Raw genomic sequence first — 55,679 nt, forward strand, 5'->3', positions numbered from 1 at the left:
GAGAGAATGTCTCAACTCCTCACCGTTGCAACCACCGCTTGAGACCGCCAGAGGGGCCGAAATCTTCCAAGGTCCTTTTTGCTGGGGCAATCTGACCCGTACGACGAGGATGACCAACTCGTGGTCGACGATGCTGTGCGGCGATTGCCAGCCGCCAACTTACAGCTCAAGATCCCGCTTTGCCTGCTCCCACGAGATGCCGGCCTCGTCCCCGCTACGACGCGCCAGGACGGTACCGCCGATCGCGGCGTCAGCCGCATCCTCGATCCCGGACAGGGTGCGCTCGATGGACTGGCGCATCGTCTCGCGGGTCCGCTCGTCCTCGTCTGCCACGGCTGCCCACATCCGTCGACACGCCGCGACGACCTGACTCTCCTGCCGATCCCAGAACGCCTCGACCTCATCGAGGTCACTCTGCTCCGCCACCGCCGTCGGCACGACTGCGGCAACCCGCCGCCCTCTGCGGGTGAGGTAGACGACCTTGCCGGATGCTACGCCGCGCCGGCAGGAATTGGGGTCAGGGCTTGCGGAGCCAGGTGGCCGGGTCGGTGACGAAGACGCCCTTGCCCTGGTACCGCTCGACGACCTCCAGCGCTTCGAGCCGGATGTAGACCTGCCTGATCGTCGACGCGCCGACCTTGTGCAGCACGCAGAGTTGGGCGATCGAGGGCAGCTTGTCGCCCGGTTTCAGCTTTCCGCTGCGAACGTCGTCCATGATCGCGTTCGAGACTCGCAGGTAATCCGGCAATGCAGGCATGGCACTCCTCGCGTGGCACCCCGGATTCGATCACGCGAACGGCAACCCGACAAGTAGCCGTGAAGACACGGTCACCATCTGTTGACTAGAGCGCCATCCGCGCATAAGTTGACCCACGAGCGCTCCTCGCGTGGCAACGGGCAGGGCTCACCTCCCGGCCGGGGCGGGTCCACCGTGGCCCGTCCCGGCCCCGACCAGCACCCGGGCACGAGCCATCGGCGAAAGGCGGTCAACGATGCGCGACCCGTTCCGGTTCCTCGGAGGACGGCCCCGGGCCGCCACCCAGGGCAGTCGGTCGTGACCGGGCCGGCGAGCCACGACCTGGACTGCTCCCGGTACGTCGTCCACCTCACCGTACGGGTGGCGGACGTCGCCGCCGCGCACCTGTTCGCCCGCGCGGTCACCCGTTCCCTGTCGTTCCTGCCGGAACTGGTGCTGGGCGAGACGACGGTCTCCGTGGAGGGCGCGCCCAGCAACCAGCAGCAGGTCTTCTGCGACCGGCTGCTGGGCAACGGTCGCCGCTGTCTGCTCCGCCCGGAGCACCACGGCGACTGCGCCCGCCGTCTCCGCCGCTGATCCGACACGCGTCCCACCGCCCCAATCCGGTCGCCGGGGCGGTGGCCGGTGGGGTCAGAAACGCCCGCCACCGCCCCGGCGACCACCGCCGCCCCCGCCGCCGCTGCGCCGGCCGCTCGAACCGCTGGACCGGCGCACGCTGGAGCCACCGCTGCGGTAACCGCCACTGCGCCGGGAACGGCTGCTGCTTCCGCCGTACCCGCCGCTCCACCCACCGCCGGACGAGCCACCGGAGAGGATGCCGCCGATCAGAGCGCCCAGGAACGCCTCCGCACCGGCCCCGGACCCGGAGCCGCCGGTCGGTCCGGCGAACCCGCCGTGGGACCAGGCGTCCACGTCGGACCGGGCGGCCCGGCTGGCCCAGCCGGCGAGCTTGGCCGCCTCCTGCGCGGCGGCCAGGGCGGTCACCGGGTCGGCCTCGGCGAGCGCCCGCGCCCGGTCCAGGTGCTGACCGGCGTCGGCCAGCCAGACCCGGGGCTGCTGGCCGACGGCGGCCCGCCGGGTGTGCACGAACCGGCTGGCCGCGTCGATCTCGGCCGCCGCCACCTGGATGCTCCGGCCGAGCAGGGCCTGCGCCCGCGCCACCCGCTGCGCGGCCTCGATCGAGGTGGCCAGGGCCCGGTCCAGGACGGCGTCCGCCGCCTCCAGCCGATGCAGGGCCGCCTGCGGGTCCGTGGTCGGCCGGGCGAACTCCGCGCGGACGGCCGTGGTCACCCGTTCCGCCTCGGCGACGGCGGCGGCCAGTTCCGTCCGCCCCTCCGCCGGCACCGGCCCGCCAGCCGGCGCACCCGGCACCGGCCCGCCAGCCGGCGCACCCGGCACCGCGCCGGCGCCCGGCGTACCCGGCACCCCGGCCGGCGGGAGCGGGGTGCCGGAGAGGAGGGCGCGGCCCTGGGCGATCTCGGTGTCCAGTTCGGTGAGCAGGGCGTCGGCGGCCTCGCGGGCGGCGGTCAGGTCGCCGTCGAGCCGCTCGACCCCGCTCAGCAGCGTGTCGACCTGCCCCAACGCCTCCTCGGCGGTGCGGACCCCGACGGCGGCCCGGGGCAGCGCCTGCTGCCCGGCGGCGGCCTCGGCCTCGGCGAGCGTGGCGGCGGCGAAGGCCAGCCGTTCCCGGGCCGCGTCCACGTCACCGGCCACGGTGGTCAGGGCGGACCCGGCGTACCGCTGGCGGAGCTGGGTCATGGTCGCGTCGGCCTGCTCCGTGCGCTGCTGGAGCGTGGTGCGGCGGGCCGTCAGGTCGGTCAGGAACTCGGTCACCCGGGGCTCGATGGCCCGGAGCCGCTCGAACGCCTCCGCCTCGGCGTCGAGCCGCTGGTCCGCGCGCTCGCAGCGCTCGACAATCTCCAGCAGCCGCTGCCGGCGGGTGGCGTCGTCGACGGTCTCCTGGTCCAGGCTGATCCGCAGCCGGAACGCCTCGGCCAGGTCCTGCCGCGCCGAGACCAGGGCGGCGGTGAAGGCGGCGGTCGCCTCCGCGCCGTACTGCCCGGTGGCCAGGGCGAGTTCCTGCTCGCTGGCGCGCAGCTCGTTGTCCAGGTCGACGAGGAGCCCGTTCGCCTTCGCCGCGATCTCCTCGGTCCGGGCGCGGGCCAGCTCGGCCGCCGCCCGCGCCTCCTTCCGGCGTCGGTGCCGGGGCCACCACCAGAGCGCCACCAGCACGGCGGCCAGCAGGAGCAGGGGTACGAGCACCTTCGCCGCCGAGCCGGCCCGCTCACCGCTCGACGGGGTGTCCGGCGGGCCGGGCTGGATCGCCGGCTGCGGAACGCTGCGCCCCTCGCTCGCCGCCTGGTACCCCTGGGCCGCCCCGATCACCGCTGCGGCCCAGTCGTTCGCGCCGAGCGGGGGCTCGATCGCCACCCGGGCCACCTCGTCGAGCTGGCCGTCGGTGAGCGGGTAGTCCTGGGCGAAGGAGTACGCGTACGACCGGTCCCGGGTAGCGATGGCCAGCAGCGCGTCCCGGTCGCCGAGGTCGCTGCGGGTGGCGGTCTCGTCGGCCCAGTTCTGCGCGCTCCGGCCGCTGAAGGTGTGCACGAAGACCACGAAGAGCTGGAGCCCGGTGCGCTGGCGCAGCTCGGTGAGGGCCTGCTGGGCCGCGTCGCGCCGGTCGCCGAGCACGCCCGCCTCGTCGACGAGTTGGCTGTCGAGTCGCATCGGCCGCTCGGCCAGCACCTGCGCGACCGGGACGCGGTCGGTCGACGCCCGGGTGGCCGCCGCCGGCCCGGCGAGCGTGGTCGTGCCGAGGATCAGGACGCCCACCAGTACGGCCGCGCGACGCAACATCACCATCGCCCCAGGCTAAACGCCCTGATCAAACCCCCCGTCCCCCGCCTCCCACCGCTTCGCCGCCCCGACGGCTCGGGCCGGTCACCCCCGAGGGGACGACCGGCCCGAGCCGACGTACGTGGTGAGAAGGGAACCCTGCTCTACCGCAGGCGTTAACAGGGGGCCCTTCCTTACACCTCAGGCGACCGTGACGGTCACCTCGTTGATGCCCCGGTCGGCGGTGACGGCGCTGTCGCCGTTGCCGTGCCGGGAGAGCGCCCGCAGGGTCCAGGCGCCCGGCGCGGCGAAGAACCGGAACTGGCCGGCCGGGGAGGTCACCACCTCGGCGGTGAACTCGCCGGTGGAGTCGAGCAGGCGGACGTACGCGCCCGGCACGACCTCACCGGACTCGGCCCGGACCACGCCGGTGATGACGGTTTCCTTCTCCAGGTCGAGGCTGGCGGGCAGCGGCGCGGCCTGGTCGGGCGCGGCGCAGCCGGCGGCGGTGGGAGCAGTCATGGCGATCACGCCTTCCCGGGCTCGTCACCGAGCGCGACCGGCACGCCGACGAGCGAGCCGTACTCGGTCCAGGAGCCGTCGTAGTTCTTCACGTTCTGGTGACCGAGCAGCTCCTGGAGCACGAACCAGGTGTGCGAGGAGCGCTCGCCGATCCGGCAGTACGCGATGGTCTCCTTGCCGTCGTCCAGCCCGGCCTCGCCGTAGATCTTGCGAAGCTCGTCGTCGGACTTGAAGGTGCCGTCCTCGTTGGCGGCCTTGGACCACGGCACGCTGATCGCGGTGGGCACGTGGCCGGCCCGCTGGGCCTGCTCCTGCGGCAGGTGGGCGGGGGCGAGCAGCCGGCCGGCGTACTCGTCGGGGCTGCGCACGTCGACCAGGTTCTTCACGCCGATGGCGGGGACGATCTCGTCCCGGAAGGCGCGGATGCTGTTGTCCGGCTCGCTGGCGACGTACTGGGTGGCCGGGCGGGTCACCGCGTCGGTGACCAGGGGCCGGGCGTCCAGCTCCCACTTCTTGCGACCGCCGTCGAGCAGCTTGACGTCCTGGTGGCCGTAGAGCTTGAAGTACCAGTACGCGTACGCGGCGAACCAGTTGTTGTTGCCGCCGTAGAGCACGACGGTGTCGTCGTTGCCGATGCCCCGGGCGGACAGGAGCGCCTCGAACTGCTCCTTGTTGACGAAGTCCCGACGCACCGGGTCCTGCAGGTCGGTCTTCCAGTCCAGCTTGATGGCCCCGGCGATGTGGCCGGTGTCGTAGGCCGAGGTGTCCTCGTCGACCTCGACGAAGACGACGCCCGGGGCGTCGAGGTTCTTCTCGGCCCACTCGGCCGAGACGAGTGCGGTGTCGCGACTCATCAGATCACTCCCTGGTGAGGATGGATGGTGAGCCAGCGCGCGGAGGGCATCGGGTGTTGTGGTCGCACCACGCGCGGGACCCATGGGACGGACGGATCACGGGTTCGTGCGACGGCGCCGCTGCCGGGCGTATTGGGAGGCATCAGAGGGTACGCGGACCCTGCGTGCCGGATGGTCGCTAGGCGACCAGGGACAGCCCCGCCGTCAGATGACGGGGCGACACAGGCAGGTGGCCACGCGGCACAGGTCGACCGCGCGCCGTTTGGTGAGGAGCGTCCCCATGGGCAGGGAGCCTACCAGCCACCGCCCCGAACGCCAGGTGACCGACCAGCATCCGAGACGCCTCGGCCGAGCCCGACCGGTCGACCGGTCGGGCTCTCAGCCGGCCGCCTGGTTGATCGGCACGTCCCGCGCGTCGGCGGTGACGGCCAGCCCGCCGGGCAGCGGCCGGACCTCGCGGACGGTCAACTGGAACGGCAGTTCGGGCAGCGGCACGTCGATGGAGATCCCCTGGGCCCAGTTGTTGAGCAGGGTACGGGCCAGCGGCACGGCGGGCAGCCCTTCGGCGTCCACCTCGTCGACCTTGAGCGCGACCTGCCCCTGCTCGCTCACCGTCACCTCGGCGGTGCCGCTGACGGTGAGCTGCTGGCCGAGGATGTCCACCGGGGCGGTGACGGCGAGCCGGCCGTCCCGCTCGCCGAGCTTGAGGCCCGGCCGGTCGAGCAGCGCGGCGAGGCTGTCGTAGCTGATCGTGCCGGTGCCGTCGACGGTCTCGGCGACCACGTCGCCCTGCCCGGAGCGCAGCGTGTCCAGCGACGCCCGGACGTTACGCGCGTCGATGTCGAGGGCGGGCAGGTTGACCGCGTTGCCCTGGACCGAGCCGCGCACGTCGCGCAGCCGGATGGTGATCCGGTCGTACCGCCCGGCGACCACCTGGTTGAGGAAGGGGAAGCCGCCGACCTGCACCTCCGGCGGCGCCGACTCGACCTGCTGCCGGGCCACCTCCTGGCGGACCTGGTCGGCGATGGCGCGCTCGGCCACGGCGACCGCCACCCGGTCGGCGACCACCGCCAGCCCGCCGAGGACCAGCAGCAGGACGACGAGGGTGACGAGCACCTTGCGTCCGCGTCGCCGGGGCCGTCCCTCGTTCGCCGGGTAGCTCTCCGCCACGCCGCCTCCTGTCCGCTGCTCGTCCTGGGAACGTCCGTTCCCGGGGGCCGCTCTGCCGGTGGCCCCGGGTCGCCGCCGGGATTACCCGGTGCGAGGAAATCTCAATCTGCGGCTCAGAGCAACAACAGACACATCGGGTACGCGGCCGCCGCCGCCGTGGCGAAGCCACCGAGCGGCCCCTGGAGGTGCCGGGCGATCCACATGGTGGGCGGTTCCCCGGCCATCAGCCGACCCGCCTCGGCGTACCCGACGGCGAGGTCGGTCAGCACGGCGCTGACCGCCGCGAGCAGCCCGATCAGGGCGGCCCGGGTGGGCGTGAACGGGGCGACCAGGTAGCTGCCGAAGACCGCGCTGGCCAGCGTGCCGACCATCGCGCCGGCGACCACGCCGGCCGCGCCCCGGGGCACCTGCGGGGCCAGCCGGGGCCAGGGCAGCACCGCGTCGGTCAGCCGGGCCACGGTGAGCGCCACGCCGGCGGCGGCCAGGCAGACGGTGACCGCCTGGGTACCGGCCGGGATCCGGCCGAGGACCAGCAGGCCGGCGAAGGCCACCACGCCGAGTACGGTCAGCAGGGTGGCCCCGAGCGAGTCGGTGACCCGCCGCCGGTCCACCCGACGGACGAGTTGACCGAGGACGGCGAGGACGAAGCCCCCGACGGCGGCGTACCCCAGGGGGCCCGCGCCGGCCTCGGCGGAGCGGACGGCGGCGACGTCGGCGACCACCCCGGCCCCGGCGCTGACCACGGCGACCACCAGCAGCGCGGGCGGGCGGGCCGCCATCGTCCAGGCCAGGATGAACAGGATCTGCACGCCGAGCACGATGACCGCGAAGGGCAGCCGGTGCCCGGGGCCGGCGGTCTGCGCGCCGAGCACCAGGCCGAGGCAGAGCAGCGCGGCGAAGCCGGCGACGGCGAGCGCGAGCGGCGGGCGCACCTCGACCGGGGGCTCGTCCTCCTCGTCCTCGACCGCGTCCACCTCGTCGTCCGGGCGGCGCGCGGGCTCACCGCTCTTGCGGAACCGGCGGGGCCGGCCCCGTCCCCGCCGCTCCCCGGTGTCGTCGGGTCCGGTCCGTGGTGCGGGGGCCCGGTCGGACCGGTCCGCGTCGTCGTCGGCCCACGGGTCACGTCCGGTCTCGGGCGGGGTGGAGGGATACACGCCCCGATCGTGCCAGACCGGGCGGCAGATCCGGGGAACACGGTTTCGGCCAGGTTAAAACCTGATCCGCAATTTGGGGTTAAGGGTGACGAACGGGATAAGGGGGGATGGCCAGGCAGAGGTCATCGGTTAGGCTCGACAGCACTTACCCGCCCGCCAGCGACGCCGGGACCAGACGTCAGATCCTGACGCCGGGCCAACGTCAGTTCTCAGCGGTGCATCCCACCGGACGCCGCTGGTCGCGCGCGGCTAGTGGCCGCCGGGACGGAGGTGATCGTGTGGAGATCCTGCTGCTGGTGACCGCACGCGCAGGCGAACCATCCGCGGTGCTGCCCGCGCTGGACCTGCTGCCACACTCGGTGCGCACCGCGCCCCGCGACGTGCGCACCCTGGTCGCCGGGCCGAGCCCGGACGCCGTCCTGGTCGACGCCCGCTCCGAGCTGAGCGAGGCCCGCGCGACCTGCCGGATGCTGCACGCCACCGGGCTCGGGGTGCCGCTGGTCGCGGTGGTCACCGAGGCCGGGCTGATCGCGCTCAACGCGGACTGGGGCGTCGACGACGTCATCCTCGCCTCCGCCGGCCCGGCCGAGGTGGAGGCCCGGCTGCGGCTGGCGGTCGGCCGGCTGAGCAACGCCACCTCGGGTGCCGGCGGCTCGATCCGGGCCGGCGAGCTGACCATCGACCCGGACACCTACGCCGCCCGACTCAAGGGCCGCCCGCTCGACCTCACGTACAAGGAGTTCGAGCTGCTGAAGTTCCTCGCCCAGCACCCGGGCCGGGTCTTCACCCGCGACCAGCTCCTGCGCGAGGTCTGGGGCTACGACTACTTCGGTGGCACCCGTACGGTCGACGTGCACGTCCGGCGGCTGCGCGCCAAGCTCGGCTCGGAGTACGAGTCGATGATCGGCACGGTCCGCCAGGTGGGGTACAAGTTCGTCGTGCCGCCGTCGCGGTCGCTGCCGGACACGGAGAGCACCCCCATCCCCGTCTGATCCGCCGATCCGGTAGTTGTTCGTATTCGCCCGTTTCGCCCCACTGATCGGTCATATCCTGAGTGCCGGATTCGGCAGGAGGGGGCGACGGTGGCTGCGTCGACGGGGGACACGACAACCGCGTACACCACGTCGGTCGCGGCGGCCGGACCGGCCGCCCCGGCCGCCGGGCACGTCGCACCGGCCGGGCGCCCGGGACGGGACCGCTGATGCGCTCCACCCTGGCCGGGCGGACCGCCGTCCTGGTCACCCTGGTCGTGGTCGCGCTGCTGGGCTCCGCGTACGCGCTCGGTCGCAGCCTGGTCAGCGACCCGGCCGGGCACCCCCCGTCCGGGCTGGGCACCACCTCGCTCACCGGCCCCCAGTACGCCGACCAGGCCCCGTTCCCCGGTACCGGCGTCCCCTCCCCCAGCGCGTCGAGCGAGTCGAGCGCGTCGAGCGAATCGACCCAGGACGCCGACCCGCAGCAGCCCGCCGGCGGGGGCCCGTACGGCACCCAGATCACCACCGGAACCACCGAGGTGGCCCTCACCTTCGACGACGGGCCCGACCCGCGCTACACCCCGCAGGCGCTCGACGTGCTCCGCGAGCACCAGATCAAGGCCACCTTCTGCGTGGTCGGGGAGAACGCGCGCGACCATCCGGACCTGATCCGGGCCATCGTGGCCGACGGGCACACCCTGTGCAACCACTCCTGGAACCACGACACCCTGCTCGGCAAGCGCTCCCCGGACGTCATCCGGGCCGACCTGATCCGGACCAGCCAGGCGATCCGGGCGGCGGCGCCGGACGCCCCGGTCGTCTGGTTCCGGCAACCCGGCGGCGCCTGGACGTACCCGGTGGTGTCGGTGGCCCGGGAACTCGGCATGACCCCGCTGCACTGGAACGTCGACCCGTCGGACTGGCGGGCCCCGGGCGCGCAACGGATCGCCACCGTCCTCGACACCTACGTCGGGCCCGGTGCGGTCGTGCTGCTGCACGACGCCGGGGGCAACCGGCAGGGCACCATCGACGCCCTCCGGTACGTGCTGCCCGAGCTGACCGGCCGGTACCACTTCGACGCGCTCCCCACCGGGGCCACCTGAGGACTACGGTGGCGGGGTGAGCAGCACCGCGCCGACCGCAGACCAGGTGACCCGGGCCGACCGGCTCTCCGCCACCGAGACCACCGAGGTGCTCGCGCTGGCGCGGGCCGCCGGCGACAGCGACGGCGCGGACCCGCTGGACGAACACGTCCTGCTCCGGCTGCGGGACGCCGACGCGCCGGCCGTGCACCTCACCGCCCGCGCTCCCGACGGCACCCTGACCGGGTACGCCCACCTGGACACCACGGACGTCGCCACCGGGACCGGGGTGGAACTGGCCGTCCACCCGGGGCACCGGCGGCGGGGCACCGGCCGGGCGCTGGCCCGGGGGGTGCTGGCGGCGGCGACCGGGCCGCTGCGGGCCTGGGCGCACGGGGACCATCCCTCTGCCGCCGCGCTCGCCGTCGACCTCGGCTTCACCCGGGCGCGGGTGCTCTGGCAACTGCGCCGGCCCCTGACCGCCCCGGTGGACCCGCCGCGCCTGCCGGAGGGGGTGACGCTGCGCGCGTTCCGCCCCGGTCAGGACGACGCCGACTGGCTGGCGCTCAACGCACGGGCCTTCGCCGACCACCCGGAGCAGGGCCGCTGGACCGAGGCGGACCTGCGGGCACGGCTCGCCGAGCCGTGGTTCGACGCGGCCGGTTTCCTGCTCGCCGTCGACACCACCGGGAGGCTGCTCGGCTTCCACTGGACCAAGGTGCACGAGCGCCCCGGCTCGGCCCGCACCGGCGAGGTGTACGTGGTGGGCGTCGACCCGGCGGCGCACGGCGGCGGGCTCGGTCGGGCGCTGACCAGCGCCGGCCTGGCGTACCTGCGGGACCGGCGCGGCCTGGACCGGGTGATGCTCTACGTCGACGAGTCGAACACCGCCGCCGTCGCCCTGTACGAGCGGCTCGGCTTCGCCCGCTGGGCGGCGCACGTCAACTACCACCTCGGCTGACGGGGCGGCCCGGCCAGCCGGGACGGCCACCCGGGACGGTCAGCCGGGGCGGGGCGGGGTCGACCCCCGGTCGCCACGTACCTGCCGCCACCGGCGGGCCTGCTCCGGGCTCACCCAGTAGAAGGTGCCGGTCTCGCCGTCCAGCGAACTGGGCACGTACCGGTTGAGCGGCAGCCCCAGGTCGCGGTAGGCCGGGTGGGACCGCAGCATCCGGCTCACCCCGGCCAGCGCCCCGCCGAGCCGGTGCCGGGGCACCGCGATGGCCGCGCAGACCTCCTCCGCCGAGAACCACTCGCCGGGCCGGGTCGCCAGCAGGTCGAGCATCCGCAGCACGGTGTCGTGGCTCTTGGAGCGCCCCCGGGCGAACCGGCTCAGCTCCGGCGTCGGCCACTCCACGGCCTCCGGCGGTCGGGGGCGTGGTTGCCGGGGCGCCGGCCGCGCCTCGCCACCCCAGCCGTCCAGCTCGGCCAGGAGCGCGGCGACGTGCGGCACGTACGCCGCCGGCACGGCGATGTGCACCAGCTCGGAATCCGCATCGTCGACGGACACATCGCCTTCCCTCGGCAGACGGCCTCCCGGCCGGACCGGCCCATCCTGGTGTTCGCCCCCGTTGCCGGGGTGGATCGGAGCGGTCAGCCGAAGCGGCCGGTGATGTAGTCCTCGGTCCGCTTGTCCCCCGGGTTGGTGAAGATCCGCGAGGTCTGGTCGAACTCCACCAGCCGGCCGTGCCGCACCTGCTTCTCGTCCACCTCGGCGGTGAAGAACGCGGTGTAGTGGCTCACCCGCGCGGCCTGCTGCATGTTGTGCGTGACGATGACGATGGTGTACGACTTCGACAGCTCGTACATCAGGTCCTCGATCTTGCTGGTGGCGATCGGGTCGAGGGCCGAGCAGGGCTCGTCCATCAGGATCACGTCCGGCTTCACCGCGATCGTCCGGGCGATGCAGAGCCGCTGCTGCTGGCCGCCGGAGAGGGCCAGGCCGCTGGTCTTCAGCTTGTCCTTGACCTCGTCCCAGAGGGCGGCGCCGGTCAGGGCCTCCTCGACGTGGTCGTCGAGCTTGCCCTTGATCCCGTTGATCCGCAGCCCGTACGCCACGTTGTCGTAGATCGACTTGGGGAACGGGTTCGGCTTCTGGAAGACCATGCCGATCCGGCGGCGGACCTGGATCGGGTCCACGTCCTTGGCGTAGATGTCCTGCCCGTGGTACGTGACCGAGCCGGTGACCCGGGCCCCGGCGATCAGGTCGTTCATCCGGTTCAGCGACCGCAGGATGGTGGACTTGCCGCAGCCCGAGGGGCCGATCATGGCGGTGATCTGGTTCTGCCGGATCGGCATGGAGGTGCCCCGGACGGCCTCGTAGCTGCCGTAGTGGACGCTGACGTCCGCCAGGTTCATCACCGTGGTGGCGGCCCCGTCCGGGGTGTCCACCCCGGCGTCGTTCCAGCCGGCGGAGGGTGCGCTGACGGAGACCGAGGGGTGCGAGGTCACGGTGCCGGCGGGGGTGTTCGCAGTAGGCATGGTTCAGCGCTCCTTCAGGGCGAAGCGGTTGGCGATGACGCGGGAGACGATCGTGAAGAGGACCACGATCACGATCAGGGTCAGGGCCGCTCCCCAGGCCCGGTCCTGGGCACCGACGAAGGGCTGGCTGGCGTTGCGGAAGATCTGCGCCGGCAGCGCCGTGTTCGACCCGTCGAACAGGTTGGTGTTGGTGGAGAAGACGATGCCGGTCACGATGACGATCGGGGCGGTCTCGCCGGCCGCGCGGGCCACCGCCAGCAGGGCGCCACTGGTGATGCCGGAGATGGCGGCGGGCAGCACCACGGTCAGGATGGTCCGCCACTTGCGGGCCCCCAGGGCCAGGCTGGCCTGGCGCAGCTCGTCGGGGACCAGGCGGAGCATCTCCTCGCTGCTGCGGATCACCACCGGGAGCATCAGGCAGGCCAGCGCCAGGGACCCGGCGAAGCCGGTGAACCGGCCGACCACCAGCACCCAGGAGATGTAGATGAACAGGCCCATCACGATCGAGGGCACGCCGGTCATCACGTCGGCCATCAGCCGGATGGTCCGGGCCAGCGGCTTCTGCTTGCCGTACTCGTTGAGGTAGATCGCGCCGAAGACCCCGAGCGGGATGGCCATCAGGGAGGCCATGCCGGTGATCAGCAGGGTGCCAACGATCGCCGGACCCATGCCCGGCCCCTCCCGACGGTACGAGTTGGGGATGTCGGCGTTGAGGAAGTCCAGGCTCATCACCCCGGCTCCCCGGTTGAGCACCGTCCAGATGACCAGCCCCAGCGGGATCACCGCCAGGAGCAGGGCCAAATGGATGCTGCCGGAGGCGACGTGGTTGACCACCCGCCGACGCATCGACAGGGCGCCCCGGCTCAGGTCCGGTGCGCCCTGGCCACGACCGGTGGCGGGCGGAGTCGCGGTGGTGGTCACGCCACCCCTCCCCTCATCCTGGCCTCCGCCCGGCGGACGATCCGCTGGGCGGCCAGGTTGATCAGTACGGTCATCCCGAAGAGCACCACGCCGAGCCCGATCAGGGCCGCGGTGTAGGTGCCGGTCGACTCGCCGAACTGCTGGACGATGACGGCGGCCATGGTGTTACCGGGCTCGAACAGGTTGGCGGAGAGGTTGGTGGAGCCGCCGACGACCAGCGCGACGGCGATCGTCTCCCCCATCGCCCGGCCGAGGCCGAGCATCACGGCCCCGGTGATCCCGCCGAAGCTGTGCGGGAAGACGGCCCCCCGGATCATCTCCCAGCGGGTGGCCCCCAGCGCCAGGGCGGCGTCCTTGTCCGCCTGCGGGACGGTCCCGAAGACCTCCCGGCAGATGGAGGTGATGATCGGGGTGACCATGATGGCCAGGATCAGCCCGGCGGTCATGAAGTTCCGGCCGCTGGCCGCCTCGCCGAAGATGGTGCCGAGCACCGGGACGCCGGAGAAGACGTCGTGCACCCCCCGGTAGAAGTCGACCAGGATCGGGGCGAGCACCAACACCCCCCAGAGCCCGAAGACCACCGAGGGTACGGCGGCGAGCAGGTCGATCACCGTGATCGCCGAGCCGCGCAGCCGGCGCGGGGCCAGCTCGGTGATGAACAGGGCGATCCCGATGGAGACCGGGACCGCGATGAGCAGCGCGATCAGCGAGGTGACCGCGGTGCCGTACATGAAGGAGAGGGCTCCGAAGATCGGGGCGCCCTCGGCGGGGTTGGGGTCCCAGGTGCGTTCGGTGACGTACCGGAAGCCCATCTCCACGAAGGCCGGCCAGGCCTCCCGCACGGTGGTGATCAGGATGAGGGCGAGGATCCCCAGCACCAGCAGGCCGGTGCCGAGGGTCCACCACGAGAAGGCGCGGTCGGCCAGCAGGCCGCCCTTCTGGGGGGCCAGGCTGGGCCGGGTCTCGGGTTTGTTCTCTGTCAGGGTCACCTTGTCTCCAGCGGCTCCGGCTACCCGTGCGGGGACGGGATCTCCTCGATCCCGTCCCCGTGCGGTGTCGCCAACGCGATCTCGGTCCTGATCAGCCCTGGATCTTGTCGACCTGGGCGAGCGCCTTCTCCTTCAGCGACGCCGGCAGCGGCGCGAAGTCGATCTCCTTGGCCAGGTCCTGGCCGTCGTTGAGCAGGTACTTCACGAAGCCCTTGACCAGCTCGGCCTTGGCCGGGTCGTCGTAGCTGGTCTTCACCAGCAGGAAGGTCGGGGCGGTGATCGGGTACGCGCTGGCCCCGGCGGCGTCGAGGGGGTTGTAGCTCAGGTCCTCGGCGACCTCGGCGCCCTCCAGGCCGGAGGTGGTGCCCTCGATCGACGGCTCGACGAACTGGCCGTCCTTGTTCTTGATGGCGGCGAACTTCAGCTCGCTCGCCTTGGCGTCGCTCAGGTCGACGTAGCCGATGCCACCGTCGGCCTGCTTGACGATCTGCGCCACGCCGGTGTTCTTCTCGCCACCCTGGGTGTTCGAGGGCCAGTTCACCGTGTCACCGCTGCCCAGCTTCCAGGTGTTCGGAGCGGCGGCGGCGAGGTACTTGGTGAAGTTGTTGGTGGTGCCGGAGCCGTCGGACCGGTGCGCCACGGTGATCGGGGTGGCCGGCAGGGTCACGCCCGGGTTGTCGGCCGCGATGGCCGGGTCGTTCCAGGTCTTGATCTCGGCCTGGAAGATCTTGGCCAGGGTGTCCGCGCTGAGCTGGAGCTTGTCCACGCCCTGGAGGTTGTAGCTGACCGTGATCGGGGCGGCGACGGTCGGCACGTACAGGTAGGAGCCGGCGGCGACCCCGTCGGTGTCCTTCACCAGGCTGTCCGTGCCCGCGAAGTCGGTCAGGCCCTCGCCGAACTGCTTCTTGCCGGTGCCGGAGCCGGTGGCGTTGTAGTTGACGGTCACGTTGGGCGCGACTTCCTTGAAGGCCGTGATGACCTCCTGGTAGTACGCGTCGGGGAAGCTTGCGCCGGAAGCCTTCAGCTCACCGGAAAGGCTGGCGTACTCGCCGCCGGCGTTGTTGCCGGAGCCCGGGGTGTCGCTGTCGCTGTCGCTGGTGCCACAGCCAGTAAGTGCGAGCGCGGCAAGCGCTACGCCGGCGAGGACGCGCCGCGAGAGCACGTTGCGGTTCACCTCAGAATTGCCTCTCTCTAGGGGTTGTCCGGCCATCCCGACCTGACGACGCCGACGCTAGGAGTGGCAGGTAGCCGGCTTCCCGGCACTTGGTGAACCACAGGTGAACAGGTTCCGGAAAGAAGATTGCCGCGAGCTGAGGCTGGAATGTCCGAAAGATGAACGCACTGACACGTGTGTCCACCTCGGGTTCCCGCGCCGGTCTCCGCCCCGGGGCGACGCTCAGCGGCTGCCGAGGACCAGGTAGGCGACCTGGCGGGCGACACCAACCGCGTGGTCGGCGAAGCGTTCGTAGTACCGGCCGAGCATCGCCACGTCGACGGCGGCGGGAATCCCGTACGGCCAGTCGTCGGTGAGCTTGGTGAACAACGAGCGTTGCAGCGCGTCCAGCACGTCGTCGTCCAGCCCGGCCTGGATCGCGTCGACCCGGTCCCGGGTCGCCAGCACCAGCGCGGCCTTGTCGGCCAGCCGGGCCGCCGCGTCGGCCATCGCCACGAAGGTGGGGCGGACCTGGGCCGGCAGCGCCGGCTCCGGGTACCGGGCCAGCGCCACACCGGCGATGTGCCCGGCGAGCGCCCCCATCCGGCGCATGTCCCCGTTCATCCGCAGCCCGGCGACGATCAGCCGCAGGTCGGAGGCGACCGGCTGGCGCCGGGCCAGCACCGCCGGCACCGACCCGTCGATCCGGTCGTGCAGTTCCCGGGCGACGGCCACCTCGGCCCGCACCGTCCGGCCCGCCTCCGCGTCGACCTCCAGCAGGGCGGCGCTCGCCCGCCGGATCACCGGGCAGAGGTCGCGGCTGGCGACGGCGAGCATCCCGGCCAACTGGTCGAAGTCCGCCAGGTGCGTGTACCGGCTCATGCAGCCAGGGTAGGCCGAGATCGAGAACATCCGGTTTCCGCGATCCGGGCGGCCGTCGTCGGGCCGGCCGCCGTCCCCGTCAGCCCAGCGTGAAGTGGGGGGATTCGCTGTCGAGGTCGACCAGGCGGGGCATGACCGGGGTCGCGGCGTCGCGGACGGCCGCCGCCCGCGCCACCCCGGCCAGGTCGCCGGCCGCCGCGACCTGCGCCAACGTCATCCGCGTCGGCGGGAGCATGGTCAGCTCCCCGGCCTCGGCGCGGCGGACCGCCTCGGCCGGCGGCAGCCACAGGGTGTGGTCGGCCTCGCCGGAGACGTCCCGGGTCCGCTGCCCCTGCGGCAGCAGGGCGACGAAGAAGTACGTGTCGAAGCGGCGCGGCTCGAACTCCGGGGTGACCCACCGGCTCCACGGCAGCAGCAGGTCCGACCGGAGGGTGAGCCCGCGCCCGGCCAGGAACTCGGCGAAGTGGGTCCGCCGCTGCTCCAGGTCCTGCCGGGCCGCCTCCCAGTCGTCGGAGCTGACGTCACCGACCACGCTCGCCGGGTCCGGGCCGGCGAGCAGGACCCCCGCCTCCTCGAAGACCTCCCGGGCGGCGGCGCAGACCACCGCGCGGGCCGCCGCCGGGTCGAGCGCCAGCCGGTCGCCCCACCCCCGCGGGTCCGGCCCGGCCCAACCGGGGTGGGTCCGCGAGTCCGACGGGTCGACCCCGCCGCCGGGGAAGGCGTACATGCCACCGAAGGTCATCGCGGCGACCCGACGGATCAGGTACACCTCGAAACCGGGACCGGCCGGGCGCAGCAGCAGCACGGTGGCGGCAACCCGGGGCACCGCCGGGACGCCGCCCTCGGCGTGGAACCGGCGGGCGTGCGCCACCAGGGCGGCGGGGGCGGCGACGCGCTCGGGCTGGGTGGTCATGACGCGAGCCTAGTTCCCGATCGGTGGATCTTCAGTGGGAGCGCTACCGCGACCTGGGCTAGCGTCGCGGCATGACACGTTGGGGCATTCTCGCCACCGGAAACATCGCCGCACAGTTCGCCGAGGATCTCCGTCTGGTGCCGGGAGCGGAACTCGTCGCGGTGGGCTCGCGTACCCTCGCCGGCGCCGAGGCCTTCGCCGCCCGGCACGGCATCGAGCGGGCGTACGGCTCCTGGGCCGAGCTGGCCGCGGACAGCGACCTGGACGTCGTGTACGTCGCGACCCCGCACTCCGCCCACTTCGAGGCGACGACGACCTGCCTCGACGCCGGTCGGGCGGCGCTCGTGGAGAAGCCGTTCACGCTCGACCTCGCCGACAGCACCACGCTGGTCGAGGCCGCCCGCACCCGGGGGATCTTCCTCATGGAGGCGATGTGGATGCGGTGCAACCCGCTGATCCGTCGAATCTGCGACCTGGTCGCCGACGGCGCGATCGGCACGCTCACCACCGTGCAGGCGGACTTCGGGCTGGGCGGGCCGTTCCCGCCGGAGAGCCGGATGCGGGCCAAGGCCCTCGGCGGCGGGGCCCTGCTCGACCTGGGGGTGTACCCGGTGAGCCTGGCGCACCTGCTGCTCGGCGTCCCGCAACACGTCCGGTCCTGGGCGAAGATCAGCCCGGAGGGGGTGGACGAGAACACCGGCATCGTCCTCGGCTACGACTCGGGCGCGGTCGCCACGCTGAGCTGCGGCATCGTCGGGCAGACCCCGGTACGGGCGGTGCTCGGCGGCACCACCGGCCGGATCGAACTCGCCGACCCGTTCTTCCGCCCGTACGAGGCGACCGTGCACCGGGCCGGCGCGGAGCCGGAGACCATCGTCGTCGAGCCGGTCGGGTCGGGGTACCAGTACGAGGCGATCGAGGTGCAGCGCTGCCTCGCCGAGGGGCTGACCGAGAGCCCGCTCGTCCCGCACTCCACCACTCTGGAGGTGATGTCCCTGCTGGACACCATCCGCGCCCAGATCGGCGTCGACTACCGCTGAGGGTGTAAGGAAGGGCCCCTTATTAACAGACGTCTGTTAATAAGGGGCCCTTCCTTACACCGGGCTAGAAGAGGGGACGGACCAGGAAGTACATCAGGGCGCCGATGCTGCCGGCGGCCGGGAAGGTGAGGATCCAGGCGCCGACGATGTTGCCGGCCACGCCCCACCGCACGGCGGAGAGCCGCTTGGTGGCGCCCACGCCCATGATCGCCGAGGTGATGGTGTGGGTGGTGGAGATCGGGGCGCCGAGGACCAGGGCGTTGAAGTAGAGCACGCCGCTGGCCACGGTCTCCGCCGCGAAGCCCTCCGGCGGTCGCAGGTCGATGATCTTGCGACCGAGGGTACGGATGATCCGCCAGCCACCGGCGTACGTGCCGGCCGCCAGCACCGCCGCCGAGGTCCAGAAGGCCCACTCCGGGATGTAGGCGGGGTCGTCCTGGTACCCGCCGACGTAGAGGGCGAGCACCACGATGCCGATGGTCTTGGCGGCGTCCTGCATGCCGTGGCCGACCGACATGGCGGCGGCGGAGGCGGTCTGCGCCCAGCGGAAGCCCCGGTTGAGCTTGCCCGGGTGCCCCTTCCGGAAGATCCACAGTACGGCGATCATCGCGATGTAGCCGAGCACGAAGCCGACCATCGGCGAGAGGATCATCGGGATCACGACGTCCCTGCCGATGCCGCCCCAGAGCACCGTGCCGGAGGCCGCGAGGGTGGAGCCGACCAGGCCACCGATCAGGGCGTGCGACGAGGACGAGGGGAGCCCGAAGTACCAGGTGATGATGTTCCAGGTGATCGCGCCGATCACCCCGGCGAAGACGATGCCGAGGCTGGCCCGGCCGGTGGGGAGGCTGACCAGGCCGCTACCGACGGTCTTGGCGACCTCGGCGCCGAAGTGCGCGCCGATGAAGTTGCCGATCGCGGCCATGCCCAGGGCGACCCGGGGGGTCAGCGCCCGGGTGGAGATGCTTGTCGCGATCGCGTTGGCGGCGTCGTGGAAGCCGTTGGTGTAGTCGAACACCAGGGCGATCCCGATCACCGCCAACACGGCGATGAGTTCCGGACTCACGGGGCTCAGGACTCCTTGACCGCGATGGTCTCGACGGTGTTCGCCACGTGCTCGAAGGCGTCGCAGGCGGCCTCCAACTCGTCGGCGACCTCCTTCATCTTGAGCACGGTCAGCGCGTCGTACTCGCCGGAGAAGAGCCGGACCAGCAGCATCCGGTACGCCTGGTCACCGTCGTTCTCCAGGCGGTTGCACTCGATCCAGTAGTCCTCGAGGTCCTTGAGCCCCTTGAGCCGGGGCATCGCCTCGGCGGTGAGCCGGGCCTGCTGGTCGAGAACGTTGACCAGCTCGTGCATCTCGCGGGGCAGCGAGGGGAGCTGGGTGAGCCCGTACAGGTAGAGCAGGTTGCCGACCGCCTCCAGGTGGTCCATCACGTCGTCCAGCAGCGACCCGAGACGGTAGATGTCCTCGCGGTCGAACGGGGTGATGAAGGTGGAGTTGATCTTCTTGTAGAGGTCGTGGGTGATCTGGTCGCTGTCGTGCTCGACCTCGGTGAGCCGCTCGCTGACCGACTGGACCTCGACGCCGGGCAGGGCCAGCTCGTTCAGCAGCTCGGTACCCTTCACCAGGTTCTGCGCCGCCCTGGTGAAGAGCTCGTAGAAGGCGCCCTCGTTCGGGCGGAAGGAAAACTTCACAGCAGGGACCTCGTCGTATCGGGTGGTAGGGGTGGCCGGCGCCCGCTGTGGGTTGCCCGCAACTGGGAATGCTAAGAGGCCCCCGAACCGGCTTTCCGGCGGCCCACCCCTGATCAGATGCCATTCATCGGTCGTTCACCTGACGTTCACCTCGACCGTCCCAGCTCCCGCAGCAGCCGCTCCCGTTCGCCGGCCACGTCGAAGCCGGCCGGTGGGTACCCCAGCCGCAGGCCGGCGAACGTCTCCCGGAGCAGGTGCGCGACCGCCCAGTCCCGGTACCACTTGCGGTCCGCCGGGACCACGTACCAGGGCGCGGCGTCCGTCCCGCACCGGGTCAACGCCTCGGCGTACGCGGCCTGGTACTCGTCCCACCGGGCGCGGGCGTCGACGTCCGCCGGCTGGTACTTCCAGTGCTTGCGCGGGTCGGTGAGCCGCTCCAGCAGCCGGGTGCCCTGCTCGGCGTGGGAGATGTGCAGCATGACCTTCACCACCGCCACGCCGTCGTCGGCCAGGTCCCGCTCGAAGGCGTTGATCCGGTCGTACCGGGCCCGCCAGGTGGCCTCCTCGATCAGCCCGTCGACCCGGGCGACCAGCACGTCCTCGTAGTGTGAGCGATTGAACACCCCGACGTACCCGGCCGGCGGCAGGGCCCGCTCGATCCGCCACAGGAAGTCGTGCCGCAGTTCCTCGGCGGTGGGCGGGCCGAACGAGCGGATGTGCAGGCCCAGCGGGTTCATCGCGCCCGCGACCCGCTTGATCGTGCCGTCCTTGCCGCCGCAGTCCATCGCCTGGAGCACCAGCAGCACCCGCCGTGCCGCGCTGCCGCCGTCGCCCGCGCCGGTCCCGCCGCCACGGCCCACCGCGCCGCTGCCGTCGACCGTGGCGTCGGCCGGCACGGCCCCGGCGACCTTGGCCGAGGCGAAGAGCATCTCCTGCTGCTGGGCCAGCTCGGCGCCGATCAGCCGGACCTGCGCCCGCGCCCAGTCCTTGCGGTCCACGCCGGTGGCCTCGACACCGGGCAGCCCCGGTGTGGACCGGGGGTCGATCGCGGCGAGGTCGACCGGGGTGCCGGCCGGCGCGACCCGGAGCAGGTCACGCAGGCTCGCGCCGACAGGGGCCAGGACGTCCGAGGGTGCGTTCATCCTGCGATCATGACCGGTCCGGATCCCTCCGGCGACCGGTGCCGGCGACCGCTGTCCCCGACCGGTGCCCGCCGCGCGGCGGTCAGACCACCAGGGCGAGCCACTTCCGGTACGACGTGGCGAACGGCTCGGTGCCGTCACCCAACGTGCCGAGCAGCCACCGCGCCGCCGCCTCGGCCTTCACCACCAGGTCGTCGGGGTACCCGAAGCGGACCCGGTGGTCGGCGAACTCGTCCTCGTCGCGCAGCTCGACCAGGCCGGTGGCCCGGCGGCGCACCACGTCGAGGTCCAGGTCGACCAGGTGGACCGTGTGGTCGTCCTCCCAGCGGGCCGGGGTGGCGATGTCGCAGTAGACCTCGCTGGTGCGTGGCTCCGGGTTGAACATGCAGGTCCACCAGGCGTGGTGGGGCACCAGCAGCACGAACGGGATCTGCTCGACCGACGGCCGCCCGTGGTAGATCGACTCGGTGCCGGCGGTCACCCCGAGCCAGACCCCGAGGTCGTCCTCGGCCAGTCGACGGGCTGGGTAGTCGCGGTGCGCGTTGCCGTCGTACTTGCGGTAGATCACACGGACCACGTCGCTCGGCATGAGTCCCCACCCTAGCCGATAACCACCCACGCGTCGCTGTGCGGAAACAACCGGACACCGGCGTCGACGATGCCGTACGGTGACCCGCCACGGGCCGGACGGACGCGACCGGTGTCGGCCCCGGCGGGTACGGTGCCACGGTGACTCCGTCCCGTACCGCCACCGGTTCCGCCTCCGCGCCGGCCCGCAGCGGTCGCCGCCGGGGTGCCCGACCGACCGGCCCCGACCTGCTCGCCGCCGCCGTCGGCGCGGTGCCCGGCGGGGCGGCCCGGCCCGGCCAGCAGCAGATGACCGAGGCGATCGCGGCCAGCGTCGAGTCCGGCGAGCACCTGCTGGTGCAGGCCGGCACCGGCACCGGCAAGTCCCTGGGGTACCTCGCCCCGGCGCTGACCGTGGACGGCCCGGTGGTGGTCTCCACGGCCACCCTGGCGTTGCAGTCCCAGCTCGTCGACCACGACCTGCCCCGGCTCGCCGACGCGGTCACCCCGCTGCTCGGCCGCCGGCCCACCTTCGCGGTGCTCAAGGGGCGGCACCACTACCTCTGCCTGGCCCGGCTGGACAACTCCACCGAGGACGACCCCGGGGACACCCTCTTCGACGACCCCCGGCCCGGGGGCGGCACGAAGTGGCTCGGTGAGGCCGGCCGGCTCGGCAAGCAGATCCAGCGGCTGCGGGACTGGGCCATGGAGACCGACACCGGCGACCGGGACGAGCTGGACCCGGGCGTGGACGACCAGGCCTGGCGGTTGGTGTCGATGCCGGCCCGGGAGTGCGTCGGGGCCGGGCGGTGCCCGTTCGGCGACGAGTGTTTCGCCGAGGCGTCCCGGGCGCGGGCCCGGGAGGCCGACGTCGTGGTGACCAACCACAGCCTGCTCGCGGTGGACATGCTGGCCGGCCGGCACATCGTCCCGCCGCACAAGCTGCTCATCGTGGACGAGGCGCACGAGCTGGCCGACCGGGTCTCCTCGGCGGCGCAGGCCGAGCTGACACCGGACCTCGTCGACCGCTCGGCCCGGCGGGCCCGCCCGCTGCTCAAGCCGGAGACGGCGGAGGCGCTGACCGAGGCGGGCGACGCGCTGGCGGTCGGCCTCGGCGAGACCCCCGCCGGGCGGCTGACCGGTGGGCTGCCGACCCCGCTCCGCGAGGCGTGCACGCTGCTCGACTCGGCCACCCGGGCGGCCCTGGACGCGCTCGGCGAGGTCAAGGCCGACGACCCGGACCCGGTGCGCAAGCAGCAGGTCAAGGCGGTGCTCGACGACCTCTCCACGACCGCGCAGCGGCTGCTGGAGGAGGCCGACCACGACGTGGCCTGGGTGGAGAAGCACGAGCAGGGCAGCCGGCGGGCGTTGGTGGTCGCCCCGCTCTCCGTCGCCGGCACCCTCGCCACCCACCTGTACGAGGAGCGCACGGTGGTCGCCACCTCGGCCACCCTGGCGCTGGGCGGCCGGTTCGACACGGTGGCCCGGTCGCTGGGGCTGGAGACGCCCGCGGCGGCGCCGCCCTCCCCGGCGGCCACCGCCCTGGCCCGCACCACCGACCGGCGCCGCTCCGACGGCTCGCCCGCACCGGCCCCGCCGGCACCGCCGACCGGCCCGGTCACCGAGGGGCCGGGCTGGCGCTCGCTCGACGTCGGCTCCCCCTTCGACTACGCCCGGCAGGGCATCCTCTACGTCGCCGCGCACCTGCCCCGGCCCAGCGTCTCCGGGCTGCCCGACGCGGCCGGGGAGGAGCTGCTCGCGCTGGTGCAGGCGCTCGGCGGGCGTACCCTCGGGCTCTTCTCCTCCCGACGGGCCGCGCAGCAGGCGGCGGAGCTGCTGCGCGCGCGGACCGACCTGCCGGTGCTGCTCCAGGGCGAGGAGGCGCTGCCGCTGCTGGTCCGCCGGTTCCGGGAGGAACGCGAGAGCTGCCTGTTCGGGGTGATGTCGCTGTGGCAGGGGGTGGACGTGCCCGGCGACTCCTGCCAGTTGGTGGTGATCGACCGGCTGCCCTTCCCCCGCCCCGACGAGCCGCTGGCGGCGGCCCGCGCCGCCGCCGTCGACGCCGGTGGCGGATCCGGTTTCGCCTCGGTGAGCGTGCCGATCGCGGCGGTCCGGCTGGCCCAGGGCGTGGGCCGGCTGATCCGGGCGACCGGCGACAAGGGGGTGGTCGCGGTGCTCGACTCACGGCTGGAGACGGCGCGCGGCTACGGCCCCTTCCTGCGCCGGTCGCTGCCCCCGTTCTGGTACACGACCCGGCCCGAGGTGGCCCGGGGGGCGCTGGAACGGCTCGCGAAGAGCTGAGCGCCCACCCGGGGCCACCCGCTTGGCCCGGAAGGTCGGCTCACCCTCAGGGTGCCTGGGACGCGACTACCACGGCGTCCGGCGGGGTGTCCGGCACCCGGCGGGCGGCGAGCCGGCGGACGGCGGTGTTGATCACGGCGATCAGCGGCACCGCGATCACCGCGCCGGTGATCCCGGCGAGCACCACCCCGGCGGCGACCCCGATGACCACGGCGAGCGGGTGGATGGCGACCGCCCGACCCATGATCAGCGGCTGGAGGATGTGCCCCTCGACCTGCTGCACGCCGATCACCGCGGCGAGGATGATCAGCGCGGTGACCGGGCCGCTGTCGACCAGCGCCACCAGCACCGCGACCGCCCCGGAGAGGGTGGCCCCGACGATCGGGATGAACGCGCCCAGGAAGACCAGCGCGATCAGCGGGAAGGCGAACGGGATGTCGAAGGCGACGAGGAAGATGCCGATGCCGACCGCGTCGATGAAGGCCACCAGGATGGTCGCCCGCACGTAGGCGCCCAACGTCTCCCAGGAGGCGCGGCCCGCGTCGTCGACCTTCCACCGGGCGGCCACCGGCAGCAGGCGGACCAGGAACCGCCAGATCCGGTTGCCGTCACGCAGGAAGAAGAAGGTGGCGAAGACCACCAGCAGCGTGCCGGTCAGCAGCTCCGCCACGGTGGCGGCGGTCGACAACGCGCCGCTCGTCAGCGAGCTGGTGTTCTCGTTGACCCACCTGGTGATCTCGTCGATGTACCGGTTGAGCTGGCTGTCCGACAGGTGCAGCGGCCCGGTCTTGAGCCAGTCCTGGATCTGCCGGACGCCCTCGGTCGCGTTCGCGCTCAGCTCCGGCACGCCCTTGATGAACTCGTTGACCACCAGGGTCAGCGTGGCGACCACCGCGGCCAGACCACCGACCAGCACCACCGTGGTCGCCGCCGATCGGGGCAGCCGGACCCGCAGCAGCCAGCCGACGGCCGGCGCGAGCAGCGCCGAGAAGAGCAGCGCCACCGCCAGCGGGATGAACACGATCTTGATGCGGCCGACCACCATGATCAGCGCCCAGGCGACCACGCCGACCACGATCAGCCGCCAGGACCAGGCGGCGGCGATCCGCAGCGCGTGCGGCACGTCCGCGTCGTCCCGGCTCACCGTCGAGGCGTGCACCTCGGTCGGGGGCGGCGCGCCGACCACCGGCGCGGCCGGCGGGGCCACCGGTCCGGGCGAGGTCGGCGAGGCCACCTCGGCTCCCACGGGCAGCTCGGCGGGTCGGGTACGCCTGGCCCGAACCGAATCCCGACCCGACTCGTACGCGCGACGCAGGCGTTCGCGTACCCGCTCGAAGCGGCTCAAGCGCACCTCCTGGCATGCGGGCCGGTCGGCCCGGACGACTGGCGGACAGGGTACGCCCGCCAGAGCCACCGTACGGCAGTTCCGCCACCCTGTGCCCAGGGCGACCTCCGCCGTAACCCCGCAGGCCGCCCGCCGGGCGGCGACGGTACCGTCTGCGACGTGACCGCGGACCAGAACCTCGACACCGGCCTGCCCATCCGTCTGCTGCACGACCGCGTGCTGGTGAAGATGGAGGGCAGCGACGGTGAGCGCCGGTCCACCGCCGGCATCGTGATCCCGGCGACCGCCGCCGTCGGCAAGCGCCTGGCCTGGGCCACGGCCGTCGGCGTCGGCCCGCACGTACGCTCGATCGTCTCCGGCGACCGGGTGCTCTTCGACCCCGACGACCGCTCGGAGGTCGAGCTGCACGGCCGGGGGTACGTCCTGCTGCGCGAGCGTGACGTGCACGCCGTCGCCGCCGAGCGGGTCGAGCCCGACTCCACCGGCCTGTACCTCTGACCGGCGCGACTGTCGACCGACCCGCCTTCCGACCGATCCGCCCGTCGCCGGCCGGCCCGTGACGGCCGGGGCCGGTGGCCCGCGCTGCCCGGTACCCGACCCGTCCGCCGCTGCGGGTGCCGTTTGCGTCGTCTCCCGATGGGAAGCCAGGCACATCCGCCGGCCCTGGGGAGGGACGATGCCGGTAGTCGTGAAGAAGGTCCTGGCCTGGAGTTTCCTCGCGTTCCTGATCTACTTCATGGCCTTCCGACCGGAATCGGCGGCGCGGATGTTCAAGGCGATCGGGGCGGCCCTGGTCGCGATGGCCCAGGGCCTCGGCGACTTCCTCACCAGTCTGATGACCTGAGCCGCCCTCAGTGTGACCAGGGGCCGGGCGGCGGCCCGGACCAGCCGGGCGGCGGCCCGTAGCCCGCAGGCGGGGCAGCGTGACCGCCGTACCCGCCGGGCTGCCCGGGACCACCGCCATACCCCGGAGCGCCGGGGTGGCCGTAACCGCCGGGCTGACCCTGACCGCCCGGGTGGCCGTAGCCGGCGGGGTGCGCCGGGGGTGGCCCGGTCAGCACCACCGGGATCGGCACCACCGGCTCGTCCGGGGCGGGCACGTCCCGCTGCGAGCCGTCCGGGAACCGCAGGTGGTACCGGTCCCCGTCCCAGACGCCGAGCGGTGCCTGCGGGTCCCGACCGGCGAAGAACGACCGGTACCGGGCGATGGCGTCGAGGAGTTCCCGCTCCTCGTGGGCGGTTCGGGCCCGGTCCGCCGGCTTCTGGTCCAGCCCACGCCGCATCCCGTCGCGCAGCAGCGCCAGCCGGGTCGCCGCGAACTGGTACCCGCGCATGGCCCGCGCGCCGCTCTCCCCGGCGACCCGGCGGGCCCAGGTGCGGGCCGCGTGCCGGCGGCCCAGGCTGCCCAGCGCCGCCACCTCGGGCGGGGTGAGCCAGCCGGCCCGGACGTACTCGGGCAGGATCCGCTCGGTGAGCCGCCCCTCCCAGGCGCGCACCCAGGCCGCCAGGCCGACCATGCCGAAGAAGATCGGGAACATCACGCCCACGAAGCCGAACAGCGCGATCACCGGCTGGCCGATCGCGGCCCCCAGGGTGGGCAGCAGGTTCCAGGCGCCGTGCAGCATCATCGCCAGCAGCAGACCGGCCGCCGGGGCGAGGAACCGGACCCGCTTGTCGGCCGTCCGCGCGGCGATGCCCAGTCCGACACCGGCCATCGAGGTGAACAGCGGGTGGGCGAAGCCGAACAGGAGGATCCGGACGATGAAGATGGCGATCACCTGCTGCGCGCCGGTGGCCGGCCCGTACTCGTTGGCCCCCGAGGCGTAACCGTGGCCGCCGAGGTAGAGGATGTTCTCCACCATGGCGAACCCGACCGCGGAGAGGCCGCAGTAGACCAGTCCGTCGGTGATCCCGGACCACTCCCGACGCCGGAAGATCAGCAGCAGGACCGGCCCGAGCGTCTTGGTCAACTCCTCGATGAAGGGCGCGACCAGCACGGCGGTGAGCGCGACCGGCAGGTCCCACGCCTCGAAGCGGCCGGCGAAGAAGTTGTTCACCGTCAGCGACGCGGCGGTGGAGACGAAGGCACCCCAGGCGAAACAGAAGACCAGGTACTTGAGCGGCTCCGGTTCGTACCGGTCGAGCCAGAGGAAGCAGGCCACCAGCACCGGTACCGGCAGGATCGCCGCGACCAACCCGATCAGCAGCGCCTGGGGGCCGAGACTGGCCCCCAGCCGGACGACCATGAACAGCGCGCACGCGGCGATCACCAGGACGACCCCGGCCAGGATCAGGAACCGCCGCCAGCCCAGCCGACGCCGGGGAAGCTGCGCCGGTCCCCCGGCCGGCGGGGCGGCGTCGGGGGCTCCCCCAGCCGGCGGGACGCCTCCGGCCCCGGAGGCGGGCGGGGACGTGGGTGGGGCCGTACCGGGCCAGGGCGGCGACGAACTCGGGAACGGCCCGCCGGGCGGGGTGGACGGCGGCGGCGGGGACCCGCCGGGCGGGGTGACGGCCATGCGGCCAGCGTAGCCATCCCGGACCGCCCCGGCCGGACGCATTCACGGCGGCTATCCTGTCCGTAGGTCACGAGCGCCAGCGTCAAGCCCCGGCTTGCTGGCCGGCAACCCTCGTCGAGGTTCGCGGTGGGGTGCCCCGGGTGATGACCGGGCCCGACCGCAGCCGCGTGCCGGGCAAGCGCGGACCCCGTTCCCGGCGTGCAGCCCGGGGTCCCCGGACCCTGGAGTTCACCGTGCCCGTCGTCCACGCGTCCACCGCCCCGACCGCCTGCACGGCACCCGCCGTCCCCGCGGCCCCCGGCTTCCCCACGGCAGCCGCCGCCCGCCCGGCACCCGTCGTCCCCACGGCACCGAGCGCGCCCGGTGGGCCGCTGGACGTGCTGGGCGTACCCGGTCAGATCAACCTCGACTACGCGGCCAGCGCGCCGTGCGTACGGGCCGCGGCCGACGCGGTGAGCGCGCTGCTGCCCTGGTACGCGAGCGTGCACCGGGGCGCGGGGGCGCTCTCCCGACGCTGCACCCTCGCCTACGAGCAGGCCCGGCAGACCGTGGCCGACTTCGTCGGCGCCCGCGCCGACGACCACGTGGTCTTCACCCGCAACACCACCGACGCGCTCAACCTGCTGGCGCGGGCGGTGCCCGCCGGTACCACGGTGGTGACCTTCGCCGGTGAGCACCACGCCAACCTGCTGCCCTGGCCGGTCGGGACGGTCCGGCTCCCGGTGCCCAGCGGCCCGGCCCAGGCGGTCCGCGCGCTGGACGCCGCACTGACCGAGCTGCGCCGATCGACGACCCCCCGCCCCACGGCCGGTCCGGCGGCGGTGGGCCGGGAGACGGTGGGCCCGAAGGCAGCGGCGGAGGGCCCGGCGGCCGGGCGGCCGGTGCTGGTCGCGGTGACCGGGGCGAGCAACGTGACCGGGGAGGTCTGGCCGGTGGCCGAACTGGCCCGGGTGGCCCGCCGGCACGGGGCCCGGATCGTGGTCGACGCCGCCCAGCTCGCCCCGCACGCGCCGGTGGACCTCGCCGCGCTCGACGTCGACTACCTGGCCCTGTCCGGACACAAGCTGTACGCGCCGTTCGGCACGGGGGTGCTCGTCGGCCGGGCGGACTGGCTGGACGCCGCCCCGCCGTACCTGGCCGGGGGCGGGGCGACCGAGCACGTCGGAGCGGCCACCCACGACGTGCGGTGGACCACCGGGCCGGCCCGGCACGAGGCCGGTACCCCCAATCTGCTCGGCGCGGTGGCCCTGGCCGCGGTCTGCGCCGCGTTCGACGCCGCCGACCGGGGCGCGCTGCACGACCGGGAACAGGCCCTGCTGGCCCGGCTGCGGTCCGGGCTCGCCGCCCTGCCGCACGTGGTGGAGCTGCACACGTTCGGTCCGGACGTGCCCCGCGTCGGGATCGTCTCCTTCGTGGTCGCCGGCCGGGACTCCGCCAGCGTCGCCGCCGACCTGGCCCGGGACCACGCCATCGGGGTACGGGACGGGTTGTTCTGCGCCCATCCGCTGGCCCGGCGGCTGCTCGCCGAGGCGGCGGCCCGCAGCGGCCGGCGCGACCTGCCGCCGACGGCGGTCCGCGCCAGCCTCGGCCTGGGCAGCACCCCGGAGCAGGTCGACCGGCTGCTCGCCGCCCTGGCCACGCTGGCCTGAGGCACCCCACCGCACTGCCGCCCGCCGGCCCCGGCCGGCCACCCCACCACCGCGCTGCCGCCCGCCGGGACCCGGCCCGCCACCACTGCGCCGCCCCGGCGGGCCGGCCACCCGGAGCGGTCGCGGCTCCGCTGGTGACGCCGGGTTCAGCCCAGCGGCGGGGTGGCGGGGGGCTTCGGGGTCTGCGCGGGCCCCTCGGCCGGGGTGTGGGCCGGCTCGGAGTCCCCGAACGCCTCCCGGATGAGCCGGTTCGCCTCCTCCTGCTCGATGCCGGAGGCGACCATCAGGTCGCTGGCGGTGGTCCGGACCTGGGCGACGACCACGCTGCCGGAGAAGCCGACCCCCTCGGCGTACGCCCGGCCGGCCTCGCTGACCGCGCGCAGCGCGCGTTCCCGGGCCTGCTGCGGCTCCTCCCCCACCGCGAACTCGTGCCGCAGCAGGCGGACCGACTCGGCGAGGTGCGCGACCGCGTCCGGCATCGGCTCGGGGATCGGCTCCTCGTCCTCGATCAGGGTCACCGACCGTCGGATCAGCGTGCCGCTGTTGCGCATCGCCCGCTCGATCGGGTCGGCGGCCTCGGCGTAGTGGGTCAGCTCGCTGCGCCGGTGCCAGCGGGCCGGCGAGATGGTGATGGTCTCCTTGGCCCCCTCGATCGCCTCGACGAAGTCGGTCAGCTCCGCCTTGTTGTCCCGGAGCCGTTCCAGGGCTTTCTGGGCGACGTCCCGGTCCCGGTCGCGCAGCGCGTCGGCGGTCCGGTCAAGCTGCTCGGCGAGCAGGTCGAGCGCCGGCCGGGCGGCCCGGTTGATCACCCGGAGGGGGTTGAGCGGGAGCAGCACCGCGGTCACCACGAGCGCGATGCCGCCGCCGACGAGCGCGTCGATGAACCTGGGCAGCTCCAGGTTCTTCACCGACGGGCTGAGCGTGACGATCAGCACCGCCGTCGCGGCGGCCTGGATGACCACCGCCACCGAGCCACCGAAGAAGATGGTCACCACGATGGACAGGGTGACGATCAGGCCGAGCTGCCAGGGCCCGGTGCCGAGCAGGTAGACCAGCAGGTCACCGACGGCCACCCCGACCCCCACCCCGAGGATCAGCTCCACGGTACGGCGGAACCGCTGCCCGACCGAGGCGGCCAGGGTGCCGACCGCCGAGATGGGCGCGAAGACCGGCTCCGGGTTGCCCAGGAACTCGTGTGCGACCAGCCAGGAGAGCGCGGCGGCCAGGCCGGCCTGGAGAGCGAGGGTCGCGGTGGCGCGCAGCCGGTGCCAGCGGTCGCGCAGGGTGGCCCGCCCGTGGTGTTTCAGTTGCGCCATCGCCTCGGCGATCCGCGCCCCGTCCACGTCCACCGCGCCCTCCCGCAGCGACGTACGCCGCAGCAACGGAGGTCGTCGGTCCCGGGCCACGGCGGGTACTACCCGCGCTGTCCGGGGTGAATCCTGTCCGGGTGGTCCGACCCGGCAGACTCGACCGGATGGGTGACCTGATTGTGCGGTGGCGGGCGGCGGCGTGCGGGGCGGGTGCCGTCGACACCGCCGGGCTGGCCGACGCCGGGCAGCGGCTGCTGGACCGCTGGCGGGAGCCGCACCGGCACTACCACACCGTCGCGCACCTGACCGCCGTGCTCGACGTCGTGGACCGGTACGCCGACCAGGCGACGCGACCCGACCTGGTCCGGCTCGCCGCCTGGGGCCACGACGCGGTGTACGACCCCCGGGCGGCCGGGGACGCCAACGAGCGGGCCAGCGCCGACCTGACCGCCGCACTGCTCACCGGGGTCGGGCTGCCGGCCGCCGTCGCCGCCGAGGTGCACCGGCTGGTCCTGCTCACCGCCGGGCACGCGGTACGCCCCGGGGACCCCGACGGCGCCCTGCTCTGCGACGCCGACCTGGCGATCCTGGCGGCGCCACCCCCGGCGTACGACCGGTACGCCGCCGCGGTCCGGCGGGAGTACGCCCACGTCCCGGAGTCGGCCTTCCGGCAGGGCCGGGCCCGGGTGCTCGACGGTCTGCTGGCCCTCCCCGCCCTCTACCGGTTGCCGGAACCGGCCGACCGGTGGGAGCCCGCCGCCCGCGCCAACCTGACCCGGGAACTCGCCACCCTCACCGCTGCCCCGGCCCGACGGCGACCGGACTGACCGCCGCCGGGTGCACCGAACCGACCGGCTGAACTGACCCGCCCGGGTGGATCGAGGCGGTCGGATCAACCGGGGCGGGCGGGCGGCGCGGGGCCACCAGGTGCTTCGGGCGGCGCAGCCCGGCGGCACGGAGCAGCCGGACCAGTTCCCGGCTGGGCACCACCCGGGCGCCGAGCCAGACCGCCACCGCGAAGCGCTCGGCCGGGATGTCGTAGTGGTCGCGGTCGAAGGCACGCCGGGGCGCGCCGAGCGCCTCGGCGAAGGCGTGCAGTTCGGCCGGGGAGACGTCGCTGATCAGATGCGACCAGAGCCGGCCACGCCAGGGCCAGGCCGGGCGGTCGAGGTAGAGCATGGCGGCCAATCTAGGCGACGGCTAGCCTTCCCCGCATGGCCGCAACCCCGCTCCTGGACGAGCTGCGCGCCGCCCTCGGTGAGAGCGCCGTGCTGACCGACCCGGACCTGCTCCGGATGCACCAGCGGGACGAGGCGGATCTCTGCGCCGCCGGGACGCCCCTGGTGGTGGTCCGCCCCCGGGACACCGGGGAGGTGGTGGCGACGGTCCGGGCCGCCGCCCGGCACGGCGTACCGGTGGTGCCGCAGGGCGCGCGGACCGGGCTGGCCGGCGCGGCCAACGCCGTCGACGGGGCGCTGGTGCTGAGCACCGTCGCCATGACCGAGATCCGCGAGATCGACCCGGTGGCCCGGATCGCCGTGGTGCAGCCCGGCGTGGTCAACGCCACGCTGGCCGGGGCGGTGGCGGAACAGGGGCTCTACTACCCGCCCGACCCCGGCTCCTGGGAGTCGTCCACGATCGGCGGCAACGTGGCCACCAACGCCGGCGGGATGTGCTGCGTCAAGTACGGCGTGACCAGCGAGTACGTCCTCGGCCTGGAGGTGGTGCTCGGCTCCGGGGAGGTGCTGCGCACCGGCCGGCGGACCGCCAAAGGCGTCGCCGGGTACGACCTGACCCGGCTCTTCGTCGGCTCGGAGGGGACCCTCGGGGTGATCACCGAGGTGACCGTGGCGCTGCGTCCCGCCCCGGAGGAGTCGTTGACCCTGGTCGCGGTCTTCGGGTCGACCACGGCGGCGGGTACGGCGGTGGCGCGGATCGCCGCCCAGGGGCTCACCCCGAGCCTGCTGGAGCTGCTCGACCGGACCCACCTGCGGGCCATCGAGGCGTACCGGCCGATGGGGCTGCGTACCGACGCCGAGGCGTTGCTGCTGGCCGCCGCCGACACCGGCCCCCGGGCCGCCGACGACCTGGCCCGGCTGGCCGGGCTCTGCACCGCCGCCGGAGCCGACGAGGTGTACACGGCCACCGACGCGGTCGAGGCGGCGGCCCTGCTCCAGGCCCGGCGGCTGGCGTACCCGGCGATGGAGCAGCTCGCCGCCCGGACGTACCCGGACGGCAGCGGCGGCCTGATCCTCGACGACGTGGCGGTCCCGCGCGGGGCGCTGGCGCGGATGCTGGACGGGGTGGCCCGGATCGCCGTCGAGTGCGACGTGCCGATCGGGGTGGTGGGGCACGCCGGGGACGGCAACCTGCACCCGATCATGGTGGTGGACCGGGCCGACCCGGCGAGCGTGGCACGCGGGCGGCGGGCCTTCGACGAGATCATGCGGCTGGGGCTGGCGCTGGGCGGCACCTGCACCGGCGAGCACGGGGTCGGCCTGCTCAAGCGGGAGTGGCTGGCCCGGGAGATCGGCCCGGTCGGGGTCCGGGTGCACCAGGCGATCAAGTCCGCCCTGGACCCGGCGAACCTGCTCAACCCCGGCAAGGTCCTCTGACCGGAGCGCGCCGGTCGCGTGGCGCGGGGGCCGGCGGTCAGCGGGACGGGGAGGGGATTCCGGCGTGGTCCCCGTCGCCGCCCCGGTCGGCGGCGAAGCCCCGCACGTCCGGTGCGCCGAGCCGGGCCGCGTCGGCGGTGGCGTCGTCCGGCATCGTCTGCGACTGCCGCTCCGCCTCCACCCGGGCCCGGTAGTGGGCCACCTCGCGGGCCCGGGTCGCCGCGTCCCAGCCCAGCACCGCACCCATCAGCTCGGCGGCGTGCTCGGCCGACTCCAGGCCGCGGTGCGTGGTCTCGAAGGAGATCCGGGTACGCCGGGTCAGCACGTCCTCCAGGTGCAGCGCCCCCTCGGCGCGGGCCGCGTACGTCACCTCGGCGGCGAGGTACTCCGGGGCGCCGGCCAGCGGGGAGGCCAGCAGCGGATCGGCCTCCACCAGGGCGAGCAGTTCCAGGGTGAGGGTGCCGTACCGCTCCAGCAGGTGCTCCAGCACCCCGACCGGTACGCCGTGCCGGCGGGCCAGGTCGGCCCGGTCCCGCCACATCGCCGCGTACCCGTCCGCGCCGAGCAGCGGCAGGTCGGCGGTGCGCGACGGGCGTACCCCGCCGAGGCGGCGGGCGGCCCGGTCCACCACGTCGGCGGCCATCACCCGGTACGTCGTGTACTTGCCCCCGGCGACCAGCAGCAGCCCGAGCATCGGCTCGAAGACGGCGTGCTCGCGGGACAGTTTGGAGGTGGAGTCCGCCTCGCCGGCCAGCAACGGCCGCAGCCCGGCGTAGACGCCCTCGATGTCGTCCGTGGTCAGCGGCCGTTCCAGCACCGTGTTGACCTGCTCCAGCAGGTACGCGATGTCCCGGGCGGAGGCGGCCGGGTGGGACCGGTCCAGCCGCCAGTCGGTGTCGGTGGTGCCGATGATCCAGTGCCCGCCCCACGGGATGACGAAGAGCACCGAGGTCGGCGTGCGCAGGATCAGCCCCGCCTCGCCGGTGATCGCCGAGCGGGGCACCACCAGGTGCACCCCCTTCGACGCCCGTACCCGGATACCGGGGCGCAGCCCCACGTCGTTGAGCATCCGCGACATGTCGTCGCTCCACACGCCGGTGGCGGCGATGACGGTCCGGGCACGTACCTCGAACTCGGCCTCGGGTGAGCCGGCCGGCGCCTCCAGGTCGCGGACCCGGACCCCGGTGACCTCCCGGGCCTGCCGGATCAGCCCGACCGCGCGGGCGCTGGTGACCACGGTGGCGCCCATGCTGGCCGCCGTCCGGGCCAGGGTCACCACCAGCCGGGCGTCGTCGACCTGCCCGTCGTGGTACCGGATCGCGCCGGCCAGCACGTCGGCCCGGAGGCTGGGGAAGACCCGTCGCGCCCCCTCCCGGGTCAGGTGCCGGTGCAGCGGCATCCCCCGGCCGCCGCCGAAGAGCCCGGCGAAGGCGTCGTACGCCGCCACGCCGACACCGTAGTAGGCCCGCCGCCAGGCGCGGGCGGGCAGGCTGCGCGGACCCTGCCCGGCGGGGAGCGGGACCAGGATCGGCACCGGGCGGACCAGGTGCGGCGCGAGCCGGGTGGCGAGCAGTCCGCGCTCGGTCAGCGCCTCGTGCACCAGGTGGAACTCCAACTGTTCCAGGTAGCGCAGGCCGCCGTGGATCAGTTTGCTGGACCGGCTGGAGGTGCCGGCGGCGTGGTCCCGGGCCTCGACCAGGGCGACCTTCAGCCCCCGGGAGGCGGCGTCCAGCGCCGCGCCCGCCCCGGTGACGCCACCGCCGATGACCAGCACGTCGAAGCGCTCGGCCCGGAGGCGGCGCAGGTCGGCGGCGCGGCGCTGCGGGGAGAGTTGACCGGCGAGGGCGCGGGAGACATTGGGGTCACGCACCCGTCCACGGTAACGCTGTGGCCGGCCGGCGGCATGTGCCACCGGACCCGTACTGTCGGGGCATGGCGGCCGGCTCTCCACCTCCCGCAGGCGACCCCGTACCGGGACCACCCGGGCTCACCAGGCCCGCCGAGCCCTCCGCCGGTCCCCCCGGCCCGCCGCCCGGCGTGTCCGGCCCGCCTCCCGGACCTTCCGGGACGGCCGGTTTTCCCGGGCCGCCGACCGGTTCTCCCGGGCCGCCGACCGGATACCCCGGTCACCCCGGTTTTCCCGGCCCGACCGGTTTCCCCGGCCCGCCCGGGTCCTCCGGCCCCCCGCTGTATCCCGGCCCCGGGCCGCAGCGGCCCGGTCCGTGGCCGGTGGTGGCCGCCGCGCTGGTCGGCGTCTGGATCGTCGGGTTCGTGGTGGTCAGTCAGGGCGCCGGGTGGCTCGTCGACCAGGTGCTGCTGGCCACCGGGCTGCACCGGGTGGCCGGGCTCTGGCCGGGCCTCGCCCTGGGCACCCTCGTCCTCCTCGGTACGCCCACCCTGCTGATCGCTCTCCTGCCCCGCTCGGCGGCGGTCCGGACCACCGGGCGGACCTGGCTCGCCGGCCTCCTCGCCCTCGGCGCGTTGCTCCTGCTCCGGGCCCTGCCGCCGGTGCACCACGAGGCGTACCTGGCCGCCCTGGCCGGCACCGCCGCGCTGCTCGCGCTCGTCGCGGGGCGGCTGCTGCGCCGCGCCCGTGCGGCCATCGACCCGGCCGAGGCTCCCGGTACCGGACCCGACGCTACCGCCGGAGCCGACGGGGTGAGCGGACCCGACGGGGTGAGCGGAGCCGACCGGGTGAGCGGACCCGACGGGGTGGGCCGGCCCGAGGGGACGGGCGGCGCGGGGTGGCGGCGTCCGTCGGCGGTCACCCTGCTCGCGGTGGCGGCGGGGCTGCTCCTGCTCGCGCCGTGGGTCTGGGTGGGGGCACTCGGCGGGCTGCTGGAGACGGTGCTCGCCGGGCTGGCCGCCGCCGCTGTCGGCGCACTGGCCGGGGTGCTGCTCGACGCCACGTTCTGGGGCCGGTTCACCGTCGGCGCACCGCCCCGGCCGGCCCGGCTGGTGCTGGTCGGCGGGCTGGTCGCCGGGGTGACGCTGCTGCTGGTCGCCGCCGGCACCGGGCAGAGCGGCAGTCAGCTACCGGCACTGTGGACGCTGCCGCCGGTCGGCTTCGTGCTGGCCGCGCTGCACGCGGCGGCGCTGCGCACCGGCCGGCCCGCCGGCCGGGCCCCGGTGCGCTGGCTGGTCGGGCTCGGCGCGCTCGGGCCGCTGGCTTCGACCGACCCGGAGGAGATCACCCTGCTCCTGGTCGGCTCCCGCGACCTGCCGTTCTGGGTGGCGGTGGCGACCGCTGCCGGGCTCGCCGTCGCGGTGCTGCTCGCCATCGGGTACGGCGTCGGGCTCGGCCGGTCGCGCGGGCCGGTGCCCTCCCGGCGGGTGGCCGGGGTGACCGCGCTCGTCGTGCTGGCCGCCGTGGCGCTGGTCGGCCTCGGCGCGGGGCAACCCGGGCTGCACGGTGAACGGCTCTTCGTGGTGTTGCGCGAGCAGGCGGACCTGACCGGGATCCCGGCCGGCGCGCCCGGCCCCGCCGGGCGGGACGCCCGCGTCGCCGAGGTGCACCGGCGGCTGGTCGCCACCGCCGACCGGAGCCAGGCCGGGCTGCGCCGGGACCTGACCCGGCTGCGGCTGGACCACACCCCGTACTACCTGGTCAACGCGATCGAGACGGACGGCGGGCCGGGGGTGCGCGCCTGGTTGTCCCGCCGGCCCGAGGTGGCGCGGGTACTGGTCAGCCAGCGCCTGCGGCCGTTGCCCGCCCCGCCTCCGGTCAGCCACGGCGACCAGCCCCCGCCCACCGGGCCGGCCTGGAACATCTCGCTGATCGGCGCCGACCGGGTGTGGTCCGAACTCGGCGTGACCGGCTCCGGCGTGGTGGTGGGCACCTCCGACTCCGGGGTGGACGGTGCCCACCCGGCGCTCGCGGGCGGGTTCCGGGGCGGCGCGGACTCCTGGTACGACCCGTGGGAGCAGTCCCGCACGCCCGGCGACCGCAGCGGGCACGGTACCCACACGCTCGGCAGCGCGGTCGGTGGGGGCGGCATCGGGGTGGCCCCGGGTGCCCAGTGGACCGGCTGCGTCAACCTCGACCGGAACCTCGGCAACCCGGCCCGGTACCTGGACTGCCTCCAGTTCATGCTGGCCCCGTTCCCGGTCGGGGGTGACCCGTTCACCGACGGCCGGCCGGCACGCGCCCCGCAGGTGCTGACCAACTCGTGGGGCTGCCCGCCCATCGAGGGCTGCGATCCGGGGGCGCTCCGACCGGCCACCGCGGCCCTGGAGGCGGCCGGCATCTTCGTGGTCGCCGCCGCCGGCAACACCGGCCCGTACTGCGACTCGATCCAGGACCCGCCGGCGACGTACCCGGACGTGCTGACCGTCGGGGCGGTGGACCGGCAACGCCAGGTGACGGACTTCTCCAGCCGGGGGTCGGTGCCACGCGGCGTGGCCAAGCCGGACCTGGTCGCGCCGGGCGCGGGGATCCTCTCCGCGATGCCCGGCGGCGGGTACGCCACCCTGGACGGCACCTCGATGGCCACCCCGCAGGTGGCCGGCGTGGTGGCGCTGATGTGGTCGGCGAACCCCGCCCTGGTCGGTGACCTCGACCGGACCCGGCGGATCCTGCGCGACACGGCCACCCCGGCCCGACCGACCTCCGACACCTGCGGGGGCGACGCCGCCGTCAGCGGCGCCGGTCTGGTCGACGCGTACGCGGCGGTCCGGGCCGCCCAGGGCTGAGCGCCGACGCCCGGGGCTGAGCGTCGACGTGCAGGGCTGCGCCGCGACGCGCGGGACGCCACCGGCAGCCTGGGCCGGACAGGCATGAATGGGACATAGATCCTCATAGCGCCGTTCACCGGCGGTGACCATCGGCGCCCCCTACCGTTTCGGTAGAGGAGGCAGCGATGACCACGGACGACGAACAGACCGAGGATGTCCAGCCTGTCGCCTGGGTACCGGTCGGCGATCTCCCCGGCCCACTGCCGTTCGACCGGCTCGACCCCGGTGACGCCGAGCAACTGGTCGAGATGACCGGTGCCGGGGACTCCCCGGCCGAGGAACCGCTGGAACTGGTGGACGAGCCGATCCGGATCCACCCGCCGTACGGCCGGCCGCAGAAGCGACGCAACCAACGGCCCCTGCCCACCTGAGCCGCCACACCTGAGCCGACCCGGCGGACCCGCACGCGGTGGCCGGGCGGGCCGTGCGGATCGGAGCCGCCGGGCCGGGGCAGACACCGTCGGGGCAGACACCGTCGGGGCAGACAACCGAAAGGGCGGACCGCTGACGCGGCCCGCCCTTTCAGCGTTCGATGGGAACCGGACTCAGAAGTCCATCTCCCCGCCGCCCGGGGCAGCCGGGGCGGCCGGGGCCTTCTCCGGCTTGTCCGCCACGACGGCCTCGGTGGTGAGGAAGAGCGCCGCGATCGACGAGGCGTTCTGCAGCGCCGAGCGGGTCACCTTGGCCGGGTCGATGATGCCCGCGGCCAGCAGGTCGACGTACTCGCCGGTGGCGGCGTTGAGGCCGTGACCGGCCTCCAGGTTACGGACGCGCTCGACGACCACACCGCCCTCCAGGCCGGCGTTGACGGCGATCTGCCGCAGCGGGGCGTCCAGCGCGATCTTGACGATCTGCGCGCCGGTCGCCTCGTCGCCGGCCAGGTCCAGCTTGTCGAAGGCGGTCTTGCCGGCCTGCACCAGCGCGACGCCACCACCCGGGACGATGCCCTCCTCGACGGCGGCCTTCGCGTTGCGGACGGCGTCCTCGATGCGGTGCTTGCGCTCCTTCAGCTCGACCTCGGTGGCCGCGCCGACCTTGATCACCGCAACGCCACCGGCCAGCTTGGCCAGCCGCTCCTGCAGCTTCTCCCGGTCGTAGTCGGAGTCGCTCTTGTCGATCTCGGCCCGGATCTGGTTCACCCGGCCCTGGATCTGCTCGGCGTCGCCGGCACCGTCGACGATGGTGGTCTCGTCCTTGGTCACCACGACCTTGCGGGCGCGGCCCAGCATCTCCAGGCCGACGGCGTCCAGCTTGAGGCCGACCTCCTCGCTGATGACCTGGCCACCGGTGAGGATGGCGATGTCGGTCAGCATGGCCTTGCGGCGGTCACCGAAGCCCGGCGCCTTGACGGCGACCGACTTGAAGGTGCCCCGGACCTTGTTGACCACCAGGGTGGCCAGGGCCTCGCCCTCCAGGTCCTCGGCGATGATCAGCAGCGGCTTGCCCGACTGCATGACCTTCTCCAGGATCGGGAGCAGGTCCTTGACCGAGGAGATCTTGCTGTTCGCGATCAGGATGTACGGGTCGTCGAAGACGGCCTCCATACGCTCCGGGTCGGTCATGAAGTAGGCCGAGATGTAGCCCTTGTCGAAGCGCATACCCTCGGTGAGCTCCAGCTCCAGCCCGAAGGTGTTGCTCTCCTCGACGGTGATGACGCCTTCCTTGCCGACCTTGTCCATCGCCTCGGCGATGATCTCGCCGACGCTGGTGTCACCAGCGGAGATGGAGGCGGTGGAGGCGATCTGCTCCTTGGTCTCGACGTCCTTGGCGAGCTTGGACAGCTCCTCCGAGACGTTCGCGACCGCGGCCTCGATGCCCCGCTTCAGGGCCATCGGGTTCGCGCCAGCGGCCACGTTCCGCAGGCCCTCACGGACCAGGGCCTGGGCCAGGACGGTCGCCGTCGTCGTGCCGTCACCGGCGACGTCGTCGGTCTTCTTCGCGACCTCCTTGACCAGCTCGGCGCCGATCTTCTCGTAGGGGTCCTCGAGCTCGATCTCCTTGGCGATGCTCACACCATCGTTGGTGATGGTGGGGGCGCCCCACTTCTTCTCGAGCACGACGTTGCGGCCCTTGGGGCCGAGGGTCACCTTGACGGCGTCGGCGAGCTGGTTCATGCCCCGCTCGAGACCGCGGCGAGCCTCCTCGTCGAACGCGATAATCTTGGCCATACGGCGTTGTCCTCCTGGACACTCACGGGCCACCCGAGTGTGTGTCCCGGATGGGCCGTCTGGTGTACGCACCTTGGGACGTCGCCGCCACGTGACAGCGACATCCGTCGGCCGGGCCGGATAGCCCGCGACGACCGGTCACGTCCCGTCCACCGTCTCCAACGGCGCACGATCGTGACCCCACCGCCCCGACCATTGGCACTCGCGTACCGCGAGTGCCAATACCTTGTTTAGCACTCTCCCATGCCGAGTGCAAGCACGATGCCGTCGGTCAGCCCAGTTCCGCAGCCAGTCGGGCGCTGTCCACCGGGCCCTCGTGGATCCGCTGTTCCGCGTACGTCACGACGAGGCCGACCAGTTGGGCGAGGTAGCCGGGCAGGCTCAGCACCGACAGCACGGTCACCGCCAGCAGGGCGCCCAGGGCGGTACCCGTCGCGGCCAGCGGCGCGTCGCCGAAGGGCAGCAGCGCCACCGTCTCCAGCACGTCGGCCACCAGTCCGACCCCGATGACGATCACCACAACCAGCGCCAGCCGGCCGAGGAGCAGCCCCAGCCGGTCGTGGAACATCCGGAACGAGCGGCCGATCGGGTTGTGGCGCTCGAAGACGTACACCGGCCCGGCCATGCTCAGCGCGGCGGCGAGGTAGATCCCGGGCAGGATGCAGAAGCAGATCCCGATCATGACCAGCAGGCCGACCAGCAGGCTCCACCCCCAGACCCCGAGGGCCCGCCGCAGGCCGTACCGCATCGCCTCGGCGAGGCTCACCGGTTCGCCGGCCGCCTGCCGGGCGATCACCCAACTACCGCCCGCCCAGCCCACGCCCTGGACCAGCCCGACCAGCACGGTGACGGCGAAGATCGTGGTGACGAAGAGGAACAGCCCGGAGAAGAAGTCCTCCGGGAACGCGGTCGGGTCGCTGTCGATCGGCGGCTCCGCCAACCCGAAGTACGGGCCGAGCACCAGCGACAGCACCGTGACGAGCAGCGCCGGCAGGACCTGGGTGAGCACCATCAGGGGTACCAGCACCTGCCAGCCCCGGCGGAGCGCCCCGACACAGCGCGCCCACCACGCCCCCACGCCCGCCCCCGGCGGGTTGACCAACGGGTCCGCCGGGTTCCAGCCCTCGCCCACCCCCGGCCACGCCTGCCCCGGGTACCCCGGGTACGCCTGCCCCGGGTAGGGCTGGAACGGGTATGGCTGACCTGGGTACGGCTGCCCCGGATAGGGCTGACCCGGGTACGGCTGACCCGGATAGGGTTGACCGCCGGGCGGCTGGCCCGGTGGGTTCCCGCCGTACGGCGGGTAGCCGGCCGCCGGCCCGGCACCGGAGGGCGCACCAGCGGGGTGACCGCCGACGGGCGGAGCACCCTGGCCCGGCGGGAATCCGGGGGTGAGCGGAAGACCCTGGGCGGGTGGCAGACCCTGAGCGGGTGGGAGGCCATGGGCGGCTGGCTGCCCGCCCGGTCCCCAGCCCGGCTGAGCCGTACCCGCCGGATCCGTCCCGGACTGACCGCCCCACGAACCCGGGCCCGCCTGCTCGCCCCCGGCGCCCGTGCCGGGCTGCCCGCCCCACGCGCCCGCGCCGGACTGGCCGCCCCAGGACCCGGCGGCGTACGGGTTGCCCCAGGAGGCCGTACCCCCCGAACCGCTCTCGGCCCCCGGACCACCCTCGGCCCCCGAACCGCTCTCGCCCCTCGGACCGTCCCCGGTCTCCGGACCGTTCCCGGCACCCGGACCGCTTCCCGGTGGAGCCGGTGGAGCCGGTGGAGCCGGTGAGCCTGGCGTGGCCGGCCCGGCGGGCGAACCGTCGGATGGCGGCAGATCCGCCGAGCCCGAGCCGGACTGGTCCGCAGCCTCCTGCTGCCGCTGTGGGTCCGGACCGGGCGCGGCCGGGTCACCGGAGTCGGGTGCGGGTGGGCCCGATGGCGGTCGGTCGGTCATGAGTCCTCCTCAGCGACAACGGCTGGAACGGCTCATGATCCTCCCCGGCGAGCGCCGGACACGCATCCCCCGCAGGGTGACGGATCCCCGTCCACCGCCGACGGAGGGCGTGCCGGCGACGCCGGCGGCGGCACTCAGGCGACGACGCGTACCCGCTCGGCCTGCGGACCCTTCTGCCCTTGGGCGATCTCGAACTCCACCCGCTGGCCGTCGTCCAACGCCTTGTAACCGTCCATCTCGATGGCGGAGAAGTGAACGAAGACGTCCTGACCGCCGTCGACGGCGATGAAGCCGTAGCCCTTCTCGGCGTTGAACCACTTCACGGTGCCCTGTGCCACGGTGCACTTCCTCACTCTGCGCGGCGCTCAACAACCTCGGACGCCGGACACGGCCGAGCGTCCGGACCACCGTTTCCCGGGGCCGATAACGACCGTCGAAATAGGCGACCGAAATCGCACGGTACACGAGGCGTGACGATGGCGCACGACCACAAAACGGGCGCATTGGGTCGATCATCAACCCGAATCGCATCGGCCCACGTCGCTACGGTATGTATGCCGACATGAAGAGCCTCCCGGCCACTGACGGCCCGCGCCGGGCCACCGTCCGCCGGATCCGTCCACCCGACGCGGCCCGGATGCGGGCGTTGCGCCTGGAGATGCTCGCCGACTCGCCGTTGGCCTTTCTGGAGACGCTGGCCGATGCGGCGGCCCGCCCGCACGACGAGTACGCGGCCCGGGTGGCGGCCTGCTCGACCGGCTGGGGCACCGCCCAGTTCGTCGCCACCCCCGCCGACCATCCGGCCGGGCCCACCCCGGCCCGCCGCCCGGACGGACCCGGCCACGGCGGCGTACCGTCCGGTCCCGGCGACCGTCCCCTCCGGCTTCCCGAGCGCCGCCGGCTCGTCGGGCACGCCGGTGGCACGGTACTGCCGGGCGAGCCCGACGTGACGGTGGTCTTCGCCGTCTACGTCACGCCGGCCTGGCGCGGCACCGGCGTGCTCGCCGACCTGATCGAGGGGGTGGCGGCCTGGTCGCGCGAGTGCGGCCGGCCGGAACTGATGCTGGAGGTGGTGGTCGGCAACGACCGGGCGGTGCGGGCCTACCGGCGGCTGGGCTTCACCGACACCGGGGTACGGGTGCCCCACCCGACGATCCCGGCGCTGACCGAGATGCAGTTGCGCCGCACCGCCTGACCACGCCGACGCCGACGCCTCACGCGCCCGCCCAGCCCGGCACCCTCCGGGTGTTAGGAGGGGCCCCTTCCTCTACCGAAAGCGTTAACAAGGGGCCCTTCCTTACACGTCAGGCGGGGCGGCGGCTCTGGACGATGCGGAAGCGGTTGGCGACGTACGCGCCGTCGGTGAGGGCGGCGTTGGCGGCCGGGTTGGCGCCGCTGCCGTGGAAGTCGGAGAAGGCCGCCGACTGGTTGACGAAGACGCCGCCGGTCAGGTTGGCGGACAGGTGCACCCCGACCTCGATCGCGGCGGCCTCGGCGGCGTCCAGCACGGCCTCGTCGGTGGCGTAGACGGCGGCGGTCAGCGCGCCCTTCTCCCCCACCGTGGCCTTCAGGATCTCCAGGCTGTGCGCGGTCGAGTCGGTGGCGATCACGAACGAGATCGGCCCGAACCACTCCTGTGAGTACGTGTCGGTGGCGTCGGCGGGGAGCTTGACGATGGTCGGCGTCCGTACCACCGCGTCGGGGAAGGCGGGGTGCTCGACGGCCCGGGACTCCAGCACCGTCTCGCCGACGCCGGTCACCTCGGCGAGGCGGGCCAGCACCCCGTCGTTGACGATCGCGCCGGTGAACTCGACCCCCCGGGCCGGGTCGGCGGTCAGCTTGCCGACGGCTCCGGCGATGCCGGCGGCCACCTCGTCGAAGCTCTTGTGCCCCTGGTCGGTGGCGATGCCGCCGGCCGGGATGAGGATGTTCTGCGAGGTGGTGCACATCTGCCCGCTGTACAGGCTCAGCGTGAAGCCGAGGTTGCGGCACATCCCGGCGAAGTCGTCGGTGGAGTCGACCACGACCGTGTTCAGCCCGGCCTTCTCGGTGTAGACGGCCGCCTGCCGGGCGTTCGCCTCCAGCCAGTCGCCGTACTCGGTGGAGCCGGTGAAGTCGACGATCTTCACGGCCGGGTGCAGGGCCAGGGTGGAGGCGAGCTTCTCGCCCGGGGCCTCCGGGGCGAGCAGGATCAGGTTGGGGTCGAAGCCGGCCTCGGCGAGGACCTCGCGGGCGTAGCGCACGGTGATGGCCAGCGGCAGCACCGCGCGGGGGTGCGGCTTGACGACCACCGGGTTGCCGGTGACCAGCGAGGCGAAGAGACCGGGGTACGAGTTCCAGGTCGGGAAGGTGTTGCAGCCGACCACCAGGGCCACCCCGCGCGGCACCACGTGGAACGTCTTGGTCATCCGCAGCGGCTCGCCCTTGCCGGCGGCCTTCTCCCAGCCGGCGGTCCCCGGGTGCCGGGTCATTTCGGCGTACCCGTAGGCCAGCGCCTCCAGCGCCCGGTCCAGGGCGTGCGCGCCGCCGGCCTGGAAGGCCATCACGAAGGCCTGGCCGGTGGTGAACTGCACCGCGTTGGCCAGCTCGAAGACGTGCTTGTGCAGCCGGTCGAGGATCTCCAGGCAGACCCCCACCCGGGCCTGCGGGCCGGCGTCGCGCCAGCCGGGCAGCGCGGCCGAGGCGGCGGCGACCAGGGCGTCCGCCCCGGCGTGCGGGTACCGCACCCCGAGCTTCAGGCCGAACGGGCTCGCCTCGGTGGCGACCCGGTCGTCGGTGCCGGGCTGGTCGAGCGGGAAGTCGCCGTCGAGGTACGCCTCGAAGGCCGCCTTCCCGTCGGCGGCGGCGGTCTCGCCGTACACCCGGGGGCTGGGCGACTCGGGGTACGCGGACCAGTAACCACGCTCGGTGATCGCGGCCAGCGCCCGGTTGAGGGTCTCGGCGTGCCGGTCGTACAGGGGGTGCGGGGTCTCCGTCATGCCCGCCATCATGCAACAGATGGTGGCGCTTTCAGTAGAGCCGTGTCACAACTCAGATGGTCTGCTGCCAATCGGCCCAGGCGTCGACGGGGCGGAAGCCCAACCGCTCGTTGACGGCGATCATGTACTCGTTGGCGGCGGCGTTGAAGGTGTCGACGGCGCGGAGCCCGGGTTCGTGCGCGAGCGTGTACCGCAGGTTCTCGACCTTGACGAGGAGCCCGAGCCGGCGGCCCCGGTGCTCCGGGTCCACGATGGTGATCTGCTGGAAGGCGTGCCAGGACGGGGAGACGCCCAGGTCCAGCGTCGTCCAGGCGACCACCCGGCCGCTGTCGACGTGCAGCGCCCCGTGGTGGTACCGCCGCCGGCCCCGGGCGTCCAGCGCCCGCTCGGTGCCCCGGATCCGCTCGGCGTCCACCACCTGCGGCTCCAGGACCAGGTCGCCGAGGGGCGCGTCCATCAGCAGCCGCCCGTCCAGGTACGCGATGTCCGCCAGGTACTCCGGCGGGGTGTGCTGCTGCCAGTGGACGACCCGGTACCCGGTCGCCCGGTCCCGGGCCTCGGCCAGGGCGGCGTCGAGCGCCCCCTGGTCGAGCCGGGTGACGTCGAGCCGACGCCGCACCTCGGGCAGCGCCGCGACCGCCCCCATCGCGGTGGCGAAGGCGGTTCCGGCCTCCGGCCGGGGCGCCCCACCCGGCAACGTGCTGACGACCGAGGACAACGACCACTTGCGGCCCCGCTCGCGCAGCAGCCGCACGGCGTACTCGTGCAGCGCCCGCCCGACGCCGCGCCGCCGGTACGCCGGATGGACCATCAGGTCCAGGCCGGAACCGTCGGTGTTGTCGATCAGGTACAGGTCGAGGGCGAGGTACCCGGCGGGGACGCCGTCGAGCCGGGCCAGCGCCCAGATCGGCACTCGAGCCGGCAACGGATGGCGGATGTTCCCGGTGAACCGCTTCGGGCACAGCGGCGGGAAGTCCGGGATGTCCGCCGCCACGGCGGCCACGGCGATCCGGTACGCCTCGTCGATCGCCGCCGGGTCGTCGGCGCGGATCGGGGTGATGGTGATGGCCATGTCCGCGAGCGTGCGCCCGGAAAGAACTTCGGGCCAGCGATTTTCACCGCTGGCCCGAAGGAGGTTGGTCGGGAGGGACGATCGCACAACGCCTCCGGCGTTGGGTCGTAAGAACTTAGAAAGTCTTCGGCGAAACGCCCTCCCGCACGGAGCATCTTGCGCCGTCTGATTCGGGACGTCAAGTCCTCGGCGGCAGGTTTCTCATACAGAGGGCAAAACGCTGGTTACCCGCCGGATCGGCCATATCCTCCGATCGGGTGATTCGCCATCCGGCGTCCGCTGTCCCGAGGCGCCGACCCGGACACCGAGGGCTCAGCCCAGCAGGCCGGCCTCCCGGGCGGCGCGCAGCGAGGGCTTGATCCTGTGGGTCGGGCCGACCTGCTCGGCGACCGCGTCGATGGTCTTCAGCCCCTCACCGGTGTTGAACACGACCGTCTCGGCGGCCGGGTCCAGCCGGCCGGACTCGACGAGCTTGCGCAGCACGGCGACGGTCACCCCACCCGCGGTCTCGGCGAAGATCCCGGTGGTGCGGGCCAGGAGCTGGATGCCGGCCCGGATCTCGTCGTCGTCGACGTACTCCATCCAGCCGCCGGTGCGGCGGACCGCCTCCAGCGCGTACAGGCCGGCGGCCGGGTCGCCAATGTTGAGCGACTTGGCGATGCCGGTCGGCTTGACCGGGGTGATGGTGTCGGTGTCGGCGTGCAGGGCGGTGGCGATCGGGTTGCAGCCGGCCGACTGGGCGCCGAAGACCTTCCAGCCGCCGGCCGGCGCCTCGACCAGGCCGATCTCGACCAGCTCGGTGAACGCCTTGTCGACCTTCGTGAGCAGCTCGCCGCTGGCCATCGGGATGACCACCTGCGCCGGAATCCGCCAGCCGACCTGCTCGGCCACCTCGTACCCGAGGGTCTTGGAGCCCTCGGCGTAGTACGGCCGCACGTTCACGTTGACGAACGCGGTGTCCTCGAACTCGTCGGTCTCCACCAGCTCGCCGCAGAGCCGGTTCACGTCGTCGTACGACCCGTCGATCGCGACCAGCTCGCCGCCGTACACGGCGGTGGTGACGACCTTGCCCGGCTCCAGGTCGCTGGGGATGAAGACGACCGACGGCGTCCCGGCGCGGGCGGCGTGGGCGGCCACCGAGTTCGCCAGGTTGCCGGTGGAGGCGCAGGCGAACCGGGTGTAGCCGAGCGAGCGGGCGGCGGTCAGCGCGACGGAGACCACCCGGTCCTTGAACGAGTGGGTGGGGTTCGCGCTGTCGTCCTTGATCCAGAGCGGCGCGGTGATGCCCAGCTCGGCGGCGAGGTTCCCGGCGGCAACCAGCGGGGTGAAGCCCGGGTCCAGGGTGACCCGGGTGGCCGGGTCCTGCCCGGCGGGCAGCAGGGCGGCGTACCGCCAGATGTTGCGCGGCCCGGCCTCGATCTGCTCCCGGGTGACGGTGGCCAGCGCGGCGAGGTCGTAGTCGACCTCCAGCGGGCCGAAACACTCGTAACAGGCGTGCTGGCCGGCGAGCGGGTAGCGCGCCTGACAGGCCCGACAGACCAGGGCACGGGCGGGGCTGGTGGCGGTGTCGATACCGGCGGGGAGGGTCGACGTCATGTCGAGAGTTCCTCTCATCTTTCCCACATCGCACCCTGCGGCGGGGACGGAATTGGCACCTGCCCGCAGATCGCTCGTCGTCGAGCGTGCGGGTGGTTGCCGGGGCGTCGTCGGGCCGTATCCCTCAGCCCCTCTGGATGAGGTATGCAGTTGTCTCGCCGAGTCTACGGCGCGTCGCCGCGACCGGCACCCGGACTTCCCAGGGTGTGAGCCACGCCGCGTGGAGCGACTTGATCACAAAAACACCGGCAGTGTCAACCTGGCGACTCAACGTGAGACACCGATCTACCCCATTCGATAGCTTCGGATCGGCACAGCGAGCGACGACCACCGCCTCCCGCACCTGAAACAGCCGCCGACCGGGAAGGGCTGGCATGGCGAGCATCGAACAGGTAAAGGCCGCGCTGATCCAGGCCACCGAGCAGGGTGACGTGGTGGTCAACCAGATCCGGGCCAGCCTCGACCAGACCGAGCAGGCCCTGGTACGCCTCCGCGCCGTCGCCGCCGGCAGCGGGCACCCGGCGATCACCGAGGCGATCGGCCGCGCCGAGCAGAGCAAGCAGCGCCTCGTCGAGGCGATGACCCTCATCCAGGGCAGCTCCGAGGCGGCCCGCACCTACATGGGCGTGCTCGGGTGACCGCAGCGCCCACCCCTGGTCACTCGTTGACCCACCGAGCCGGACGGTCGACCAGCACGGCAGGGAGGGAGGCAGCGTGCCCCGCGTGATCGTCCCCGTGGGTTTCAGCCTCGGGCCACAGCACCGGTACGTCCGCCCGCCCGACCCGACGCCGGAGACCTGGGAGGTCCACCTCGGCGGCGACGTGGTGGACCTCACCGAGGCCGAACTCGGCGCGTACGGCTTCGCCTACGTGGACGTACGGGGCCACGCCAAGCTCCAGGTGGACCGGCGGGAACTGGTCCGGAGCCTGACCGCCGCCCCGAACTCGCCACCGGACGCCGAGGCGCTGGTCACCGCCCTGATCCGGCGTGGCCTGCTGCTGGAGTTCGACCCGGACGGGCCGTTGGAGCAGGTGTTCCGGCGGTACCGCCTCTTTCCCACCGCCGAGGGGCTGGGCACCACGCCGGAGGAGCCGGAGTACCACCGGATGGGGCACCACGGGCAGCCCCGGGTGGCGGTGCACAACACGGCGTACGTCATGTGGGCCTTCTCCTTCCTGCACCCGAACCTCTGGGCGGCCTGCGAGTACCTGGCGGCCGAGGACGAGGAGGACGACCCGGCCGACGCCGACCGGGGCAGCGCGCAGGAGATCGCGCAGGAGGTGGCGGCGAACCTGCCGATGATGATCGCCACCCAGTGCGCCTTCCTCGATCCCGTCGTCGAGTTGTGAACCATCGCCACCGGCGAAATCGACGGCAGGCCCAGGAGAACTCCTTTCTCCGCACCTGGCGCTTCGAGGGCCCCAAGGAGTTCCTGGGCAAGCTCGTCGAATTGGCCGGCACAACGGCCGGCGTCTATGCCGCAGCGGTGGTGAACAAGCACGGAGTTCCCCTCGACCCGGCCAAGGTGACGTTCGCGGGCGTCGCATTCGGCTTCACTCTGGGCGCGGTGGCCAAGTCGGCTCTCGCGGCAGCGTTCGACACCGTTCGGGACCGGACCAAAGCCCCGGACGATTCGCCATCGGCAGCAGCGGCGAATGCTCCCGCTCCCCGTTCGCCGGGCGCGACCGGGCCCCGGGCCGTGGGCCGGGCGGAGACCCTGGGCCAGCCGCCGGTCCGACTGGCGGCGGACGTACCCCGGCCGCGCCCCGGCGGGCGACGGTCGACCCGGCGGACCTACGCCGGCCGTCACCGCGCCAGCGGGGGCGTCACCGTGGCCGGTCTGACGGCGGACCTGGAGTCGGTCATCGAGCTGATCGAGCGCAACCACCACCATCTCGTCGGCGTCATCGACCGGCTGACCCGCAACCACGCGACCCTCATGTCGACGCTGGCGGGCGGCAATCCGACGGTGCTGCGCATGGTGGACGGCCGGGTGACCGGGGCCCGGCGGGCGATCGAGGAGGCCTGCACCCTGCTCCGGGGCTCCCGGGACCAGCTACGCGGCTACCTCCGCACGATCTGACGAACGGGTCAGGACTCTCCGCCGCCACCGTTGTCCCGGACGTAGACCCCTCGCCCCTGATGGCCCTCCACCAGCCCCTCGGCACGCAGGACCAGCATGGCCGACCGGATGACTTGGGTCGACACACCGTACTGCTTGCACAGCTCGGAGATGGACGGCAGCTTGTCGCCGGGCTTCAGCTCACCGGACCTGATCTGGTCGCGGACGTCGTTGGCGATGCGCTCGTAGAACGGCGTGACTGACATGGTGGTGCTCCCTCGTCGGCACCACCATCTGACCACTCCCATCTTGAGACATCAAGTTCTTGGGATACCAGGGGTTGCACTAGTGACACTAGGCATCATATGTTGAGCGAGAGGCGGCCCTCGTCGGCAAAACAGGGTGACCTCACCCCGGGTGCCCCCACCCGGGACGTGTCGGGGCGGTGTGCCGGTGTTCAGTCGACCAGCCTGAGCACCGGCCGACACCGCCCCGGCACCCGGCCACAGCGAAGTCGCGACGAGCCACAGGGAGGGAAACATGACACCGGAGACATCGACGGAGAACGCACCGACAACGGGTACGGCGTTGGCAGCGGTGGAGCAGGTGGCTGGGGAGCTGCGGGAGGCGTACCGGGCGGTGGCGGCGACCGGGGCGCTGCTGGAGCGGACCGGCCACGGGTGCGCGCACCCGGCGATCCGGCAGGCCACGCGTTGCGCCGAGGACGCCCTCGACCTGGCCGGCGAGGCCGAACGGATGCTCTCCGACGGGACGCACCGACTGCGCGCCCACGCCGCGCACGAGCCGCTGGCCGGGATCGGCGCGCTGGTCGACGTGCTCGACAGCACCAGGGAGCAGTTCGACGCGGCGGCCGATCGGGTCCGGGCGATGCCCGCCCGGATCGTCGCCGCCGGTCGGCAGCTTGCCGGGGCCGGGCAACCTGAGCAGGTCACCGCCGGCGTGGTCGAGAAGTGGGAGCAGGCGGCGGGTGAGCTGAGCCTGATGACCGCCAGCCTGTCGGCGGCGGCGGGCGCGCTGGCCGCGTACACCAGGGGTGTGTCCGGTGTCGGCACCGCGACCACCTGAGCGGATCGCCCGCGGCGACCTGCACGCCGGCCGGGTCCGCGCGGCGCGCTTCGGCCGCCGGTGGCGCGGCCTCGACCCCGACCAGGTGTACGCGTACCTCGACCTGCTCGCCGACGAGATCGAACGACTCACCCGCGAGGTCGTCACCGCCCGCACCGAGACCAACCGGATCACCCGGGCCCTGCGCTCGTCGGCCACCGCGCACGGGGCCGGGTGCTGGCGCGGGCCGGAGCCGCGACGGCGCGGGGGCAACCGACGGCGGTACTGGTGAGCACGGCGCGGTGGGTCCTGCACCTGCCCGCGGCGGCCACCTCGGCCGAGGGTGTCGACCGGCTGGCCCAGGCGTTGCGGGACTCGCTGCGACACGTGCCGGCGCTCGACTTCGGCGAGCTGACCATCTCTGCGGAGGACGACCAGTCGACCCGGCGGCGGGTCTGGTGTGACGCTCCGCTCGGCGGCGACCGACGATGTGCGCTCCGAACGAACCACCCCGACCGATGTCTGGACCGGTGAACCAGCCCCGGGCTGGCCTGGGGTTTCTATGCTGCCGGCGTGACCTACCCCCCGAACTACGGGATGCCCGGCCCGCCGCCGAAGCCCCGTGGACTCACCAGGACGACCCGAACTTTGATCATCGTGGCTGCCGTGGTGACGCTGCTCTGCTGCGGCGGGGTGGCCGGCGGCGGCTTCTGGATCTTCCGTACCGTCCAGACCAGCACCGCGCCGGCCCGGGACGTGGTCTCGGGGTACCTGGAGGACACCCGGTCGGGTGACTACCCCGCCGCCTACGAGCGGCTCTGCGAGCGGCTGCGCGGCGAGATGACCGAGGAGCAGTTCACCCGGCAGTGGTCGGCCGAGCCGCTGGGCGAGTACCGGATCACCAACACCTCGGTACGTACCGTGAACGGCACCTCCACCGGCGAGGTGACCGTCAGCACCGGGGGCGACAACCGGATCTTCCAGGTGGTGAAGGAGAACGGCACCTGGAAGGTGTGCAGTTGACCGGACGAGTCGGTGGGCGTGGCCCCGCCGGTGGATTTTCTCCTTCAGTGTCCGACCCGACACGCCGAGCGAGATGGGCTCGCGTCCAGGTGTCGGCGGGGGCAGCATGGTCCGCATCGGCGACAGGAAGCCTTCACGTATGCGACGACACGGCGCGCACCGTGGGGAGTGGCCACTGACCGCCGATCACCGGGAGGACCGCAACCCTGGAACCCGCTGGACCGGAAGGGCGCGCTGGTGAGTCGACAGACTTCCCGATTGATGACGGCCGCGAATCTCGGGGCGCTGCTGTCGCCACTCGCGGCTGCGGTGACCGTGGGCGGCATCACCTGGACCACGAAGAACCGCGTGATCAGGGAGGGCGTCATCCGTGTCGGCACCGCCGTCACGGTGCTTGCGCCGTGCCGGCTTCGGATGACGGTCAACCTGCTGAAGCCGAGCGAGCCGGGCGGAGGCGACGAGGGTGCGTACGAGCCGGACGACATCCCACCCGTTCCGCTCCAACCGAGGGTCGCACCCGGCACGTATCGTGCGATCCTGGAAGCGTTCGCTGCGGAGTGCTTCATCGCGATCGGGGACGACTTCACCTGGCGAGAGCCGTGAGGAGGGAGATGATCGTGGATGCCGCGACTGTCATCGGCGCTGTCCTCCGAGCGATGAACGACGACACCGTCGTTCATCCCTACGGCGACGGTCTCCTGGTCGACCTACCCCTGACTTACGGCGACGGCGACGGTGTGCGGGTACTCGTTGAGCCGATGGGCACCGGCTACCGGATCACCGATCGGGCCGCCGCCGCGACCCTCTTGACGATGGCGGGGGTGAACCTCGTCGCCGGCCGGGCGGCCGAGGCGTTCGCTGAGATCATGGCGGGCGGCGGGCTCAACGGCGTCAACGCCGCACCCGGGGAGATCGCGACTTTCGGAGCGGCTGAGGAGTTGGGCAGGCTCATTCTCGATGTCGCCCAGGCATCGCTGCGCACCGATCAACTTCGGTGGCTCGCCCCTCGCCAGGCGGGGATGAGGTTCGTCGACCGGGTCGCAGACCGCGTCACCGTCTGGGCCGGTCGCAGCCGCGAGCTACAGCGGGACGCGCCGATGCCGCTGGCGTCGGGACGCACGCGCCCGGTCACCCTACGTGTCACGAACGACGGCAAGGCGGCATATGTCCAGGCCGTCAGCCTGCGCGACCCGGATCAGGCCGCTGAACACTGCTATCACGTCTTCGGCTTGTCGAAGATCGCGAAAGAGAGCCGGGTCGCGGCGCTGGACGGCTCCGCGCAGGACTGGTCTCCCGCAATCGTCGCTGAACTCCGAACCGTCAGTGACGTCGAGTTCTTCGACGATCCGCTCAGTCTGGAGCGGCAACTCGACAAGGTCGTGCCACCTCCACAGGCCGCGCTTCGGCCGTAACAGGAAGGTCCATCTGCTCAGTGGACAGCTCGGGCGGTCTGGTCGGCCAGGGCCGGCTCCGCGGCGTCGGAGCCGGCCGGCGGTAGCCGGAACTCAGGCAGCCACCGGTCGAGGTTCCTCCACGCTGTCGACCCGGGCCCCGGCGCGGCGCTGCCAGAGCAGGGTGTCCAGCGCCCACCGGCCCGGCCCGAGGACGGCGATCAGGACGAACGACCAGCAGAAGAGGGCAGCCAGTTCGCCGCCGTTGCGCAGCGGCAGCAGCGCCTCGGGCTGGTGCACCACGAAGTACGCGTACGCCATCGAGCCGGACGCGAGCAGCGCGGCGGGGCGGGTGAAGAGACCGACGAGCACCAGCACCCCGCAGGTGAACTGGATCAACGCCGCCCACCAGCCTGGCCACTCACCGATCGGCACCGAGGTGCCGGCGCCCCGGTTGCCGCCGAAGACGCCGAACAGCGACGCGGCGCCGTGGAAGAGGAAGAGCAGACCGACGACCATGCGGAACAGGGACAGCGCCGGTTGGCTTAACCGGTCGGGGTTCATCTGACACCTCCATGACAGGGATGTGACCTGGAGTTGACAGAATGCCTCAACGATTTAATGACCGTCGATGCAATCCCTCTTCGTGGGAACGCTCCCACGGCAGGTTGGGATGGACCTCCGGGGTTAAGAAGGGGCCCCTGCTCTACCGAAAGCGTTAACAGGGGGCCCTTCCTTGCACCTAGCTGGTGATGTCCTTGCGGGTGAAGCGCCAGAAGGCGAGGCCCCAGAAGAGGGTGGCGTAGCTGATCGCCGAGATGGCGCCCCGGACCAGGTCGTCGGTCTGCACCGGGGTGGAGAGCAGCCCCAGCCAGGCGGTGCTGTAGTGGGTCGGCAGGAAGTCGCGTACCACGCCGAGCGCGGTGATCTGGTCCAGGATGCTGGACAGGATCCAGAGCAGCACCGCGCCGCCGACCGCGCCGAGCGCGGCGTCGGTGACCACGGAGAGCAGGAACGCCAGCCCGGCCACCGCCAGCAGGACGACCGCCAGGTACCCGAGCACGCCGAGCAGGCGCAGCACCCCCTCGCCCGGCTCGATCTGGGCGGCGACCGTGCTGCGCAGCGGCGACCAGCCGTAGCGCAGGGTGCCGGCGAGCAGCGCGGTGCCGGCGAGCAGCAGCAGGGCCAGCGCCGAGTAGCTGAGCGCCACCAGCAGCTTGACCGCCAGCAGCCGGGCCCGGGGCACCGGGACCGCCAGCAGGTAGCGCAGGCTCCCCCAGCTCGCCTCGCTGGCCACGGTGTCCCCGCAGAACAGCGCCACCACCACGACCAACAGGAACGACGCCGACACGAAGATCGAGAAGAGGGTGAAGTTCAGCCCGCCGGTGGTGGCCAGGTCGATCAGGCTGCCGAACTCACCCCCGCCGTTCTCCTCCTCGTTGTTCGTCTCGAACTGGAACGCGATCAGGATGATCAACGGCAGCAGGACCATGAACCCCAGCGCGAGCTGGGTCCGCCGCCGTGACGCCTGCCGGCGGAACTCCACCCAGAACGGCAGGGTGGCCGACGGGCGGTAGCCCGCCGCCGCCCCGACCGTACCCGCCGCGGCGGGGCGCGTACCGGCGCTCGACGACGACTCACCCATCACCGGTCTCCGCTTCCCCGAGAGTTCTCGCCGACCAGGGCGAGGAACGCGTCCTCCAGGCGGCGCCTCGGCACCACCCGGTCCACCCCGACCCCGGCCCGGACCAGTTCGGCCACCACCTCGCTGCGGGCGGTGCCGTTGGTGTCCACCACCAGGCCCCCCTCACCGTCGGGCAGCACCCGGACCCCCTCCAGGCGGTCCAGCACCTCCCGGGCGGCGTCCGGGTCGCTCACGTCGAACAGCACGCTCGGCGACTCGCCGACGATCTCCTCGACCGGCCCGGAGGCGACGATCCGCCCCTTGTTCACCACCACCGCGTGGGTGCAGGTCTGCTCCACCTCGGCGAGCAGGTGGCTGGAGACCAGCACCGCCCGCCCGTCGGTGGCGTACCGCTGGAGCACCCGGCGCATCTCGGCGATCTGCGGCGGGTCCAGCCCGTCGGTCGGCTCGTCGAGCACCAGCAGCTCGGGCAGCCCCAGCATGGCCTGGGCGATGGCGAGCCGCTGCCGCATCCCGTGGCTGTACTTGCGGGTCTTGCGGTGCACCGAGTCGCCCAACCCGGCGATCTCCAGCGCCTGGTCGAAGTGCGCGTCCTCCCACGGCCGTCCGGTCGCCCGCCAGTACGCCCTGAGGTTGTCCAGCCCGGACAGGTGCGGCAGGAAGCCCGGCCCCTCCACGAGTGAACCGATCCGGGACAGCACCGGGGAGCCGGGCACCAGCCGGTGCCCGAAGACGTAGATCTCCCCGGCGGTGGGCTGGGTCAGCCCCATCAGCACCCGCAGCGTGGTGGTCTTGCCCGCCCCGTTCGGCCCGAGCAGGCCGACCACCTGCCCGGGGTGCACCTCGAAGTCCACGTTCGACACGGCGACGAAGCCGTCGGCGTACGCCTTGCGCAGGTTGCGGACGGCCAGCGGGGTGCCGGCGTACCCGGGATGGATCGAGCTGTCCTGGCGGCGGTGCCGGCGGCGGACCACGGCGACGACCACGACGAGCCCGACCACGATCGCGGCGAGCAGCCCGGCCAGCACCCAGCGCCACAGGGCGGCCTCGGTCGGGATCGGGGTCGCGGTGACCGTGGGCAGGCTCACCGGCGCGTCGCCGGCCGCCACGGTGTAGACGGTCGGCGCGGTCGGCG

Annotated in this window: 57 protein-coding genes and 2 riboswitches (1 of these 59 running past the window's edge); of the genes, 23 read left to right on the forward strand and 34 right to left on the reverse strand. The window is 73.3% G+C overall.

Annotation, left to right across the window (positions count from 1 at the left end; all coding sequences use genetic code 11):
- Positions 1-159: 159 nt before the first annotated feature.
- Both AWW66_RS34300 and AWW66_RS09235 read right to left on the reverse strand, forming a co-directional pair.
- Complete coding sequence (locus AWW66_RS34300) at positions 160-438, reverse strand: hypothetical protein (protein ID WP_169807082.1); 279 nt, start codon at positions 436-438, stop codon at positions 160-162.
- Between the two features lie 79 nt (positions 439-517).
- The gene (locus AWW66_RS09235; RefSeq protein WP_067362751.1) at positions 518-757 is read right to left on the reverse strand and encodes a winged helix-turn-helix domain-containing protein; all 240 of its coding nucleotides are present in this window, start codon (positions 755-757) and stop codon (positions 518-520) included.
- 297 nt (positions 758-1,054) lie between these two features.
- Between AWW66_RS09235 and AWW66_RS09240 the strand changes: the two genes are divergently transcribed.
- Positions 1,055-1,333: a hypothetical protein gene (locus AWW66_RS09240; protein WP_245648073.1), complete on the forward strand. Its 279-nt coding sequence runs from the start codon at positions 1,055-1,057 to the stop codon at positions 1,331-1,333.
- Between the two features lie 54 nt (positions 1,334-1,387).
- On the opposite strand, the gene AWW66_RS35935 is transcribed toward AWW66_RS09240, so the two are convergent.
- From AWW66_RS35935 to AWW66_RS09265, 6 genes are all read right to left on the reverse strand, one after another.
- Positions 1,388-3,616: a TPM domain-containing protein gene (locus tag AWW66_RS35935; protein WP_281179576.1), complete on the reverse strand. Its 2,229-nt coding sequence runs from the start codon at positions 3,614-3,616 to the stop codon at positions 1,388-1,390.
- A gap of 174 nt (positions 3,617-3,790) precedes the next feature.
- The gene (locus AWW66_RS09250) at positions 3,791-4,111 is read right to left on the reverse strand and encodes a DUF1416 domain-containing protein (protein WP_067362875.1); all 321 of its coding nucleotides are present in this window, start codon (positions 4,109-4,111) and stop codon (positions 3,791-3,793) included.
- A 5-nt stretch (positions 4,112-4,116) separates the two neighbouring features.
- Positions 4,117-4,965: a sulfurtransferase gene (locus AWW66_RS09255; protein ID WP_067362753.1), complete on the reverse strand. Its 849-nt coding sequence runs from the start codon at positions 4,963-4,965 to the stop codon at positions 4,117-4,119.
- A 204-nt stretch (positions 4,966-5,169) separates the two neighbouring features.
- On the reverse strand, positions 5,170-5,247 hold the full coding sequence (locus tag AWW66_RS36380; RefSeq protein ID WP_311202345.1) for an Ms5788A family Cys-rich leader peptide: 78 nt from the start codon (positions 5,245-5,247) through the stop codon (positions 5,170-5,172).
- A 96-nt stretch (positions 5,248-5,343) separates the two neighbouring features.
- Positions 5,344-6,135 (reverse strand): LmeA family phospholipid-binding protein, encoded by a 792-nt coding sequence (locus AWW66_RS09260; protein ID WP_067362756.1) that lies wholly within the window; start codon positions 6,133-6,135, stop codon positions 5,344-5,346.
- 113 nt (positions 6,136-6,248) lie between these two features.
- Complete coding sequence (locus AWW66_RS09265) at positions 6,249-7,289, reverse strand: hypothetical protein (protein WP_067362758.1); 1,041 nt, start codon at positions 7,287-7,289, stop codon at positions 6,249-6,251.
- Positions 7,290-7,567: 278 nt separating this feature from the next.
- Here AWW66_RS09265 and AWW66_RS09270 point away from each other — a divergent pair, with 278 nt between their 5' ends.
- From AWW66_RS09270 to mshD, 3 genes are all read left to right on the forward strand, one after another.
- Positions 7,568-8,281, forward strand: a complete 714-nt coding sequence (locus AWW66_RS09270; RefSeq protein ID WP_067362761.1) for a winged helix-turn-helix transcriptional regulator — start codon at positions 7,568-7,570, stop codon at positions 8,279-8,281.
- 209 nt (positions 8,282-8,490) lie between these two features.
- The gene (locus AWW66_RS09275; RefSeq protein ID WP_067362764.1) at positions 8,491-9,366 is read left to right on the forward strand and encodes a polysaccharide deacetylase family protein; all 876 of its coding nucleotides are present in this window, start codon (positions 8,491-8,493) and stop codon (positions 9,364-9,366) included.
- 16 nt (positions 9,367-9,382) lie between these two features.
- On the forward strand, positions 9,383-10,306 hold the full coding sequence (mshD, locus tag AWW66_RS09280) for a mycothiol synthase (protein ID WP_067362767.1): 924 nt from the start codon (positions 9,383-9,385) through the stop codon (positions 10,304-10,306).
- 39 nt (positions 10,307-10,345) lie between these two features.
- Here mshD and AWW66_RS09285 read toward each other — a convergent pair whose 3' ends face one another.
- The 7 genes from AWW66_RS09285 to AWW66_RS09315 all read right to left on the reverse strand — a co-directional run bounded on the left by AWW66_RS09285 (position 10,346) and on the right by AWW66_RS09315 (position 16,684).
- Positions 10,346-10,855, reverse strand: coding sequence for a hypothetical protein (locus AWW66_RS09285; RefSeq protein ID WP_067362770.1), 510 nt, complete (start codon positions 10,853-10,855; stop codon positions 10,346-10,348).
- A gap of 83 nt (positions 10,856-10,938) precedes the next feature.
- Positions 10,939-11,826 (reverse strand): phosphate ABC transporter ATP-binding protein PstB, encoded by an 888-nt coding sequence (gene pstB / locus AWW66_RS09290; protein ID WP_067362773.1) that lies wholly within the window; start codon positions 11,824-11,826, stop codon positions 10,939-10,941.
- 3 nt (positions 11,827-11,829) lie between these two features.
- The gene (pstA, locus tag AWW66_RS09295; protein ID WP_067362776.1) at positions 11,830-12,747 is read right to left on the reverse strand and encodes a phosphate ABC transporter permease PstA; all 918 of its coding nucleotides are present in this window, start codon (positions 12,745-12,747) and stop codon (positions 11,830-11,832) included.
- Positions 12,744-13,736, reverse strand: coding sequence for a phosphate ABC transporter permease subunit PstC (pstC, locus tag AWW66_RS09300; RefSeq protein WP_211271891.1), 993 nt, complete (start codon positions 13,734-13,736; stop codon positions 12,744-12,746). Before pstC ends, pstA begins: the two co-directional genes overlap by 4 nt.
- Before the next feature lie 91 nt (positions 13,737-13,827).
- Positions 13,828-14,910 (reverse strand): phosphate ABC transporter substrate-binding protein PstS, encoded by a 1,083-nt coding sequence (pstS, locus tag AWW66_RS09305; RefSeq protein WP_067362779.1) that lies wholly within the window; start codon positions 14,908-14,910, stop codon positions 13,828-13,830.
- Between the two features lie 222 nt (positions 14,911-15,132).
- Positions 15,133-15,771, reverse strand: a complete 639-nt coding sequence (locus tag AWW66_RS09310) for a phosphate signaling complex PhoU family protein (RefSeq protein WP_067362882.1) — start codon at positions 15,769-15,771, stop codon at positions 15,133-15,135.
- Between the two features lie 79 nt (positions 15,772-15,850).
- The gene (locus tag AWW66_RS09315; RefSeq protein ID WP_067362782.1) at positions 15,851-16,684 is read right to left on the reverse strand and encodes an NUDIX hydrolase; all 834 of its coding nucleotides are present in this window, start codon (positions 16,682-16,684) and stop codon (positions 15,851-15,853) included.
- 71 nt (positions 16,685-16,755) lie between these two features.
- Here AWW66_RS09315 and AWW66_RS09320 point away from each other — a divergent pair, with 71 nt between their 5' ends.
- A complete protein-coding gene (locus AWW66_RS09320; RefSeq protein WP_067362785.1) occupies positions 16,756-17,724 on the forward strand; it encodes a Gfo/Idh/MocA family protein in 969 nt (322 codons plus the stop codon).
- 64 nt (positions 17,725-17,788) lie between these two features.
- On the opposite strand, the gene AWW66_RS09325 is transcribed toward AWW66_RS09320, so the two are convergent.
- The 4 genes from AWW66_RS09325 to AWW66_RS09340 form a co-directional block, all read right to left on the reverse strand.
- Entirely contained in the window at positions 17,789-18,790 is a 1,002-nt protein-coding gene (locus AWW66_RS09325) for an inorganic phosphate transporter (protein WP_067362788.1), read from the reverse strand.
- 5 nt (positions 18,791-18,795) lie between these two features.
- A complete protein-coding gene (locus AWW66_RS09330; protein WP_067362791.1) occupies positions 18,796-19,422 on the reverse strand; it encodes a DUF47 domain-containing protein in 627 nt (208 codons plus the stop codon).
- A gap of 146 nt (positions 19,423-19,568) precedes the next feature.
- Entirely contained in the window at positions 19,569-20,564 is a 996-nt protein-coding gene (locus AWW66_RS09335) for a PPK2 family polyphosphate kinase (protein WP_067362794.1), read from the reverse strand.
- An 82-nt stretch (positions 20,565-20,646) separates the two neighbouring features.
- The gene (locus tag AWW66_RS09340) at positions 20,647-21,153 is read right to left on the reverse strand and encodes a DUF402 domain-containing protein (protein WP_067362797.1); all 507 of its coding nucleotides are present in this window, start codon (positions 21,151-21,153) and stop codon (positions 20,647-20,649) included.
- A 140-nt stretch (positions 21,154-21,293) separates the two neighbouring features.
- Between AWW66_RS09340 and AWW66_RS09345 the strand changes: the two genes are divergently transcribed.
- Positions 21,294-23,432 carry an ATP-dependent DNA helicase gene (locus AWW66_RS09345; protein WP_067362800.1) on the forward strand — a complete coding sequence of 713 codons (2,139 nt, stop codon included), beginning with the start codon at positions 21,294-21,296 and terminating at the stop codon, positions 23,430-23,432.
- Positions 23,433-23,478: 46 nt separating this feature from the next.
- Here the strand turns inward: AWW66_RS09345 and AWW66_RS09350 are convergent, their stop codons facing one another.
- The gene (locus tag AWW66_RS09350) at positions 23,479-24,777 is read right to left on the reverse strand and encodes an AI-2E family transporter (protein WP_083978347.1); all 1,299 of its coding nucleotides are present in this window, start codon (positions 24,775-24,777) and stop codon (positions 23,479-23,481) included.
- 159 nt (positions 24,778-24,936) lie between these two features.
- Here AWW66_RS09350 and AWW66_RS09355 point away from each other — a divergent pair, with 159 nt between their 5' ends.
- Positions 24,937-25,275: a GroES family chaperonin gene (locus AWW66_RS09355; RefSeq protein WP_067362805.1), complete on the forward strand. Its 339-nt coding sequence runs from the start codon at positions 24,937-24,939 to the stop codon at positions 25,273-25,275.
- Positions 25,276-25,453: 178 nt separating this feature from the next.
- The gene (locus AWW66_RS34305) at positions 25,454-25,621 is read left to right on the forward strand and encodes a hypothetical protein (protein ID WP_169807083.1); all 168 of its coding nucleotides are present in this window, start codon (positions 25,454-25,456) and stop codon (positions 25,619-25,621) included.
- A 7-nt stretch (positions 25,622-25,628) separates the two neighbouring features.
- Here AWW66_RS34305 and AWW66_RS09360 read toward each other — a convergent pair whose 3' ends face one another.
- Positions 25,629-27,293, reverse strand: coding sequence for a PrsW family intramembrane metalloprotease (locus AWW66_RS09360; protein WP_245648075.1), 1,665 nt, complete (start codon positions 27,291-27,293; stop codon positions 25,629-25,631).
- Between the two features lie 65 nt (positions 27,294-27,358).
- A riboswitch (SAM riboswitch) is annotated at positions 27,359-27,480 on the forward strand.
- A 184-nt stretch (positions 27,481-27,664) separates the two neighbouring features.
- Here AWW66_RS09360 and AWW66_RS09365 point away from each other — a divergent pair.
- Positions 27,665-28,942 carry an aminotransferase class V-fold PLP-dependent enzyme gene (locus AWW66_RS09365; protein WP_067362887.1) on the forward strand — a complete coding sequence of 426 codons (1,278 nt, stop codon included), beginning with the start codon at positions 27,665-27,667 and terminating at the stop codon, positions 28,940-28,942.
- 146 nt (positions 28,943-29,088) lie between these two features.
- Here the strand turns inward: AWW66_RS09365 and AWW66_RS09370 are convergent, their stop codons facing one another.
- Positions 29,089-30,291 (reverse strand): FUSC family protein, encoded by a 1,203-nt coding sequence (locus tag AWW66_RS09370; protein WP_211271894.1) that lies wholly within the window; start codon positions 30,289-30,291, stop codon positions 29,089-29,091.
- Between the two features lie 125 nt (positions 30,292-30,416).
- On the opposite strand from AWW66_RS09370, the gene AWW66_RS09375 reads away from it, so the two are divergent.
- Entirely contained in the window at positions 30,417-31,079 is a 663-nt protein-coding gene (locus AWW66_RS09375) for an HD domain-containing protein (protein ID WP_067362811.1), read from the forward strand.
- On the opposite strand, the gene AWW66_RS09380 is transcribed toward AWW66_RS09375, so the two are convergent.
- Positions 31,045-31,431, reverse strand: coding sequence for a DUF4031 domain-containing protein (locus tag AWW66_RS09380; RefSeq protein ID WP_245648076.1), 387 nt, complete (start codon positions 31,429-31,431; stop codon positions 31,045-31,047). The two genes, AWW66_RS09375 and AWW66_RS09380, sit on opposite strands and share 35 nt — an antisense overlap.
- Positions 31,432-31,466: 35 nt before the next feature.
- Here AWW66_RS09380 and AWW66_RS09385 point away from each other — a divergent pair, with 35 nt between their 5' ends.
- Complete coding sequence (locus AWW66_RS09385; protein ID WP_067362814.1) at positions 31,467-32,867, forward strand: FAD-binding oxidoreductase; 1,401 nt, start codon at positions 31,467-31,469, stop codon at positions 32,865-32,867.
- 37 nt (positions 32,868-32,904) lie between these two features.
- Here AWW66_RS09385 and AWW66_RS09390 read toward each other — a convergent pair whose 3' ends face one another.
- Entirely contained in the window at positions 32,905-34,737 is a 1,833-nt protein-coding gene (locus AWW66_RS09390) for a glycerol-3-phosphate dehydrogenase/oxidase (protein ID WP_067362815.1), read from the reverse strand.
- Positions 34,738-35,126: 389 nt separating this feature from the next.
- On the opposite strand from AWW66_RS09390, the gene AWW66_RS09395 reads away from it, so the two are divergent.
- On the forward strand, positions 35,127-37,559 hold the full coding sequence (locus tag AWW66_RS09395; RefSeq protein WP_425413272.1) for a S8 family serine peptidase: 2,433 nt from the start codon (positions 35,127-35,129) through the stop codon (positions 37,557-37,559).
- 167 nt (positions 37,560-37,726) lie between these two features.
- Complete coding sequence (locus tag AWW66_RS09400; RefSeq protein ID WP_067362818.1) at positions 37,727-37,972, forward strand: hypothetical protein; 246 nt, start codon at positions 37,727-37,729, stop codon at positions 37,970-37,972.
- A 174-nt stretch (positions 37,973-38,146) separates the two neighbouring features.
- On the opposite strand, the gene groL is transcribed toward AWW66_RS09400, so the two are convergent.
- The 3 genes from groL to AWW66_RS09415 all read right to left on the reverse strand — a co-directional run bounded on the left by groL (position 38,147) and on the right by AWW66_RS09415 (position 42,049).
- On the reverse strand, positions 38,147-39,769 hold the full coding sequence (gene groL / locus AWW66_RS09405) for a chaperonin GroEL (RefSeq protein WP_067362820.1): 1,623 nt from the start codon (positions 39,767-39,769) through the stop codon (positions 38,147-38,149).
- A 271-nt stretch (positions 39,770-40,040) separates the two neighbouring features.
- Entirely contained in the window at positions 40,041-40,901 is an 861-nt protein-coding gene (locus AWW66_RS35195) for a hypothetical protein (protein WP_245648079.1), read from the reverse strand.
- Positions 40,902-41,845: 944 nt separating this feature from the next.
- Entirely contained in the window at positions 41,846-42,049 is a 204-nt protein-coding gene (locus AWW66_RS09415) for a cold-shock protein (protein WP_007073263.1), read from the reverse strand.
- Between the two features lie 224 nt (positions 42,050-42,273).
- Between AWW66_RS09415 and AWW66_RS09420 the strand changes: the two genes are divergently transcribed.
- The gene (locus AWW66_RS09420; protein ID WP_067362823.1) at positions 42,274-42,906 is read left to right on the forward strand and encodes a GNAT family N-acetyltransferase; all 633 of its coding nucleotides are present in this window, start codon (positions 42,274-42,276) and stop codon (positions 42,904-42,906) included.
- Between the two features lie 109 nt (positions 42,907-43,015).
- Here AWW66_RS09420 and paaN read toward each other — a convergent pair whose 3' ends face one another.
- The 3 genes from paaN to thrC form a co-directional block, all read right to left on the reverse strand.
- Positions 43,016-44,689: a phenylacetic acid degradation protein PaaN gene (paaN, locus tag AWW66_RS09425; protein ID WP_211271893.1), complete on the reverse strand. Its 1,674-nt coding sequence runs from the start codon at positions 44,687-44,689 to the stop codon at positions 43,016-43,018.
- A gap of 52 nt (positions 44,690-44,741) precedes the next feature.
- A complete protein-coding gene (locus tag AWW66_RS09430; RefSeq protein ID WP_067362828.1) occupies positions 44,742-45,761 on the reverse strand; it encodes a GNAT family N-acetyltransferase in 1,020 nt (339 codons plus the stop codon).
- A gap of 312 nt (positions 45,762-46,073) precedes the next feature.
- Positions 46,074-47,357 carry a threonine synthase gene (gene thrC / locus AWW66_RS09435; RefSeq protein ID WP_067362830.1) on the reverse strand — a complete coding sequence of 428 codons (1,284 nt, stop codon included), beginning with the start codon at positions 47,355-47,357 and terminating at the stop codon, positions 46,074-46,076.
- Positions 47,358-47,368: 11 nt separating this feature from the next.
- A riboswitch (SAM riboswitch) is annotated at positions 47,369-47,501 on the reverse strand.
- Between the two features lie 230 nt (positions 47,502-47,731).
- On the opposite strand from thrC, the gene AWW66_RS09440 reads away from it, so the two are divergent.
- From AWW66_RS09440 to AWW66_RS09450, 3 genes are all read left to right on the forward strand, one after another.
- Positions 47,732-47,995 (forward strand): hypothetical protein, encoded by a 264-nt coding sequence (locus AWW66_RS09440; RefSeq protein ID WP_067362833.1) that lies wholly within the window; start codon positions 47,732-47,734, stop codon positions 47,993-47,995.
- 76 nt (positions 47,996-48,071) lie between these two features.
- Positions 48,072-48,707 carry a hypothetical protein gene (locus AWW66_RS09445; RefSeq protein ID WP_067362835.1) on the forward strand — a complete coding sequence of 212 codons (636 nt, stop codon included), beginning with the start codon at positions 48,072-48,074 and terminating at the stop codon, positions 48,705-48,707.
- Positions 48,708-49,189: 482 nt separating this feature from the next.
- Positions 49,190-49,441, forward strand: a complete 252-nt coding sequence (locus tag AWW66_RS09450) for a hypothetical protein (RefSeq protein ID WP_067362897.1) — start codon at positions 49,190-49,192, stop codon at positions 49,439-49,441.
- A gap of 8 nt (positions 49,442-49,449) precedes the next feature.
- Here AWW66_RS09450 and AWW66_RS09455 read toward each other — a convergent pair whose 3' ends face one another.
- Entirely contained in the window at positions 49,450-49,686 is a 237-nt protein-coding gene (locus AWW66_RS09455) for a winged helix-turn-helix domain-containing protein (protein WP_067362838.1), read from the reverse strand.
- A 274-nt stretch (positions 49,687-49,960) separates the two neighbouring features.
- On the opposite strand from AWW66_RS09455, the gene AWW66_RS09460 reads away from it, so the two are divergent.
- From AWW66_RS09460 to AWW66_RS09485, 6 genes are all read left to right on the forward strand, one after another.
- Complete coding sequence (locus AWW66_RS09460; protein WP_067362841.1) at positions 49,961-50,506, forward strand: hypothetical protein; 546 nt, start codon at positions 49,961-49,963, stop codon at positions 50,504-50,506.
- Positions 50,484-50,777: a DivIVA domain-containing protein gene (locus AWW66_RS09465; RefSeq protein ID WP_245648083.1), complete on the forward strand. Its 294-nt coding sequence runs from the start codon at positions 50,484-50,486 to the stop codon at positions 50,775-50,777. Before AWW66_RS09460 ends, AWW66_RS09465 begins: the two co-directional genes overlap by 23 nt.
- Positions 50,774-51,019, forward strand: coding sequence for a hypothetical protein (locus AWW66_RS09470; RefSeq protein WP_067362843.1), 246 nt, complete (start codon positions 50,774-50,776; stop codon positions 51,017-51,019). Before AWW66_RS09465 ends, AWW66_RS09470 begins: the two co-directional genes overlap by 4 nt.
- A gap of 39 nt (positions 51,020-51,058) precedes the next feature.
- Positions 51,059-51,508, forward strand: a complete 450-nt coding sequence (locus AWW66_RS09475; RefSeq protein ID WP_157527305.1) for an Rv0361 family membrane protein — start codon at positions 51,059-51,061, stop codon at positions 51,506-51,508.
- Positions 51,509-51,769: 261 nt separating this feature from the next.
- A complete protein-coding gene (locus AWW66_RS09480; protein ID WP_067362845.1) occupies positions 51,770-52,111 on the forward strand; it encodes a hypothetical protein in 342 nt (113 codons plus the stop codon).
- Between the two features lie 8 nt (positions 52,112-52,119).
- The gene (locus tag AWW66_RS09485; protein ID WP_157527306.1) at positions 52,120-52,920 is read left to right on the forward strand and encodes a hypothetical protein; all 801 of its coding nucleotides are present in this window, start codon (positions 52,120-52,122) and stop codon (positions 52,918-52,920) included.
- A 93-nt stretch (positions 52,921-53,013) separates the two neighbouring features.
- On the opposite strand, the gene AWW66_RS09490 is transcribed toward AWW66_RS09485, so the two are convergent.
- The 3 genes from AWW66_RS09490 to AWW66_RS09500 form a co-directional block, all read right to left on the reverse strand.
- Positions 53,014-53,463, reverse strand: a complete 450-nt coding sequence (locus AWW66_RS09490; RefSeq protein WP_067362850.1) for a DoxX family protein — start codon at positions 53,461-53,463, stop codon at positions 53,014-53,016.
- 178 nt (positions 53,464-53,641) lie between these two features.
- Entirely contained in the window at positions 53,642-54,544 is a 903-nt protein-coding gene (locus AWW66_RS09495) for an ABC transporter permease (RefSeq protein WP_067362853.1), read from the reverse strand.
- Positions 54,544-55,679, reverse strand: the end of a protein-coding gene (locus AWW66_RS09500) for an alpha/beta fold hydrolase (RefSeq protein WP_067362860.1). The gene runs 1,738 nt beyond the window's last position; the window shows 1,136 of its 2,874 coding nt (coding positions 1,739-2,874); its start codon lies off the right edge, out of view; it ends in the stop codon at positions 54,544-54,546. The genes AWW66_RS09495 and AWW66_RS09500 overlap by 1 nt, the downstream gene beginning before the upstream one ends.

It is taken from the genome of Micromonospora rosaria (assembly GCF_001567585.1).
Lineage (GTDB): Bacteria > Actinomycetota > Actinomycetes > Mycobacteriales > Micromonosporaceae > Micromonospora > Micromonospora rosaria.

Bases quoted from the DNA above. Each gene is read 5' to 3' on its own strand.
- AWW66_RS09375 (WP_067362811.1), top strand. From the start codon at position 30,417: ATGGGTGACCTGATTGTGCGGTGGCGGGCGGCGGCGTGCGGGGCGGGT.
- AWW66_RS09460 (WP_067362841.1), top strand. From the start codon at position 49,961: ATGACACCGGAGACATCGACGGAGAACGCACCGACAACGGGTACGGCG.
- AWW66_RS09430 (WP_067362828.1), bottom strand. From the start codon at position 45,761: ATGGCCATCACCATCACCCCGATCCGCGCCGACGACCCGGCGGCGATC.
- AWW66_RS09275 (WP_067362764.1), top strand. From the start codon at position 8,491: ATGCGCTCCACCCTGGCCGGGCGGACCGCCGTCCTGGTCACCCTGGTC.
- AWW66_RS09440 (WP_067362833.1), top strand. From the start codon at position 47,732: ATGGCGAGCATCGAACAGGTAAAGGCCGCGCTGATCCAGGCCACCGAG.
- AWW66_RS09380 (WP_245648076.1), bottom strand. From the start codon at position 31,431: ATGCTCTACCTCGACCGCCCGGCCTGGCCCTGGCGTGGCCGGCTCTGG.
- AWW66_RS09420 (WP_067362823.1), top strand. From the start codon at position 42,274: ATGAAGAGCCTCCCGGCCACTGACGGCCCGCGCCGGGCCACCGTCCGC.
- AWW66_RS09335 (WP_067362794.1), bottom strand. From the start codon at position 20,564: ATGAACGCACCCTCGGACGTCCTGGCCCCTGTCGGCGCGAGCCTGCGT.
- AWW66_RS09385 (WP_067362814.1), top strand. From the start codon at position 31,467: ATGGCCGCAACCCCGCTCCTGGACGAGCTGCGCGCCGCCCTCGGTGAG.
- AWW66_RS09400 (WP_067362818.1), top strand. From the start codon at position 37,727: ATGACCACGGACGACGAACAGACCGAGGATGTCCAGCCTGTCGCCTGG.
- AWW66_RS34305 (WP_169807083.1), top strand. From the start codon at position 25,454: ATGCCGGTAGTCGTGAAGAAGGTCCTGGCCTGGAGTTTCCTCGCGTTC.
- thrC (WP_067362830.1), bottom strand. From the start codon at position 47,357: ATGACGTCGACCCTCCCCGCCGGTATCGACACCGCCACCAGCCCCGCC.
- AWW66_RS09315 (WP_067362782.1), bottom strand. From the start codon at position 16,684: ATGACCACCCAGCCCGAGCGCGTCGCCGCCCCCGCCGCCCTGGTGGCG.
- AWW66_RS09340 (WP_067362797.1), bottom strand. From the start codon at position 21,153: ATGCCGAGCGACGTGGTCCGTGTGATCTACCGCAAGTACGACGGCAAC.
- AWW66_RS09495 (WP_067362853.1), bottom strand. From the start codon at position 54,544: ATGGGTGAGTCGTCGTCGAGCGCCGGTACGCGCCCCGCCGCGGCGGGT.
- AWW66_RS09490 (WP_067362850.1), bottom strand. From the start codon at position 53,463: ATGAACCCCGACCGGTTAAGCCAACCGGCGCTGTCCCTGTTCCGCATG.
- AWW66_RS09235 (WP_067362751.1), bottom strand. From the start codon at position 757: ATGCCTGCATTGCCGGATTACCTGCGAGTCTCGAACGCGATCATGGAC.
- AWW66_RS36380 (WP_311202345.1), bottom strand. From the start codon at position 5,247: ATGGGGACGCTCCTCACCAAACGGCGCGCGGTCGACCTGTGCCGCGTG.
- pstB (WP_067362773.1), bottom strand. From the start codon at position 11,826: ATGCCTACTGCGAACACCCCCGCCGGCACCGTGACCTCGCACCCCTCG.
- AWW66_RS35935 (WP_281179576.1), bottom strand. From the start codon at position 3,616: ATGGTGATGTTGCGTCGCGCGGCCGTACTGGTGGGCGTCCTGATCCTC.
- AWW66_RS09310 (WP_067362882.1), bottom strand. From the start codon at position 15,771: ATGAGCCGGTACACGCACCTGGCGGACTTCGACCAGTTGGCCGGGATG.
- AWW66_RS09360 (WP_245648075.1), bottom strand. From the start codon at position 27,293: ATGGCCGTCACCCCGCCCGGCGGGTCCCCGCCGCCGCCGTCCACCCCG.
- groL (WP_067362820.1), bottom strand. From the start codon at position 39,769: ATGGCCAAGATTATCGCGTTCGACGAGGAGGCTCGCCGCGGTCTCGAG.
- AWW66_RS09250 (WP_067362875.1), bottom strand. From the start codon at position 4,111: ATGACTGCTCCCACCGCCGCCGGCTGCGCCGCGCCCGACCAGGCCGCG.
- AWW66_RS09455 (WP_067362838.1), bottom strand. From the start codon at position 49,686: ATGTCAGTCACGCCGTTCTACGAGCGCATCGCCAACGACGTCCGCGAC.
- AWW66_RS09255 (WP_067362753.1), bottom strand. From the start codon at position 4,965: ATGAGTCGCGACACCGCACTCGTCTCGGCCGAGTGGGCCGAGAAGAAC.
- AWW66_RS09485 (WP_157527306.1), top strand. From the start codon at position 52,120: ATGATCGTGGATGCCGCGACTGTCATCGGCGCTGTCCTCCGAGCGATG.
- paaN (WP_211271893.1), bottom strand. From the start codon at position 44,689: ATGACGGAGACCCCGCACCCCCTGTACGACCGGCACGCCGAGACCCTC.
- AWW66_RS09320 (WP_067362785.1), top strand. From the start codon at position 16,756: ATGACACGTTGGGGCATTCTCGCCACCGGAAACATCGCCGCACAGTTC.
- AWW66_RS09480 (WP_067362845.1), top strand. From the start codon at position 51,770: ATGACGGCCGCGAATCTCGGGGCGCTGCTGTCGCCACTCGCGGCTGCG.